This is a genomic window from Streptomyces sp. ISL-99 (assembly GCF_018614005.1).
Taxonomy (GTDB): Bacteria; Actinomycetota; Actinomycetes; order Streptomycetales; family Streptomycetaceae; genus Streptomyces; species Streptomyces flavidovirens.
In genome coordinates this window covers 1-56,285 of record NZ_JAGGPC010000001.1, presented here as the reverse complement: position 1 = coordinate 56,285, position 56,285 = coordinate 1, and the positions used below count along the sequence as shown (strand labels likewise).

The window sequence follows — 56,285 nt, the reverse complement described above, 5'->3', positions numbered from 1 at the left end:
CTCGCCCCCGCGTGGCGCATCCGCCCCCGCGTGGCGCATCCGCCCCCGCGTGGCGCATCCGCCCCCGCGTGGCATATCCAGCCCCTCCGGCGCTTGAGGAGCGGGGTCCGGGGCGGAGCCCCTCACGTGGCGGAGCCGCAAAATGTCACAGCGGGAAGGGGGGAAGGCCCCGCCAGGGTAGCGCCCACGCCTCACCCCCGGTACCGCACCCGGTGCTCCGCCAGGTGCGCCAGGACCGCGTGGTTCGCCTCCCAGCCGTCCGGGAACTTGACCGTGACGCCCAGCTGCACCGGCTCCGTCGAAGGGTGCTCGTCGAGCAGGTCCGCCACCCCCTCCCGGCACACCACGACGCACGCGTGCCGGTGCCGCGACGCCAGCACGCACAGCCGTCCCGTCTCCAGGTGGAACGCCGTCGCGTCGGGCCGCCCCGACAGCGGATGCAGCACCACCGTTACGTCGAACTCGCGGCCCTGGAGGCGGTTCGCCGTATCGACCGCGACCCCCACGACACCCAGATCGGCCAGCGCCGCCCGGACCGCCGCCGCCTGGTCGCGGTGGGCCGTGCCGACCGCGACGCGGTCCGCCGTCAGCGGCACCGGGTCCGGGGAACGCTCGCTGACCGCCGCGCCGCCCCGGTCCAGGAGGCGTCGTACGACCTGGGCCACCGCCCGCACCGCTTCCGGGTCCGTGCGCGGCGTGTGCCGGGCGGGAAGCTCCAGCAGGCCCCAGCCCGAAGCGGCCGCCTCGTCCAGCACCCGGTCGGGCCCCGAGCCGTCGGAGGCAACCCCGAAACTGAGCCGCCGGTCGCCGTGGCCCGTACCGCTGCGGAAGGGCGTGTACGGATAGAACGCGTCCGAGACGAGCGGCGCGGCGGAGGCCGGGAGCCGCCAGGACACGGGCAGGCGGTGCTGCGGGAGTTCGGGGTTGTGCGCCAGCAGGGTCGACACCGCGCTGGCCGACGGGTCGTACGACAGTCCCGCCCACTGCTCGGCGCCGACGATGGAGAACGGGTCCAGCTGGCCCGGATCACCGACGAACAGCGCCCGCTCGAAGAGCCCGGCCACGGCGAGCAGCGCGTCCGAACGCATCTGGTACGCCTCATCGACGATGGCGTGCGTCCACGGCTCGGTGGTCTTCACGTGCGCCCATTTCGCGGCGGTCGAGATGACGATGTCCAGGCCTGCGAGGTCGCCCGCCTTCGCGGATTTCCGTACGTTCGCCAGGTCGTCGAGGGCCTTGTCGTACGGGTCGGTGTCATTGCTGTGGAGCCGGCCGACCGGGAGGTCCGGTTCTTTCTCCGCGAGCCGCAGGACCAGGTCGTCCACCTGGGCGTTGGTCTGTGCGATCACCATCAACGGGCGGCCGGCTTCGGCCAGTTCGAGCGCTGCCCGTACCACGAGCGTCGACTTGCCCGCGCCGGGCGGCGAGTCGACGACGACGCCGCGGTGGGCGCCGTGCAGCGTGTCGTGGAGGATCGCCGCGGTCGCACGGCCGGCCTCGGCGCCGGGGTCGAAGCGCGAAGCCCCGGCGGAGAGGGGGTGGTTCACAGGAGGTCCTCCGAGGGGGTGCGGTCGGGTCGGCGGTCACGGGGCTTGGCGCTCCACACCGCCACCCGGCGCCCGGCGCCCGGCGCCCATGGCGACGGCCGACGCGCCGACGCGGCGACGGGAGCGGGACGGGCGCGGGGACGGGGACTGGAACTGGGACTGGTAGTGGGAACGGAGTGGGTCACAGGAGGTCCTCCGTCGTTACCGGGTCGGGGTGCTCCGCGCCCGCCCCCGGCGGGCCGCCGTGCGTCCACGGCGTCGCCTCCGGGTCGGGGAGCTGCGGGCCGCCGCGCTGGTCGTGTTCGAAGAGCGTCCAGCAGATGCGCTCGCCCTTCTCCGGCACGGACCCCGGCGCGGGCTCCTTGCCCCGGCCCATCTTGTCGGTCACCCGCAGCACCAGGACGCCGGCCTCCTCCTCGTACCGCACGAACTCCGCGGTCTGCGGCCTGCCGTCCAGCGAGCGGTAGACCTTCGTACGCTCGCCCAGGTGCGGGGCGTCGTCCGTGCGGACGGTGAGCAGGGGCCGGGGGCTCGGCCGCCTGCCCTCGCTCATGGTCATCTCCACGTCCAGTACTTCGCTGGTGAACGCCTCGCCCGCGAGCCGCCGCCCGGCCATCACCAGCGGGTCGTCGAGTGCCTCCTGCGCCTCCAGCTGCGCCTGCGCCGTCTCGCGGGAGGCGAGCTTCTGCGCGGCGGTCACCGCGTCGTCGCGCCGGGGCTGCGGCGGTTCCCCGGCCCGTACGCGGTCGCGGTGGCCGGTGTACGACCAGCGGTCGCGCGTCCAGCGGTCCGTCGCCCGGGCACCCTCCGGCAGCCCCCTCAGCAGGTCGAGCGCGCGCCACACCGCGTCCCAGGTGGGCCGCATGTGCGCGGCCAGCAGCTCGCGGATGTGCCGCTCGGCGGCGGCCAGTTCACCGAGGTGCGCGTCGGCGGCGAGGCCGTCCTCCGCCGCCGCGAGGGCCTTGCGGGCCCGGTCGTAGCGGTCGATGGCGGGGGCCAGCAGCTTGTTGTCGAAGGCCGGGTCGGTCGCGGGGCCGGCCGGCGGGCACACCAACTGTCCGTCCCCGTCCCGCTCCAGCTCCGCCCGCAGCGCGGCCTCGGCGCCGGACTCGCCGGCCCCACCGCTCGCCGGGTCGATCCAGGCCAGCAGCGCGCCCAGATGCTGGTCCTCCAGGCTGGACTGCCCGGTCGCCCAGTGGCGGCCCAGCAGATCGGTCGCCGCGAGGAGCAGCGAGGATCCCGGCACCCGGGCGCGCTCGCCGTAGTGCGTGAGCCAGCGGCCGAGCAGGGGGATGTGCGGCGGCGCGGGGTAGGGGGTGTCCGGATCCTGCTCGGCCGTACGCCGGAACCGCATCGAACGCCCGAGGAGCCGTACGTACTCGATGCCCGCCCGGCTCGGCACGATCAACTGCGGCGCGTCCGAGCACAGTTCGACCTCGACCTTGACCCGCTTCCCGGTCTCGGGGTCGGTCTCGTTGCGCTCCGCCGCCTCGACGTCATCGGCGTACCCGTCGATGTACGGCAGGACGGTCTCGGCCAGCTCCGCGAGAAACGCGAACCGCAGATCGCGGTCGCGGGGCTGCGTCACCGCGAGCAGCCGCGGGGCGTCCCGGTCGGTGCCGACGAGCGCCCCGAGCGGCGCGCCGGCCTCGCCCGCGGTGGTGAGCGGAACGAAGACCATCGGCCGCTCGGACAGGTGCCGGTGGCGGACGGTGGCCAGGGTCTGTGCACGGCCGCTGCGTACGGCGTCGAGCCGGGCGAGGGTGCTGATCAGCGACATGTGGCGCCTTTCCGTGAGCGGTGGGCGAGTTCCCCTACCCGCCCCTGCCCGCTGTGACATGTGCGGCTCCGCCGCGTGCTGGGGGCAGGCCCCCAGCCCCCCGGACGCCGTCCGGGCCTGTCCTCGAACGCCGGACGGGCTGGATCTGCCAGGGGCGGTGTCAGCACCGGACCTCCGCCCCGGTCGGCGCCCCGGCCAGCGCTTCCGCCCGCAGTGCCGCCGCCCGGCGCAGCGCCGCCACCGTCGGGTCGGCCGGGTCGCCGGCCGTGCCCTCCGCCGCCGCCAGGACCTCGCCGATCGTCGTCAGGCCGCCCAGCTCACCGCGCACACTGCGGCCCAGTGCCTCCACCGCGCCCGCCGCCCGCGCCTTCGCGCGGCAGTGGAAGGCCAGCTCGCACGCGGCCAGGCACTCGGGGGCGTACGCCGCTTCGACCGCTTCGACCGCCGCCGCCAGCTCTTCCGCCGGGCGGTCCACGTCGAACGTCGTGCCCTCGGGGAGCGCGGCCGCGAGGTCTTCGATGCGCGTCAGGCGTTCCAGCTGGCGCCGGGTCACCGACCGCTGCTTGCGTACGTCGACGACCGAAGCCGCCGGCAGGTTCGAGAAGTCCTTGGGGCAGACCAGCAGCACCGAATGCCCGACCCGCGCGCCCGCGACCTTCGCCGCGACCCGTTCGAGGGCCAGGACGTACACCGCCGCCTGGCGGGCCGCCGCTCCCACCTTCGCCGCGTCCGCCGAGTCGTCGATCATCGGGAAGGACTTGATCTCGACGACGGTCCAGTGCCCGTCGGGGTGCACCACCACCGCGTCCGGCTCCAGGTACGCGGGGGAGCCCGCCACCTCCAGGGCCAGCATCGGGTGGTCGAGCAGCGTCCACATCCCGGCCGCCGTCGCCTCGCGCAGCGCCAGCGCGGTACGGGCCGCCCGGCCTTCCGGGCCCGCCGCCGCCAGGTCCGGTACGTGCGTCTCGCCGGCGACGGGGGGCTCGCAGCCGGGACCGGCCCCGGCGCCCATACGTTCGTACAGCAGCCGCATCAGCTCCGTGCCGCCGTCGGCCTTGACCCGGGCCTCGAAGACATTGCCCCGCATGAAGGCGAACTGCGACTGGCCGAAGCCGGTAGGGGATCCGAGCGCCGTCGCGAGCGCCGCCTTGTTCACCCCCGCGCCGTCGAGCAGCGCGCGGCGCTTGCAGCCCGGGTTGGCGGCGAGCGCCGCCAGCGCACGCGCGTCCAGGGGCAGCGGTGCGACGGACGGGCCGCGCAGCTCAGCGAGCCGCTGCCGGAGCGCCGTCGCCGGCACCCGCGTCGGCGTCAGCGCGGTCGCCTGCGGAGGCACCCGCGGCGGCACTCGCGGTGGCACTCGCGGCGGTGTCGGTTCGGGTCCGCTGCCCAGGGATTTGCTCACCCTCGGAAGTCTCGCATCCGGCACTGACAATGCCGTCGGCAATCGAGGACTTCGCGGCGCTGGGCATCGGCACCAACCGCTCCCGTACCCGGTCGGCCAGTCGTATGAAAGGCCTGGTGAGGGCCAGTCCGAAGCCCATGACGGCAGTCCCCGCGACCGCGTCGAGGAAGTAGTGGTTGGCCGTCCCCATCACCACGAAAGTGGTCAGCAGCGGATACGCGACACCGAGCCACCTCAGCAGCGGCGTACGCCCGTGCCGCCACAGCATCACCCCGCACCACAGCGCCCAGCCCACATGAAGGCTCGGCATCGCCGCGTACTGGTTCGTCATGCCGCCGAGCCCGCGCGGCGCGCTCGCCTCGCCGCCCCACCAGCCGTACACGCTGTACTGCGCCATCGTGTCGACGAAGCCGTGGCCCGCGTCGAGGAGCCGGGGCGGGCAGGTCGGCACGAGCGTGAAGCCGACCAGGCCGAGGAGGGTCGAGAGCATCAGCCAGGTGCGCGCTGCCCGGTAGCGGGCGGTGCGCCGTCTGAAGAGCCAGACGAGGATCGCGGGGGTCACGAGGTAGTGCAGTGACGCGTACGCGAAGTCGGCGGGTATCCCGAGCCAGGCGTGCTCGGTGAACAGCCGGTTGAGGGGGTGTTCGGCGTTGAGACGCAGGAGCTTCTCGGCGCGCAGTATCGCCAGGCCGTTCTCGACGGCGGTCGGCTCGCCACCGCGTACGAGCAGCCGGCCGCCGGTGTATGCGGCGTAGACCACCACGAGGAGCAGTAGCTCTGTCCACCAGCGGGGTCTTTTGCGGGGCGCGGTGTCCTGCATCCGGACGCTCTCCATCTGTCTGATGTGCGGCCTACGGGCTGACTGGCCACCCTTTCAACCGTACGGTGTATGGGAACACGTGCGCGCACCGGGTGCGCGAGTAGGTTGACGTGGAAAATGCCCCGGAGGTTGCCCCTCCGCCGCGTGCGCGATGATGGTGCGGGCTGCTCGTACCGCCCGAGAAGTACGCCCCTTCGCACCGTCCAGGGAGACATCGTCATGGCACCGCGCATCCTGCTGGCCCGGCACGGACAGACGGAATGGTCCCTGTCCGGGAGGCACACCGGCAGGACCGACATCCCCCTGCTCGACGAGGGCCGCCGCGGCGCGAAGCTGCTCGGCGAGCGCCTCAACCGGGCACCGCTCGACGGCCTCCCGGACGCCGAGGTCCGCACGAGCCCCCTGCGGCGGGCCAGTGAGACCTGCGCGATCGCCGGGTTCGGCGACCGTGCGCAGGAGTGGGACGCGCTGATGGAGTGGGACTACGGGGCGTACGAAGGCATGACGCCCACCGAGATCAAGGCGCAGCGGCCCGACTGGCTCATCTGGCGCGACGGAGTGCCGGGCGGCGAGACGCTCCAGCAGCTCTCGGACCGGGCGGACGAGGTCATCGCCTGGGCGCACTCGGCCGACCGCGACGCACTGGTCTTCGCGCACGGCCACATCCTGCGCGCGCTGGGCGCCCGCTGGCTCGGTCTGGACGTGTCGTTCGCCGCTCGCATCCGGCTCGACCCGACGTCCCTCTCGGTCCTCGGCTGGGCGTACGGCGACCCGGCGATCGAGCGCTGGAACGACATCGGCCACCTCACCGGCTGACCCACCCCCGCGTCCGCCCCGAAAGCGCGTCCCGAAGGTTCCGTCTCAGACGCTTGTCCCGCTCACGCGCTGCTGCGCGAGGCGTTCGCGTGCCGCGTCAGGAACGGGGCCACCGACGGCGAGCGGCGATGCGGCAGCAGGACGCGGGTCGTCTCCGACAGCATCGTCCGTACGCGGGACGACTGGACCTCCTCCAGCAGATCCAGCACGCCCTCTCCCACCGCCGCCGCCTCGTCCGGCGCCCCGGCGCGGGCCAGGTCGTCGGCGAGTTCCGCGCTGTAGAGGGCCAGGTTCCGGGTGAAGTGGGGGTCCTGGAGGGCGGCCGCACGCCGGGCGTGCCGTGCCGCGCGCGCCCAGTCGCCCAGCGCCGACCAGCACTGCGCCTCCAGGCCCTCCAGTTCCGCCTCCCCGAAGAAGCTCATCCACTCGGGATCGGCCTGCGCCGTACCGCGTTCGAAGAGTGCCTTGGCGCGGGCGAGTGCCTGTTCGCAGCCCGTACGGTCGCCGAGCCCCGCCCAGCCGCCGGCCTCGCGCAGGGTGAGCAGCGAGAGCAGCCGCGGCGACGCCACCTGCTGCGCCGCGCGCTGTCCCGCCTGGGCCGCCCGTACCGCCTCACGCGGACGCCCGGTGTCGCGCGCGAGGAACGCCGAGTTGCTGAACGCGTGGGCCTCCAGCGCCGGGTCGCCGGCCACCCGGGCCGTCGCCAGCGCCTCCGCGTAGTGCGAGCGGGCGTCGTCGATGCGGCCCGAGTCGTGCGCGAGCCAGCCCACCGAGAGGGCGAGTTCACCGGCGCCGGTGTGCAGCCGGTCGGCCATCGATCTGCGGGACGTCGTACTGGCTTCGAGCAGGGCGTAGGCGGTACGCAGCGGCTGTGCGGCCCGCTTGTAGAGGCCGTCGGCCCCGTGCCGGTCGTCCAGCAGCCGGATCTGGCGCACCGCGTCCTCCACGGCACTGACCTCCGCCTCACCGACCCGGCGGGGCACGCCCGGCGTACCGGACACAGCAGGGAGGGCGGCGGGGGCCGAGGGGTGGGGGAAGGCTGAGGCGGAGGTGCCCGGCGCGGTGCCGAGTCCCAGGGATGCGGCCGCCATGGTGGCGGTGCCGCTCGTCATGAACGCGCGACGCAGCACGTCGCTCTCCTCGTCGCTGTGGCTAGGGGTCGTGGTGGTGCGCGCCCCCCTGCCACGTACCGTTTCACGGGCCGAGAAACCCAGGTCCGCCAGCGTCAGGCCGGGGAACATGTGCAGGAAGACGCGCTCGTACGCGTAGTTGGGACAGCGGATGTCGCCGGCCTCGACGCGGCCGATGTAGCGGGCGTCGCATGCGACCTGTTCACCGATCTCACGCGCCGCCCTGCGGACAGCGGCGGCGAATTCGGCCGGTGAACGAGACCCTCGCAGGCGGCGGAAGTCGTTGTTCGGCATGGCCAAGACCTCCCGCAAGGTTCGCGTGCTTCGGCGGAGCAAAAACGTACCGGCTGTGACGAGTCGAACACGCGGTGTTCCGCTACAAACGGGATATCTCACCCATGATTTGCCATGAACTGCCATCCTTTGCGGCGGCGCGGCACCGTAGCCGTTGACAGCGCCGCGCGTTGAACCATGAGGAGTGGGAGCGCGGCTCCCACTCGAGCGAGGAGGGGTTCCCTTGTTGGAGGCCGGCATGGAGATCAGCGGCGCGCGGGCAGGTTCACGGTCGACGGCCCAGCACAGACCCAGCCAGGACTTCAGCGCCGTTCCACCTCCTGCGGGAAGCTTGGGCGCCGAGCCGTGCGACCTGGTGACGGTCCCGGTGCGCCAGGGCCTCGAAGCGGTGGACATCATCCGCCGCGCCTCCACCTCCGCCCCCGCCGTCGGCCCCGTCCTGCACGACGGTTCCTGCGCCACCCTCGGCTTCCTGGTACCCCCCGGCACCGCCGACGGCTGGGACATGCCGGGCAGCGCCTGTACGCAGACCTCGGGGCGCGGCCTGCGCATCCCGGCGGCGCCGGTCCCGGCCGGTGACCTCGGGGCGGACTCCCGGCCCCCGCTGCCCGAGCCGCCCGTCACCGGCTCCGGCTGGCTGCTGCCGCCCACCGACACCGGTCCGGTCACCGACCCGGCCGTGCTCAGAGCCGCACTCGGCGAGGCGGCCCGGCTGATCGAGGCGGCCGACCGCGTGCGCTGAGCCACAGCCGATACTGGCTGCGTGGCAAAGAACAACAGGCGGCGCGAGCGCGCCGCCCCCGAGCCCGTCGTCGAGCACGTCGACGGCGGACTCGCCGAGCTGATACCCGACCGGGACCGCGCACGCGGCTGGACCCTGCTGATCGACGGCGCCCCGCAGTCCCACGTGGACCTCGACGACCCGTCCTACCTCGACTTCGCGTACCAGCGCAGGCTCGGCCACATCGCCGATCTCACCGCCCCGCAGGGACAACCCGTACACGTCCTGCACCTGGGTGGCGGTGCCTTCACCATGGCCCGTTACGTCGCCGCCACCCGGCCCCGCTCCACCCAGCAGATCGTGGAGGTGGACGCGGCGCTCGTCCAACTGGTGCGCAGGGAACTCCCGCTCGACGCCCAGGCCCGTATCCGTGTCCGCTCCCTCGACGCCCGCGCCGGCCTCGGCAAGGTCGCGGACGGCTGGGCGGACCTGGTGATCGCGGACGTGTTCAGCGGCGCCCGTACGCCCGGGCACCTCACCAGCACCGAATTCCTCGCCGACGTACACAGGGCGCTGAAGCCCGGCGGCTTCTATGCCGCCAACATCGCCGACGGCCCGCCGCTCGCGTACCTGCGCGGCCAGATCGCCACCGCCGCCGCCGTCTGGCCCGAACTCGCGCTGGCCGCCGACCCTGCCGTGCTGCGCGGCCGGCGCTTCGGCAACGCGGTGCTGCTGGCGTCGGACCGTACGCTGCCCGTCGCCGAATGGACCCGGCGCGTCGCGACCGACCCGCATCCGGGGCGGGTGGAACACGGCCGGGAACTTGCCGACTTCACGGGCGGCGCGGCCGTCGTCACGGACGCGAGCGCGCGCCCCTCACCTGAACCGCCGCCGGACGCCTTCAAGTAACCCCGGAAGCAACCCCCGCCTGCGGATCAGGACTTCACGATCTCGACCCTCGGCTCGTGATCGTGCCAGGTGCAGAAGACGGAGACGCTCGCGGCGTCCGCCGTGAACTCCACCCGGATCCAGTTCGGGTCCTTCCACACCTGCATCGACCAGCCGGTCGCCGGCGTCGCCGAGACCAGCGTGGCGGAGGTCTTCCCCAGGTCGAAGGTGACCCGGCCGCCGTCGGTGTTGTAGCTCTTGACCTGGCCGTTCGCGGCTGTCGGCGGGCGCGACGGGGGCGGGGAGCCCGCCGGGCCGCCGCCGGGACCGTCCGGTGTGCGGCTGGGGGCGGGGGTGTTCCGGGCGGCCGGAGTGCCCGACGGCGACTCGGGGCGCTCCGGCGACCGGGACGGCTTCTCGTCCTCGTCGCCGCCGGGCCGCCGCGTCGACGACGCCTGCGGCTGCGCGCCCTGGGCGGTGCCGCTCCGCTCCGGCAGGTCGGTGGGGATCGGAAGGGCCTGCGGAGGGTCGTACGCCGTCCCCGCCATCACCGTGTGCACGCCCCACCACGACAGCGTGACCGCCGCGCCCGTGGCGAGCGACCACGCGATGGCGTGTACGAATCCTCGTTGCACGGGGCCATACTGCACCACCCGCCCGCGCCCTCGTCTCAGGGGACCCGCATCCCCCACATGGCGTACGGTGCCGCCCATGGCAAGTGTGCTCGTGGTCGAGGACGACCAGTTCGTACGTTCCGCCCTCATCCGGCACCTGACCGAAGCCACCCACACGGTGCGCAGCGTCGGTACCGCACTTGAGGCGTTGCGCGAGGTCGCCCATTTCAGCTTCGACGTGGTCATTCTCGATCTCGGTCTGCCCGATCTCGACGGGTCGGAAGCGCTCAAGATGCTGCGCGGCATCACCGACGTACCTGTGATCATCGCCACCGCGCGCGACGACGAGGCGGAGATCGTACGGCTGCTCAACGACGGCGCCGACGACTACCTCACCAAGCCGTTCTCGGTCGAACACCTGTCCGCGCGCATGGCCGCCGTGCTGCGGCGTGCCCGCGCCGTCGCGGGCGCCGAGCCGCCGTCCCGGGTGATCCAGGTCGGCGGGCTCTCGATCGACCCGCTGCGCAGGCAGGCGGAGCTGGACGGCGGGCGGCTCGACCTGACCCGCCGCGAGTTCGATCTGCTGGCCTTTCTCGCGGGGCGGCCCGGAGTCGTCGTACCGCGCAAGGAACTGCTCGCGGAGGTGTGGCAGCAGAGTTACGGCGACGACCAGACCATCGACGTCCACCTGTCCTGGCTGCGGCGCAAGCTCGGCGAGACGGCGGCGAACCCGCGCTACCTGCACACCCTGCGCGGCGTCGGCGTGAAGCTGGAGCCGCCGCGATGAGATGGGCTCTGGTCAAGGTGAGCCTGGCGGTCACCGTGATGGTCGTGGTGGCCTTCGCCGTACCGCTCGGACTCGTCATCAAGGAGATGGCCAGGGACCGGGCCTTCTCCAACGCCGAACGCTGGGCCGCGACCATCGGCCCCACCCTCTCCATCACCACCGACCGCGACTCGCTCAACCGGGCCGTACAGACCACCGAGGTCGGCATCGACGGACGCATGGCCGTGCACGTCCCGGCGTCCGGCGAACCGGGCAGCGTGCCGCTGGAGATCGGCAAACGCCGGGCGGCGCAGCGGGATCTGGAGACCACGCGGCGGATCGGCCGCGCCTCGATCTCGGAGGTGACGGGCGGCTTCGCGCTGCTCCAGCCCACCGCGGTCGCCAGCGGCAAGATCGCCGTCGTCGAGGTCTTCGTACCCGAGGACGACGTCAGCAATGGCGTGGCCACGGCCTGGCTCGTGCTGGCGGGGGTGGGCATCGCCCTGATCGTGGGCTCGGTGGCGGTCGCGGACCGGCTGGGCGTACGCATGGTCCAGCCCGCCCAGCGGCTCGCGGGCGCCGCGCACGACCTGGGGGAGGGCAGGCTCGGGGTACGCGTCCCCGAGGAGGGCCCGACCGAACTGCGGTCCGCCGCCGTCGCGTTCAACTCCATGGCCGACCAGGTGGTCCAGCTCCTCGCCAACGAGCGGGAACTGGCCGCCGATCTCTCCCACCGGCTGCGCACCCCGTTGACCGTGCTGCGCCTGAACGCCGCCTCGCTGGGCGAGGGCCCGGCCGCCGAGCAGACCAGGGCGGCGGTCGAGCAACTGGAGCGCGAGGTCGACACGATCATCCGTACGGCGCGCGATCAGCGGACGCAGGGGCAGGGGGCCGGCGGTCCCGGCGCCGGTCCCGGTGCGGGCTGCGACGTGTCCGAAGTCGTACGCGAACGCATGGACTTCTGGTCGGCGCTGGCGGAGGACGAGGGCAGGAAGGTGCGTCTCGCGGGCGTCCAGCGTCCGGTACGCATCCCGGTCGCCCGGCCGGAACTGGCCGCCGCGCTGGACGCGTTGCTGGGCAACGTCTTCCGGCACACCCCCGTGGGCACGGCCTTCTCGGTGGACGTGCACAACGGCGACGACGCCGTCATCGTCCTCGTCTCGGACGCCGGACCCGGCATCTCCGACCCGAAGGCGGCGCTGGTACGCGGCAACAGCGGCGGCAGGGACGGGTCCACGGGCCTGGGCCTGGACATCGTGCGGCGGGTCGCGGAGTCGACGGGCGGCGACGTACGCATCGGGCGCTCGGTGCTCGGCGGTACGGAGGTCCGCATCTGGATCGGGCTCGGACCCGACGGCCGGCGCACGGCGGGGGACCAGAACGGTCACCGGCTGGGGCGGCGCAAGCGGGGGACCGGTACGGGCAGGGGCACGGGGACCGGCACGGGTAGGGGTACGGGGACCGGGAAGCGGTCTTCGGGCGTGAACCTTTAACTGGTTCTCATGGCTTCCTCAACGGCGCCCCAAGTTCCTCAAGCCCCGCGCCGTCTGCACGGACGGTCGCTGAGATGTTGCCGCCCTGATCACCCGAGGTGAGGCTGAGCGGGACGCCACCGGGCTTCAGTGTGCGCGGACGGGACCGCGCCGGCCCTGGTGTGCCGAAGGAGCGAATGCCATGAGGGTCATGCTGCACGCCCACATCGACACGGAGGCCGGGAACGAGGCCATCAGAAAAGGCACGCTGCCACAGATGGTCAACTCCGTGATCGAACAGCTCAAGCCCGAGGCGGCCTACTTCTTTCCCAACATGGGCAGGCGGTCCTGCATGTTCGTCTTCGACATGCAGGACAGCTCGCAGTTGCCCTCCGTCGCGGAGACGTTCTTCATGGAACTCGGCGCGGAGGTCGAGGTCGTACCGGTGATGAACGGTGACGACCTCAAGAAGGGCCTGGCGTCCCTGCAGTCCCGGGCCTGATCCTCGCCTGCCTGGGCGGGCCGCCGCCCGGGGCCGGCGCGGCAAGCGTGCTCATGGTCCGGACAGCCGGGCTGTCCGGCTGTCCGGCTGGCCCGGCTGTCCGGTTATCCGGCGACGTTCGCGTAGACGCGGGTCGCGAACTCCGCGATCTGTTCGTCGCTGAGGTTCTTGGCGAGGTTGGCCTCCGTGATCATTCCCACCAGCTGGTGGCCGCCTGCGACGTCGATGACCGGGAGGCGCTTGATCTGGTGCGTCTCCATGCTCTGCAGAGCCTCGTTGGCGTCCGCGTCGGCATCGATCCAGTGCACGTGTCCGCCGAGCGTGCCGGCCTGCACCGTTGCCGGGTCGACGCCTTCGGCGCAGCACTTCACGACGATGTCACGGTCGGTGATCAGGCCCGTGAGCCTGTTGTCGTCGCCGCAGATGGGCAGACAGCCGACGTTCAGATCGCGCATCATCTGCGCCGCGTCGAACAGTGACTGGTGTGCGCCGACGCACTGAACCCCGCTGGTCATGATGTCGCGGGCCTTGAGCTGCTTGTTCGTAGCCATGATGTCTGGATTCCTCCCGCATTCGGGACGTGTGCTCTCCTCCATCGATGACAACACGGATGGCTTATCGGCGCTCCTCGGGACCGCACGGCGCGGGCCCGAGAGGCGGAGCCGACGTCGGGGCTCAGGAGCCGGAGGGGGTGGCGTAGTCCCCGAAGCCGACCCAGTCGAGGGTTACGCAGGGTTCGTCGCCGAGCACCCAGGCGTCGTGGCCGGGCGCGATGGAGATGAAGTCACCCGGTCCGGCTTCTCCGCTCTCGCCGTCGTCCATGACGATCTTCATCCGGCCACTCACGACGTAGCCGACGTGGGAGGCCTGGCAGCTCTCGGTCCCGGCGATGGGCTTGACGTGCTTGGACCACTGCCAGCCCGGCTCGAAGACCGCGCGGCCGACCGGGCCGCGGTCCGTGGTGAGCAGATCGAGCCTGCCCTTATCGTCCTCGAACGGTCGGGTCTCATCTGCGGAGTCGAAGTTCTTGCACACGAGCGCGGTCATAACCATCCGCCTCCCGGTGGGCGCGAGCAGTCCCCGAGTCCACCTCCAGGCTACGCGCCGCCTCCTGCGACCGCCCCAACGGGCGTGATCAACCCCCGCACCGCCGAGGATCCGTCCGACCCGCCACCGCAGCAGTGGGATGGACGGACCCTCGGCAGCGGAGAGCGGCCGGCGAGAGCCCTCCGCCGATCACTCCTCCAGCATGGGATACGGCAGCACGCCCGTCCTGGCCACCCGTCCGTACCACTGCGCGCTCGACTTCGGCGTGCGCCGCTGCGTCTCGTAGTCGACGTACACCGCGCCGAACCGCTTGCTGTAGCCGTACGACCACTCGAAGTTGTCCATCAGCGACCACAGGAAGTAGCCCCGCACATCCGCGCCGTCCAGCATCGCCCGGCGCACCGCCGCCAGGTGGCCGTGCAGGTAGCGGATGCGGTCCGGGTCATGGACCGTGCCGTCGGCGGCGGGCTTGTCGTCGTACGCCGCGCCGTTCTCGGTGATCATCAGCGCGACTCCGGGCGCCTCACGGGCGTACCGCATCAGCAGGTCGTACAGGCCGGTCGGGTCGACGGACCAGTCCATCGCCGTCAGTTCGCCCGGCGGCTGGTGGAAGGTAACGGCCTCCGATCCGGGCCAGGGCGAGTGGTCGCTCACGCCGTGGCCGTCGCGGTTCGCTCCCGCCGGCGAGGGGGCATCGGCCGCCGAAACCACCGCCGGCGCGTAGTAGTTGATGCCCAGGAAATCCAGCGGCCGGCCCGCCGTCGCCGCGTCCCCCTCCTGTACGAACGACCAGTCCGTCAGGTGCGCGGTGTCGGCCAGCAGGTCGGACGGGTACGCACCCGTCAGCATCGGGCCCGTGAAGACCCGGTTCGCGAGGGCGTCGATACGGCGCTGTGCGTCCAGATCGCCCGCCGACCCCGTCAGCGGCCTGACCGCACTCGGGTTGAGGCTTACGCCGATCCGCGCCCGCCCGGGCAGCGCGGCGCGCAGCGCCTGTACGGCCAGGCCGTGTCCCAGGTTCAGATGGTGGGCGGCGCGCAGGGCGGCCACCGGGTCGGTACGGCCGGGCGCGTGCACCCCCGACCCGTACCCCAGAAAGGCGCTGCACCAGGGCTCGTTGAGGGTGGTCCACAACTCGACACGGTCACCCAGCGCCCGGGCGACGAGCCCCGCGTACTCCGCGAAGCGGTACGCCGTGTCCCGCGCCGGCCACCCGCCCGCGTCCTCGAGCTCCTGCGGCAGATCCCAGTGGTACAGGGTCAGGCTGGGCGTGATTCCGGCCGCCAGCAGCTCGTCCGTCAGCGCGCGGTAGAAGTCCAGGCCGCGCTCGACGGCCGGACCCCGGCCGGTGGGCTGCACGCGCGGCCAGGACACCGAGAAGCGGTACGCGCTCAGCCCCAGGTCCGCCATCATCCGTACGTCGTCCCGCATCCGGTGGTAGTGGTCGACGGCCACATCGCCCGTGTCGCCGCCCAGCACCTTCCCCGGCGTACGGCTGAAGGTGTCCCAGATCGACGGGGTGCGGCCGTCCTCCTGGGCCGCGCCCTCGATCTGGTACGCGGCGGTCGCGGTGCCCCAGAGGAATCCGGGCGGAAAGCTCTCATTGCTGCCGGTCATGGAAGCGCTCCTGGTGGTAGGAGAGGGGGGATGGGAGATGGGAGAGAAGAAAGGGGGTGAAAAGTCGTCAGCCCTTGACCGCGCCCTGCATGATCCCGCCCACGATCTGCTTCCCGAAGAGCACGAAGGCCAGCAGCAGTGGCAGCGTTCCCAGCAGAGCGCCGGCCATGATGACCGACTGGTCGGGTACGAAGCCCTGGCCGAGGTTGGCGAGCGCCACCTGAACGGTGGGGTTGTCCTGCGTCAGCGCGATGACCGGCCAGAAGAAGTCGTTCCACGCGGCCACGAAGGTGAGCATGCCCAGCACCGCCATCGCCGGCCTGGCGGCGGGGAAGACGATGTGCCAGATGATCCGCAGGCTGCTCGCGCCGTCCACCCGTGCCGCCTCGACCAGTTCGCTGGGCAGCGCCTGCACCAGGTACTGGCGCATGAAGAAGACCCCGAAGGCGCTGACGAGAGTCGGCAGGATGACGGCCTGGAGCTGGTCGGTCCACTGCAGCTCGGCGACCGTCATGAACAGGGGTACGACGCTGAGCTGCGGCGGCACCATCATCGTGGCGACGACCAGCAGCATCAGCAGGTTCTTGAAGCGGAAGCGCAGCTTGGCGAAGGCGAAGCCGGCGAGGGTCGAGAAGAGCACCGTACCCAGTGCGATGGTCCCCGCCACCACCGCCGTGTTGAGCAGGGCCAGCCCCATGTTGGCGTCGGTCCACGCCGTTTCGAGGTTCTTGAAGAGGTTGCCGCCGAACCAGAACGGCGGTGGCGTCTGGGACAGCCGGGTGTTGTTGCGGGAAGCCGCGATCGCCGTCCACACGAGCGGGAAGAGCGAGCCGACGGTGAAGATGATCAGTACGGCGTAGGTCAGGGGGCCGCCGTGCAGATGGCGCCCGGCGCGCGGGCGCAGTGCCGGCTTCATCGGCTTCGCCGGCTGCACTTGCCGCATGGGTTGCATGGGTTGCGTCGGTTGCATTGGCTTCTTCGCCTTCTTCGCCTTCATTGGCTCTTCCTCAGGCGGCGCGCGATCAGCAGGTGGACCCCCGCCACGATCAGCAGAACCAGGAACATCGCCCAGGCGATCGCGGAGGCCCGCCCGAGGTGGAAGTTGAACCAGCCCTGTTCGTACAGATAGAGCCCGAGCGTCTGGAACTGGTGCGACGCCCCGCCCTTCTGCCCGCCCGCCCCGCCGAACAGCAGCGGCTCACCGAACAACTGGGTCGCGCCGATCGTCGAGACCACGACCGTGAAGAGGATCGTCGGCCGCAGCGAGGGAATGGTGACGTGGACGAACTGCTGCCATCTGGTCGCCCCATCCAGCGCCGCCGACTCGTACAGATCGTTCGGCACGGCCTGCATCGCGGCCAGATAGATCAGCGCGTTGTACCCGGTCCACCGCCAGATCACGATCGTCGACACCGCGACCTGCGACGACAAGGTCCCGCTCTGCCAGTCGACCTTCCCGAACCCCACCGCGTCCAGCGCCCAGTTGATCATCCCGTAGTCGCGCCCGAAGAGGAGCACGAAGACGAGCGTCGCCGCCGCCACCGACGTGGCGTACGGCGTGAGGATCGCGACCCGGAAGAAACCCGAGGCGCGCAGCCGGTAGTTGAGCAGATGCGCGATGCCCAGCGCCATGAGCAGCTGCGGCACCGTCGAGATGATCCCGATGGTGAAGGTGTTGCGCAGCGCGTTCCAGAAGAACTCGTCCCCCAGGAGCCGCGTGTAGTTGTGCAGCCCCACCCACTCCATGTCGTTCGGCGCGGACAGCGACACACGGTGCAGCGACGACCAGCCCGTGTAGAGGAGGGGGAACACCCCGAAGGCCGCGAAGAAGACGAAGAAGGGTGCGACGAAGGCGTACGGGCTGTACTTCGTGTCCCAGCGGTAGCGCCTGCTGCGCCACACCCGGCGGCGGTCGGTGCCCCGCGACCGCTCGGCCGCCGCTGCCGCCGTCTCCCGGCGGTCCGGGGCCGGGACCGCGTCCCCCGAGGAGGGGGACGCAGCCGGGCCGGACTGGTCGGTGTACGGACGCATCAGCCGTCCACCGCGTTGTCGATCTCCTTCAGGGCCGCCTTCCAGCCCTCCTGCGGGCTCTTGCCCTGCTGCTCCACCTGGAGGATGCCGACGTCACCGAAAGCGGTGCCGATCTGCTGGTCCTTCGGGCCGATCACCAGCGTCGGGATGCCCTTGGCCGCGTCGGCGAAGAGCTGCCCGGTCGGGGCGTCGCCGAAGTACGGGTTCTTGGCGGACGAGACCACGTCCATCTCGTACGCCGACGGGGTGGACGGGAAGCTCGCCTGCTTGTCGAAGAGCTTCGCCTGCTGTTCGGGTGCGGTCAGCCAGGCCGCGAGCTTGATCGCCTCAGCCTTGTTCTTGCCGGCCTTCGGTACGCCGATGAACGAGCCGCCCCAGTTCGCGGGCTTCGGGGCCGCCGCCATGTCCCACTTGTCCTCGCCGGCCTTGCCCGCCTTCTCCTTGATGTAGCCGAGCATCCACGGCGGACAGGAGACGGTGGCGAAGGTGCCGTTGGCGTACGCCTGGTCCCAGGCCTTGTCGAACTGCTTGAGCTTGCCGGTCAGTCCGCCCTCGGCGGCCTGCATCGCCAGGTCCCAGGCCGTCTTGACCGCCGGGCTGTCCTTGTAGATCAGCTTGCCCTCGGCGTCGTAGAACCGCTCCGCGTAACCGTTGTTGACGGCGGCGAAGAGACCGGCGGCCGAGTCGGTGAAGGCCGTCCCCCTGGGCCCCCTTTTCTTGTACTCCTCGCCCGCGTCGACGTACTTCTGCCAGTCGCCCGCCCACAGCTTGCTCACCGCCTCGCGGTCGGTCGGCAGCCCGGCCTTCTCGAACAGGTCCTTGCGGTAACACATGCCCATCGGCCCGATGTCCGTGCCGAGCGCGACGGTCCGCCCGTCCTTGGTGGACCCCTGCGCCCACTTCCAGTCCAGCCATTTCGACTTGTCGACGCCGGGCGCCTTCGACAGGTCCTCGAACTTGTCGGCCTGCGTGGTGACGATCTCGTTGATGTTCCCGACCTCTATGGCCTGGATGTCCTGGAGGCCGCTGTTGGCCGCGAGGTGCGTCAGCAGTTCCGGGTAGTACGTGTCGTTGCGCTCGGTCACGTCCTCCTTGATGACGATGTCCGGGTGCAGCTTCATGTACTCGTCGTAGAGCCCGGCCTGCTTGTAGCCGAAGACGCCGAAAATGCCGATCTCGATGACGGTCTTGCCCTTGGCGTCCTTCTTGCTGCCGCCGGAGCCGCCGGTCCCCTCGTCGCTGTCCTCGGCACAGCCGCCGAGCAGGCCCGCGCCGAGTGCGACCACGGCGGTGACGACCACCGCCCTGCGACGCGTTCGGGTGCTGGTGCGCATTGCGTCCTCCTTGTGCCCTGACGTGCCGACCCCCCGGCCAACTGTGTTGGTACACACCTGAGTTGCTGCTGCGGCCCGGGCGGGGAACGTGCGGGTTGTGTATGAGTCAGGTACTGTGGGAGCGCTCCCATGTGTGATGTGTTGAAGGTTCGCGGCTCCTTGCGGGAGTGTCAAGGCGCCGGACGGCGGGATTTCCTGCCCGAGACCGTTATGAGATATTGCGCAGCGCCGGACTGCCACCGGACGGCGACCGGACGGGGCACAGTAAGGGGAGGTCGGACATGGTGACTCGTGGAATCCGGGGGCATGGGAGCCGGAGCGGCGGGCGGCCGACCCTTGAAGAAGTGGCGGCACGCGCCGGCGTCGGCCGGGGCACCGTCTCACGGGTGGTCAACGGTTCCCCGCGGGTCAGCGAGGAGACCCGCGCCGCCGTCGAGGCCGCCGTGGACGAGCTGGGGTACGTACCGAACCGCGCGGCCCGCGCCCTCGCCGCCAACCGCACGGACGCCATCGCGCTCGTCGTCCCCGAGGTCGAGTCCCGCTTCTTCGCCGAGCCGTACTTCTCCGACATCGTGCGCGGCGTCGGCGCCGCCCTCGACACCACCGAGATGCAGCTGCTGCTCACCATCGTCGGCAACGACCGCGAGCGAAGCCGCCTCGCCCGCTACCTCGCGGGCAACCGCGTGGACGGCGTCCTGCTCGTCTCCGTGCACGCCGGCGACCCGCTGCCCGAGCTGCTGGCCCAGCTGGGCATCCCGGTCGTCCTCAGCGGCCGCCGCTCCGAAAACGAGCCGCTCGCCTGGGTCGACGCGGACAACGTGGCAGGCGCGCGCAGCGCCGTCTCCCACCTCATAGCCCGGGGCCGGCGCACCATAGCCACCATCACGGGCCTGCTCGACGTGTACGGCGCGCAGTGCCGCCTCGACGGCTACCGGCAGGCACTGGCCGCGGCCGGCCTCGATGCCGACGAGGGGCTGGTGGCCCCCGCCGACTTCACGGAGGAGGGCGGCCGCCGTGCCATGACCGAACTGCTGGAGCGCCGCCCGCGGCTGGACGCGGTCTTCGTGGCCTCCGACGTGATGGCGGTGGGAGCCCGCCAGGTGCTGCGCGAGCGGGGCCGCACGGTCCCGGGCGACGTGGCACTGGTCGGCTTCGACGACTCGGCCATCGCCCACCGGATGGACCCGCCCCTGACCAGCGTCCACTGGCCCATCGAAGAGATGGGCCGGGAGATGACCCGGGTCCTGCTCGCCGAGATCGCGGACCGCCGCCCGGCGGCCACCCGTGGCGCCGAGGGCCGCCAGATCGTACTGCCGACGGAGCTGGTGCCCCGCGCTTCGTCCTGACGACCACCGGCTGTGTTCCCGCGGCGTTCCCAGGCCCGGGACGCGAAGAAGCCCCGACCTGTTCTCACAGGCCGGGGCTTCTTCGATCAGGGTGAGTGACGGGACTTGAACCAGATTTTTAACCCATCTGTGACCTGCGACGATGCTGCAAATGGGGCGAAAAAGTGTTCTTTCGGTGACGCTCGATGACGCTGAATGAGCCTCGGAGAGCCTCGGTTTGGCCATGGCCAAACGCCCCCAGCGATCTTCCCTGGTGTCTGGGCGGGGTGAGTGCAAAGCGCCTCATCCGCAGCTCGGTACACAACTACGCCCCCGACCAAATGAGTCGGGGGCGTAGCGACCACTCCGCCGCAGCCTGGGGGCAAGTGCGAGGGAGGGTCGGATGTGGAGCGGGGGGTCCCACGTCAGTACCCCGCTTTTCCATGGTCACACAATGTAGGTTTTGCCCTACAGATTTTCGATCTTGAAGCCGTGAGCGTGGATGGGTGCCGCGCTCTGCTCCTCCGCCCGACTGGGTACTTGTCCGCCGCCGGGCCATCGGGGATCAGATCCGCGCCTCCCGCCTCCGCGCAAACCTGACGCAGGAGGCCGTGGCCGAGCGGGCCGGGATGGACCGGGCGACGTACAACCGCATCGAGCAGGGCCACTCCGCCGCGCTGATCGACACCCTGATCCTCATCGCCGACGCGATCGGCGTCCCGCTCGCGGACCTCGTCAGGCAGTGAAGAGCCCTGGCCGGCCGCCTCGGGCGAAGCAGACGGCCGTGGCTGAGAGAGGGGTCAGGTGCTGGCGCGGACGATGAGGGTGCCGACCTTGCGTGGCCCTGGGGGTGCGGGCACTACGCGGGCCGTCGGCGAGGCGAAGCCGTGCTCCCGCAGGATGCCCACCCAGCGGTCGGGCTCGTAGTCCCAGCGCTTCACGACCAGCGGGTCCTCGTCCTCGGACCGGTTGATGTACGAAGCCTGGCAGCCGTAGCAGCCCTCGATTGCGGGGCGCTGCGAGAACGCGAGAACCCCGCCAGGCTTCAGCCGCTTCCGGATGACCGGTAGCAGTTGCTCAGGGTCGGTGAACCAGACCGCGCCGAACACCGAGTAGACGGCGTCGAAGTACTCGCCCGTCTCCTCAAGGAACCGGACCGCGTCCATGCGGTGCAGCACCAGGCCGGCATCCGCCCATCGCGCCTCGGCGGCCTTCATCTGGGCGAGGGATACATCGACGCCGACGGCGCGGGCCCCCAAGGTGGCGACGTGGGCAAGGTTGCCGCCCTTGCCGCAGCCGAGGTCCAGCACGCTGGCGCCGGGCGTGATGCCGAGGAGGTCCGCGCCGGGCCCGTGGTCGGCGTACTGGGTCCAGTTGAACCAGGTCGTCTGGCCGACGGCATTGGTGGGACGCCGTTCGGGCTTTTGCTTCGAGTAGGTGTCCCACGCGGCGGTGTTCGTCACGTGCTGCTCCGTTCGCAGGGCCAGCCGCCCGGCGGTGTGCCGGACGGCTGGCGGCTGGCTGACGCTACTACTTCTTGCCGCCGTTCGGGCTGTCGGTGCACCCAGCATGGCACTGGGAGCACTCGCCCATCTTGGCGGCTTCGGGCCACAGCTCGGTGTCGATTGAGAAACCCGCGCTCGTGATGGCGGCGAGGGTGCGCTCGCGTGCCGCCTTGTGTCCGCCGCTGATCTGGTTGCCGTCGTCGGTGGGGACGTGGTGGATGAAGCGCCCGGCGACCTGCTGGCAGAAGAGCGCGTAGTCGACGGTGTGGAGGATGAAGGTGTGCCAGCCGATGTCGACCAGCTTGCTCGGTGCCAGGTCGGCGCCGGGGTGCTGGCCGCTGGCGGCGAGGAATGCGGCGGCCTGGGCGACGATGCGGCGCGCGAGGGCACCGTCGACGTCCGGGTGGTCCTTGACGATGCGGGCGGTCAGCCGCTGCATCGTCTCGGCCGGGACCAGGTTGGCCGGGTCGGTGGTGCCCAGGGGACGGTCTAACGCGATGGTCATTGCTTCCTCCTGTGGACGGTGCCCCTTGGCGGGGCTGAGCCCGTTCGCGGTTGCGGACGGGAGTCAGTGGGGGTGTTGGCCGAGCGCAGGCGGTGCACTCGGTGGCAGGGCTTGGTGGCAGAAGCCTGCGCGCGGCCTGAGGGGTTCGGGCGCCACGTCCTCAGGGGTGATGGGCTCGCCGCGCCAGAGCAGGGTCACCCCGTCCTCTGCGCAGTAGGCGCCCGTCTCGTCCTCGACAGGGAACTCGTGGTCACCCTTGGGGCACTGCGTCATCGGCGTGCCTCGCGCTCTGCCTGCCGCAGCCGGTCGCCGGTCGGGCACCCGTCAAGGCAGGTCGGGCAGTCGGCGGTGTGGGCGAGCAGGGCCCGGTACTCGGTCTCTCCGGGCGGGCGGTTTCCGCGTTCGCGTTCCTCAGCCGCGTTCATGCGATGTCCCCTTGTCGAGTTCGGCCCATACGGTGGTGCGGTCCTCGGTCCGGTCGTGTCCGTACCGGTCGGCGCGGTCGAGCGCGGCGAGGACGGCGTGACGTTTTGCGGGGCCGAGGTTGTCGGGGAGGTCGGCCTCGATCCGTACGTGCTGCGGTGCGTCGTCGACGGTCGGCTCGGCGCCGGTAGCGGCAGTGAGCATTCCGACGAGTGCGGCGGTCCGAGTCGCGATCGTGGGCACAGCTCTCCCCTGGTGATCAGTCCGTCACTTTTCGTGAGGCTGAGTATTCAGCTTCGACCTGATGGGTTAGCTTTGTCAACGTCGACTGCACGACCTCGGAGCTGCGCATATGCCACGCGAAACGCCTTACCTCCAGGTGGCCGACGCCCTGCGCGCCCGTATCCAGGCAGGTGAATGGGCGGTTGGCGACAAGCTGCCCAGCCGCGCCCGCTTCGCCGCTGAGTACAACGTCGGCCAGTCAGTAGCCCAGCGCGCCATGGAGCGGCTCATCATTGAAGGGCTCCTCGAAGGCCGGGCCGGATCCGGCACCTACGTCCGCCGCCCGCGCGAACGCATGCGCATGGTCCGCTCCCGCCACCGCGAACGCCGCGGCGGCAGCCCCTTCCGCGCAGACATGCGCGAGCACGGACGCGCCGGCACATGGGAGTCCCGCAGTACGGCACGGACCCCGGCGCCCGACCACATCGCGGAGCGCCTCGCCATCGAACCCGGTGACCTCTGCGTGCACACCAGCTACGAGTTCCTCGCCGACGGCATGCCGGTCCAACTCTCCGAGTCATGGGAGCCGATGGCCATCACCGACGGCACCCCGATCGTGCTGCCCGAGATGGGCCCGCACGCCGGGGCCGGGGTCGTCGAGCGCATGCGGTCCATCGGCGTCATCATCGAGACCGCCGTCGAAGTGCCGCGCCCCGCCCGCGCGACACAGGAACAGGCGAACCTACTGGGCATCTCCGTCGGTGACCTGATCACCGAGATTGAGCGCACGTACTACGACCGCGACGGCCGCCCCGTAGAGACGGCAGACATCACCGTTGCGGACGTGCGGTGGGAGATTGCCTACGAGATCGGCATCGAGCAGCGCGACGACTGATCCCGGACGCATGAAAGCGCCCCCCCGCCCTCCCCGAAGGGAGAACAGGGGGCGTCGGTTCATGGGTACTGGCGGCGGTCGGCCGGCAGCCCCAGCAGACTCGGACTCTGCGCAGGCGGGTCGGGATCGTCCGGCGGCGGGGCCCCGTCGCGGCGGCAGACCCGCGCGTCGGGGTCATAGCTGGGGGTCCCGCGCGGGTCGATCTTTCCGGGCTGCCACTCGGAGTGGCCGATCACGCTGGTGTCGCCGTCCTTGCCCCAGCCGTGAGCGCGGACGATCGCGGCCGACGCGCGGCAGGGCGTTAGGCCAATGTTTGGCCCGACTTTCGGGCACGAAGAAGCCCCGGCCTGTTCTCACAGGCCGGGGCTTCTTCGATCAGGGTGAGTGACGGGACTTGAACCCGCGGCCACCTGGACCACAACCAGGTGCTCTACCAACTGAGCTACACCCACCGTGGCCGGTCGTTTCCGACCGGCTGAGAAAAAGTGTACAGGGTCCCAGAGGGTGCTCGCGCCCAGGTTTAACCGGGCCTCACCGGGTGCTGATTACGCGTGTTCCGCAGGCAGGACGTACTTCGCGGCGATTTTCTTCGCCGTTTCGGAGTCGGGGCCGGGCTGCGGCACGAAGACGGCCTCCCGGTAGTAGCGCAGCTCCGCGATGGAGTCGCGGATGTCGGCGAGCGCCCGGTGGTTGCCGTTCTTCTCCGGGCTGTTGAAGTACGCGCGCGGGAACCAGCGGCGGGCCAGCTCCTTGATCGACGAGACGTCCACGATCCGGTAGTGGAGGTAGGCCTCCAGCGTCGACATGTCACGCAGGAGGAAGCCGCGGTCGGTACCGACCGAGTTTCCGCACAGCGGGGCCCTGCCGGGCTCCTTCACGTGTTCGCGTACGTACGCCAGGACCTGCTCCTCGGCGTCGGCCAGCGTCGTTCCGCCCGCCAGCTCGTCGAGCAGGCCCGAGGCGGTGTGCATCTGCCGCACCACCTCGGGCATGGTCTCCAGGGCCGCGTCCGGCGGGCGAATCACGATGTCCACCCCTTCGCCGAGCACGTTGAGCTCCGAGTCGGTGACCAGTGCGGCCACCTCAATGAGTGCGTCGTCCGTCAGCGAGAGCCCGGTCATCTCGCAGTCGATCCACACCATGCGATCGTTCATGTGTCTCACCCTACGGGGCGTTCCCGCTGGCCGGGGAGCGTCGGGCGGCCGGGGGCGTACACATCGGAGCTGGGCTTGCCCGGCTCCTGGCCCGCCGGTGGGGTCGCGGACGTGGTCGCCGTGGGGCCCGCCGACGTACTCGCGGCCGCCGTACGCCTCGCCTGCTGCGGCACCGGACTGTCCGGGGCCTGGGCGGCCCCGGACAGCCCTGACGGGCCCGAGTGGATCTCGCTCTGCGGCCGCCGGGCCCGGTACGCGGCCCGGTAGGCGGCCGGGGACGAGCCCAGCTGGCGCCGGAAATGTCCGCGCAGCGCGACCGGCGAGCGGAAGCCGCAGCGGCCCGCGACCTCGTCGACCGAGTAGTCGGACGTCTCCAGCAGACGCTGCGCCTGGAGCACCCGCTGCGTGATCAGCCACTGCAGGGGAGCGCTCCCGGTGAGCGAACGAAAACGCCGGTCGAAGGTGCGGCGGCTCATATAGGCGCGCGCGGCCAGCGTCTCCACGTCGAACTGCTCGTGGAGATGCTCCAGCGCCCAGGCGACGACCTCGGCGAGCGGGTCGGCGCCGATCTCCTCCGGTAAAGACCTGTCGAGATAGCGCTCCTGCCCGCCGCTGCGGCGCGGCGGTACGACGAGCCTGCGGGCCAGCGCCCCGGCGGCCTCGGTGCCGTGGTCCGTACGCACGATGTGCAGGCACAGGTCGATTCCGGCCGCAGTGCCGGCCGACGTGAGGACGTCGCCGTCGTCGACGAAGAGCTCACGCGGATCGACGTGCACCGACGGGTAGCGCTTGGCCAGCGTCGGCGCGTACATCCAGTGTGTGGTGGCCGGGCGGCCGTCGAGCAGCCCCGCCGCCGCCAGCACGAAGGCGCCGGTGCACAGCCCGACGATGCGGGCGCCCTCCTCGTGGGCGCGGCGCAGGGCGTCGAGCGCTTCCGCCGGTGGCGGCGAGGTGATGGACCGCCACGCCGGTACGACGACGGTGCCCGCTCTGCTCATCGCCTCCAGGCCGTAGGGGGCGGTCAGTTCGAGCCCTCCCGTGGTGCGCAGCGGTCCGTCCTCGCCCGCGCACACCAGTAGCCGGTAGCGGGGCACTCCTGCGTCCTGCCGGTCAATGCCGAACACAGAGAGCGGGATGGAGCTCTCGAAGATGGGGCCACCACTGAAGAGCAGTACTGCGACGATCTCCCGGCGGCGGCGTCCGGAGAGCTTCCGTGCGGCCTCCGGTAGGGCAGTGGAGTCCTGGCTCATGACGCTAAGCCCCCCTTGGTGTTCGCGTCCTCTCGGTCCTGCACGTTTCCCCTCGGTCCTGCATGATTCCCCCGCCGTATATACCCATGATCGAATCTACTGCGTTCCGTGGTGCCGGCGTGACAACTTCGGCATTCGGCACTATGTCGACAAGGCCACTTGGCGCGAAGCATTCGATCACGAAGCGTTCCACTCAAGGGCCTCGCTGGGAAGTGCGCGTCCCGCTCATGGCCCGTCCCCGTAGGGTGCATTGGCCGGAGACGGTCCTTTCATGCCTGGTGGAACGGGGGTTGGGAGGCCATTCCGCCAAGGGGTGGGTCACAGCCAGAAGTTGGCTGAAAAGGTACGGGCTCGTGTGTGCGGGGCCGTCATTCCCCCGGCGCGCTTCCCTCCGGCATGGCGCCCGCCCCGGTGCGCCCCCGTGGTCTTCCTCCGTGCCCCGGTGTGTGCGGCTGCCGCCGCCTCGGCCGCCGCGCGCTCGGACCGGCGCAGCAGCACCCGGCAGACGGCGGTCACGGTGGCGAGCCCCAGCGCGGCCGCGGCGGCCCCGCCGAAGGACGTGCCGTACAGGACGAGCACCACGGGGACGAGGGCGCAGCTGAACGCGGCCCAGCGAACCACATCACCGACCGTGTCGGCCGGATGCGGCTGCCCGGCCGGCGGCACGGGCGCCCGGCGGCGGCCGCGCCCCGCCGGGACGCCGGCGGTGGGTGCCGGGCCGGGGCCGGGGGCTGGGTCGGGGGTGGTCGAAGGGCCGGTCACGGCGCGCTCCCTCGGTACGCGGGTGGGCGCGTGGCTAACGGGCGGCGGGGCCGTGGGGTCACTCGGTGACCGCCTGCCGAGACGCCTGTAAGGGGCAACCGGCATTGCCTTACGGGCCCGGCTCGTGCATGCTCCCTGCAACGCCGTGTGAGGGACGGCGGGCTCTGGGCAGCAGAGGAGTGTCGCCGTACCCTTGGGGGTATGGGGTTGGGAAGATGATTCCCGGACACGGCTCCACCGCCCTTTGCCGCTCCTTCCCTCAATAAAAGCGACCCCTCCCAAGAGGACCTCTTCGCCGAGACACCCATGGCCGGTCACGAATCCCCCGAACCCGCGGACCGCAAGCAGGTCGTCGATCCTCTGGACGACCTCCGGGCGGTGGAACAAACACGCCACTCGTGCGATCCCGCCTTCCAGCACGGCGTCGTCGTCGGCTTCGACGGCTCGACCTCCAGTGAGCGGGCGCTTTCCTATGCCATCGGCATGGCGGTGCGGTCGGGCTCCGGCCTGATCATCGTCCATGTCGCCAACCGGCTGCCGACCACGGTCTGGGCGGGCTGCGAGCCCCCGGTCTTCGTGGACGTACCGGATCACCGCACCGAGGTGCTCGGCCTCGAGCTGGCCTGCGCGGACTATCTCGCCGAAGTGCCGTGGATCCTCGTCGAGCGCGGCGGCGACATCTGCCACGAGCTGGAGGAGGTCGGCCAGGAGTACTCGGCCGACGCCATCGTGGTCGGGTCGACACACGGGATCGTCGGGCGGATCTTCGGCTCGGTGGCGGGCCGGCTGGCGCGGCGCGCGCAGCGGCCGGTCATCGTGATCCCGTAACGCGACGCGGCACGTACGGGATCACGACGACCCTGCTTCCGGCTGCTACTCGACCGTCACGGACTTGGCGAGGTTACGCGGCTTGTCGATGTCGCGACCCATGGCCAAAGCCGTGTGGTATGCGAGGAGTTGCAGCGGAATGCCCATGAGAATGGGGTCCAGCTCCGTCTCGTTCTTCGGCACCACAATGGTGTGGTCGGCCTTTTCCTGCTCGCGGTGCGCGACCGCCAGGATCCGGCCGCTGCGCGCCTTGATCTCCTCCAGCGCCGCGCGGTTCTTCTCCAGCAGCTCGTCGTCGGGCACGATCGCGACCGTCGGCAGCGCGGGCTCGATCAGGGCGAGTGGGCCGTGCTTGAGCTCGGAGGCGGGGTACGCCTCGGCGTGGATGTAGGAGATCTCCTTCAGCTTGAGGGAGGCCTCCAGCGCCACCGGGTAGCCGCGCACGCGTCCGATGAACATCATCGACTGGGCGCCGGCGTACTGCTCGGCGATCTTCTTGATCTCGTCCTCGGTCTCCAGGATCGCGGCGATCTGGGCGGGCAGCTTGCGCAGGCCCGCGATCAGGCGCTTGCCGTCCGAGACGGACAGGTCGCGGATGCGGCCCAGGTGCAGGGCGAGCAGCGCGAAGGCGACCACCGTGTTGGTGAAGCACTTGGTGGAGACGACGCAGACCTCGGGGCCGGCGTGCACGTACATGCCGCCGTCGGCCTCGCGGGCGATCGCCGAGCCGACGACGTTGACCACGCCGAGGACGCGGGCGCCCTTGCGCTTGAGCTCCTGCACGGCCGCGAGGACGTCGTACGTCTCACCGGACTGGGAGACGGCGACGTAGAGGGTGTCGGGGTCCACCACCGGGTTGCGGTAGCGGAACTCGGACGCGGGCTCGGCGTCGGCGGGGATGCGGGCGAGCTCCTCGATGAGCTGCGCGCCGATCATGCCCGCGTGATACGACGTACCGCAGCCGAGGATCTTGACGCGGCGGATGCCGCGCGCCTCGCGGGCGTCGAGGTTCAGGCCGCCCAGGTGCACGGTGGAGAAGCGGTCGTCGATGCGGCCGCGCAGCACGCGGTCCACGGCGTCGGCCTGCTCGGAGATCTCCTTGTGCATGTACGTGTCGTGGCCGCCCATGTCGTACGACTCGGCCTCCCACTCCACGGTGGTCGGCGTGGCCGTCGTACGGGAGCCCTCGGTGGTGTACGTACGGAAGTCGTCGGCCTTGAGGGTGGCCATCTCGCCGTCTTCGAGGGTGACGATCTGGCGGGTGTGCGAGACGAGCGCGGCGATGTCGGAGGCGACGAACATCTCCTTCTCGCCGATGCCGAGCACGACCGGCGAGCCGTTGCGGGCGACGACGATGCGGTCCGAGAAGTCGGCGTGCATGACGGCGACGCCGTACGTGCCCTCCACGTGGCGCAGCGCCTCGCGGACCTTCTCCTCCAGCGTCACGGCCTGCGAGCGCGCGACGAGGTGGACCAGGACCTCGGTGTCGGTCTCGGACAGGAACTCGATGCCGTCGGCGACCAGCTTGGCGCGCAGCTCGGTGGCGTTGTCGATGATGCCGTTGTGTACGACGGCGACCTTGCCCTCGGAGTCGAGGTGCGGGTGGGCGTTCTCGTCGCTCGGGGCGCCGTGGGTGGCCCAGCGGGTGTGCGCGATGCCGGTGGTGCCGGCGAAGCGCTTGGGGACCTTGGCCTCCAGGTCGCGGACGCGGCCCTTCGCCTTGACCATCTTCAGGCCGCTGGCCTTCGGGCTCGTGATCACGATGCCCGCCGAGTCGTAGCCGCGGTACTCCAGGCGCTGGAGGCCTTCGAGCAGCAGCGGGGCGACGTCGCGCTTGCCGATATAACCGACGATTCCGCACATAAAGTGTGTATCCCTCGAGTCGTTGAGTAGGTGCTCAGCCGTAGACGATGCGGCGCAGCTGCCGGAGCGACAGCTCGGGCGGCGCCACGGCGCGGTGCGGCATCTCGGCCGCGATCCGCTCGAAGATCTCCGCGTTCACCAGGCCGCCGGACTGCAGCTCACGATGCCGGCGGCGCACGAAGTCCTCGGCCGTCTCGTCGAAGTACGCCAGTACGTCGAGCACCACCCGGGCGGCCTCACCGCGCGGGAGCGCGGTGCTGCGGACCAGGTGGTCGATGAGGTCGTCGTAGGGGGACGACGGGCGGCGTTCGAGCACCCGTAGATACTGCGGGGGATCCGGGGCTTACGCAAGAAATCTGCCCGCAATCGGGCAGGATTTCCGTCACACAGCGAAAAGGGCAGGTCACGGCCGTGTGCCGACTGTGAACGTCCCTGCGGCGACACAGGGTGGATAAGTGGTCTACACCCTTGACCCTGAAGTGGGGCGCGCGATACCCATGGTGACCGTTCGCCTGCACCACGCCACTGTCGCGAAGCCCCGCTGAAGGGACCGCCCGTGAGTCAACGCAGAAGGATTCCACGCCTGTTCGCCCCGCTGCTCCTGGTTGCCGCCGCCGGCGCGACGAGTGTCGCGGCCACCCCGGCGGCCGCCGAGCCGGCCGAGCGGGCAAGACCGTTGAGCCAAGTGATTCCGGCGCCCGCCTCCGTCTCCGAGGGCGGGCCTTCTTATGCCCTCACGGACCGCACGCGCATCCGGGTGGACGACGACTCGCGGGAGGCACGGCGGATCGGCTCGTACCTCGCGGACATACTGCGTCCGTCCACCGGATTCGAACTGCCCGTCACCGAGCGGGACGCCAAGGACGGCATCCGGCTGCGGCTCGGGTCGAAGGACGCCTCGCTCGGCGACGAGGGCTACCGGCTGGAGTCCGGCCGCCACGGCGTGACCATCACCGCCCGCAGGCCCGCGGGGCTCTTCCACGGCGTGCAGACGCTCCGCCAGTTGCTGCCCGCCTCGGTGGAGAAGGACACCCGGCAGCGGGGGCACTGGACGGTCGCGGGCGGCACGATCGAGGACGCGCCGCGCTACGGCTACCGGGGCGCGATGCTCGACGTGTCGCGGCACTTCTTCAGCGTCGACAAGGTCAAGACGTACATCGACCAGATGGCGCTCTACAAGGTGAACAAGCTCCACCTGCACCTCTCCGACGACCAGGGCTGGCGCATCGCCCTCGACTCCTGGCCGCGGCTGGCGACGTACGGCGGCTCGACACAGGTCGGCGGCGGCCCCGGCGGCTACTACACGAAGGCCGACTACCGGGAGATCCTGCGGTACGCCGCCTCCCGCCACCTGGAGGTCGTCCCCGAGATCGACCTGCCCGGCCACACCAACGCGGCCCTCGCCTCGTACGCCGAACTGAACTGCGACGGCGTCGCACCGCCCCTCTACACGGGCACGGACGTCGGCTTCAGCTCGCTCTGCGCGGCGAAGGCCATCACGTACGAGTTCGTGGACGACGTGGTGCGGGAGATCGCGGCGATGACGCCCGGCAAGTACATCCACATCGGCGGCGACGAGGCGCACTCGACACCGCACAAGGACTACGTCGCCTTCATGGACAAGGCGCAGGCCGTCGTCGGCAAGTACGGCAAGACGGTGATGGGCTGGCACCAGCTGACGGGCGGCAATCCGGTCAAGGGCGCCGTCGCCCAGTACTGGGGGCTCGACAAGACCTCCGACACGGAGAAGGCACAGGTCGTCGACGCGGCGAGGAAAGGGACGAAGCTGGTGCTGTCACCGGCCGACCGGGCGTACCTCGACATGAAGTACCACAAGAGCACCCCGCTGGGGCTCGCCTGGGCGGGCTATGTCGAGGTGGAGCGCTCGTACGACTGGAACCCGGGGACGTACCTGCAGGGCGCGCCGGCCGAGTCCGTGCTGGGCGTCGAGGCGCCGCTGTGGTCGGAGACGCTGTGGACCAGTGACCAGGTCGAGTTCATGGCGTTCCCGAGGCTGCCGGGCATCGCCGAGCTCGGCTGGTCACCCGCGGCCACGCACGACTGGGACACGTACAAGGTGCGACTGGCGGCGCAGGGACCGCGGATGTCGGCGCTCGGGATCGACTACTACCGCTCGGCGCAGGTGCCCTGGCCGGCGGAGTAACGGGTCGTCGGATGGTGCGGCGGGCGTCCGTGAGGGCCTTGGACACGGGCGCCCGCCCGTCCATCCGTCCCGGTCAGGCGGGTGCGTACCGCGCGATCGGGTTGGTGAGGGTGCCGACGAGCTGGAGGGCGCCCGCCGGGTCCTGAAGGTCGACCATCTGCTTGTTGTCGCGCAGCTGGAGCCGGTTCAGGCAGGACAGCGCGAACTCCGGTGCGAACATGTCGTACTGCTTGAACTTGTCCGCGAGGTGCGGGTGGGCCTCCTGGTAGTCGGCCACGCACTGGGCGACCGTCCGCCAGAACGTGTCCTCGTCGAGGACGCCGTCGGTGGCGAGCGTGGCGCCGAGGAAGCGGAAGAAGCAGTCGAAGACGTCGGTGAAGAGCGACAGCAGCTTCATGTTCTCCGGGACCTCGGCGCGCACCCGCTCTACGGCGGGCGGCAGCACCGCGTCCGGGTCCATCACGCAGATCTCCTCCGCGATGTCCTTGAAGATCGCGCGGGTGACGACGCCGTCCTCGACGGCGAGGATGACGTTCTCGCCGTGCGGCATGAACACCAGGTCGTACGCGTAGAAGCTGTGCAGCAGCGGCGTGAGGTACGCGCGGAGGTAGCGGCGCGTCCAGTCCGCGGGATCGAGTCCGGACTCGGCGATCAGGGCGCCCGCGAAGGACGCGCCGTCGTGGTCGGTGTGCAGCAGCGACGCCATGGTGGCCAGGCGCTCGCCCGGCGCGAGCGAAGGGGCGGGGCTCTCGCGCCAGAGCGCGGCGAGCATTTTGAGGTACGGGGAGCCCTTGGCGGTGGCGGCCTCGTACTGGCGGTGGTGGTAGCCGATGGCCGCGCGCTCACGGATGATCGTCAGGCCGGTCGCCCGGAAGGTGTCGTCGCTCGCGATCAGACCGGCCAGCCAGTCGTTGATGGCGGGCGTGGCCTCCATGTAGGCGGCGGAAAGCCCGCGCATAAAGCCCATGTTGATGACGGACAGGGCCGTTTTGACGTAGTGCTTGGCCGGGTCACTGGTGTTGAAGAAGGTACGGATCGACTGCTGGGCGAGGTACGTGTCGTCGCCCGCGCCGAGGCAGACCAGGCGCTGCTGGGCGACCTCGGCGGCGAAGGTGACGGACAGTTTGTTCCACCACTGCCACGGGTGGACCGGGATGAGGTAGTAGTCGGCCAGGTCCAGGCCGAGGCCGGTCAGCGTCGCCGCGAACCGGTCGACGGTGGCGTCGCCCAGTTCCTCCCGTACAAAGCTCTCGTAGTCGAGTCCCGCGCCCGCGGTGAAGGTGGCGTGGTCGCGGCGGGCGGCCAGCCAGATCAGCTGGACGGGGGCGGCGGCCTCGGGGGCGTACGCGCGGTACTCGTGGATGCCGAAGCCGAGCCGGCCGTTGTTGGCGACGAAGCAGGGGTGGCCCTCGGTCATGCCGGTCTCGACGGCCTGGAAGTCGGCGCGGGCGAGGGCGGCGGCGGTGACGGGCGTCTTGGTGAGTTTGTACGCCGTACCGGAGAGGGTGGAGCTGATCTCCTCCAGGTAGACGGGGAGGATCTCCGGGCTCAGGCCCAGCGCCTCGCGCAGCTCGATGAAGAACTCAAGGGCGTCGAGCGGGATCTCGGCGCCGTCGCGGTGGCGGGTGATGGACTCGGCGGAGACCTGCCAGTGGTCGAGCGCGTGGCGGCGGGCGGCGAAACGGTACTCGGTCGCGCCGTCGTCGGAGCGGATCGCGTACCTGTCGTTGCCGAGCGGCTCGGGGTTCAGCAGGCGCTCGTGGGAGAACTCGGCGAGGGCCTTGCGGACGAGCAGCCGGCTCGCGTGGGCCCACCGCTCGGGAGCGAGGTGGGCGACGGCGGCGGCGGGCGTCACGGCGGGGGTGGCGGCGGTGGTGGTGGTCACAGGGTGGCTCCGGCGGTGCGTGTGGCTTCCTCGAACTGCTCCCGCGTGCAGAAGCTCAGGTAGGCATCCTTCTCCGGCTTGGCGATCTTCTGCGTTATCTCGAAGCCGACGGCCTCGTTGAGGCGGTGCACCGCGGTGTTGCGTACGTCGGGCTCGACGACGACGCGGCGGGTGGCCGGGTCGGCGAACAGCGTCTCCATCACCGCGGTGATCACGGCGCGGGTGAAGCCGTGGACGGGCGTGTCGGTCGGCGCGACCAGGAAGTGCATGCCGACGTCGCCGGGCCGGGCGTCGTACAGGCCGACCAGCTCGACGTGGGCCGGGTCGTACCGCTCCATGAGGAAGGCAGGCCTGCCCTCGTACTCACCGATGAAGGCGTCGTGGTGCTCGGCGGCCGTGATCGCCATGTACTCGCGCTCCACGTCCGGCAGCGACGCGTCCTGCATCATCCAGTAGGCCGCCTTGGGGTGGGTGACCCAGCTGTGCAGCAGCTCGGCGTCCGCGAAGGGATCAAGGGGACGGACGGTGAACGGGGTGGTGCTCATCAATTTGGTCCTTGTGTGGATACCCGCGTCTTCAGGCGGGGGAGGAAACGCAACCGCGCTTCGGCCGTGAGGAGCGCTGACGCGCTGGGTTCGAATGCCTTTGTCGAACAAGGCAGTTGAGGCTTACAGGGTGGCCCGGTACCTTGTGAAGGGTGAAGGCCGAGCCGGTGAAGCGGGCATTTAAGTTCCGCTTCTACCCCACCGACGTGCAGGCAGCGGAGCTGCTCCGCACGTTCGGCTGTGTGCGCAAGGTCTACAACCTGGCTCTCCAGGCCCGCACGGAGGCCTGGTACCAGCGCCAGGAGCGGGTGAACTACAACGCCACCTCGGCGCTGCTTACCGCGTGGAAGAAGACCGACGAGCTGGGCTTCTTGGCGGAGGTGTCTTCGGTGCCGCTTCAGCAGACCCTGCGGCACTTGCAAGCGGGCTTCTCGCACTTCTTCGAAGGGCGGGCAAAGTACCCCAAGTTCAAGTCGCGCAAGAAGTCGAAGGCGGCTGCGGAGTACACCCGCTCGGCTTTCCGCTACCGCGACGGTCACCTGACACTGGCCAAGATGACGGCTCCGCTGGATGTCGTCTTCTCCAGGCCGCTGCCCGAGGGCGTGCAGCCGACCACGGTGACCGTCTCCCGCGACAGTGCGGGGCGGTGGTTTGTGTCCCTGCTGTGCGAGGACGCCAGTGTGGCAGCTCTGCCGCCGGTGGCGGACGTGATCGGTGTCGATGCGGGGGTCACCGCCCTGGTGACCCTCTCCACGGGGGAGAAGGTTACCAACCCGCGTCATGAGCGCACCGACCGCGCTCGCCTGGCCAAGGCGCAGCGGCAGCTGGGGAAGAAGGAGAAGGGCTCGAAGAACCGGGACAAGGCCCGTGCCAAGGTGGCGCGGGTGCATGCCCGCATCACCGACCGGCGCAGGGACTTCCTGCACCAACTGACCACTCGGCTCGTTCGTGACAACCAAACGATCGTGATCGAGGATCTCAATGTGGCCGGCCTGCTCAAGAACCACACCTTGGCCCGGGCGATCTCGGACGCGGCCTGGACCGAGCTGCGCTCCCTGCTGGAATACAAGTGCCAGTGGTACGGACGCACCCTGGTGGTCGTGGACCGGTGGTTTCCCTCGTCCAAGACCTGCTCGGCCTGCGGGCACGTCAAGGCGAGCATGCCACTTGGCAAGCGGGTCTTTCACTGCGAGCGATGTCCGCTGGTCCTGGACCGGGACATCAACGCAGCGCGCAACATTCTGGCCGCCGGACTGGCGGTGACAGTCTGTGGAGATGGTGTAAGACCTCAACGGAGCACTCCTGCGAGGCAGTCGTCGGCGAAGCAGAAAACCCAACCCGCGAGGGCTGGACTCTCCTCCCTTCAGGGAGGAGAGGAGGTCAAATCGCGAACTCCTGGAAAGCGATGGCCTTCTCGACCGGGTAGTACTCGCGACCCAGCAGCTCACCGATGATGTAGGCGTTGCGGTAGGCGCTCATGCCCAGGTCGGGCGAGGTGATGCTGTGGGTGTGGACGGCGGCGTTCTGGAGGAAGATGCCGCGTCCCGTCGTGTCGATGCTGTAGTTGCGGGCGACGTCGTAGCGGCCCTGGCCGTCCCAGCGGATCCGGTCCCGCACGCCCTCCAGGAACGCGGGCGGGCGGTAGCGGTAGCCCGTGGCGAGGACCAGGCCCTCGGTTCCCAGCTCGAAGTCCTTGCCCTGCTCCTCCTGGCGGAGCCCGAGGGTGTACGTCGCGCTCTCGGCGTCGTAGGCCGCGGTGTTGAGGGAGGAGTTGGTGAGGAGGCGGGTGGGGACCGGGCCCTTGAGGCTCTTCTGGTAGAGCAGGTCGAAGATCGCGTCGATCAGCTCGGAGTCGATGCCCTTGAAGAGGTTCTTCTGCTGGGACTCCAGGCGGTAGCGGGTCGCCTCGGGGAGCGCGTGGAAGTAGTCGACGTACTCCGGGGAGGTCATCTCCAGCGTGAGCTTGGTGTACTCCAGCGGGAAGAAGCGCGGGGAGCGGGTGACCCAGTTGAGCCGGTAGCCGTGTACGTCGATTTCCGAGAGCAGGTCGTAGTAGATCTCCGCCGCGCTCTGGCCGCTGCCGACCAGGGTGATGGACTTCTTGGCCTGGAGCGCCTCTTTGCCGCTCACGTAACGCGAGTTGTGGATGAAGTCCCCGCCGAGGCCCTGGCAGGCGTCGGGGATGTACGGCGGGGTGCCGGTGCCGAGCACCACGTGGCGGGCGCGGTAGGTCGTGTCCTGGGTGCGGACGACGTACACCTCGGCCTCGGCGTCGTACTCGACGGAGGCGACCGTCTGGTTGAAGCGGATGGTGCGGAGCTTGGCGGCGGCCCAGCGGCAGTAGTCGTTGTACTCGGTCCGCAGCGGATAGAAGTTCTCGCGGATGTAGAAGGAGTACAGCCGGCCGGATTCCTTCAGGTAGTTCAGGAAGGAGTACGGCGAGGTGGGATCGGCCATCGTGACCAGGTCGGACATGAACGGCGTCTGGAGGTGGGCGCCTTCCAGGAACATCCCGGCGTGCCACTCGAAGTTCGGCTTCGTTTCGAGGAAGAGACCGTCGAGCTCGTCGATCGGCTCGGTCAGGCAGGCGAGGCCGAGGTTGAACGGACCGAGTCCGATTCCGATGAAGTCAAGAGGCGCGAGGGGCTCAAGAGGCGTGGACAAGGGACTCTCCCAGGTACTGCTCGGCGTGGCCGGCGATGAGGTCGAGTACGGCCGCGATGTCGGTCAGCGTCGTCTCGGGGTTGAGAAGGGTGAACTTCAGGTAGTGCTTGCCGCCGACCTTCGTCCCGGCCACGACGGCGTCGCCGGAGGCGAACAGCGCCTTGCGGGCGTACAGGTTGGCGCGGTCGATCACGGCGGGGCTGGTGACGTCCGCCGGGATGTAGCGGAAGACGAGGGTCGAGAGCGAGGGCCGGACGACGACGTCGTAGCGCGGGTCGCCGGCGAGCAGCTGCCAGCCGTCGCCGGCCAGGTCGCACACCTCGTCGAAGAGCTCTCCAACGCCGTCGGCGCCCATGGTGCGCAGGGTCATCCACAGCTTGAGGGCGTCGAAGCGGCGGGTGGTCTGGAGGGATTTGTCGACCTGGTTGGGGATGCGCTCCTCGGCCATCCGGCGCGGGTTCAGGTAGTCGGCGTGGTACGTCGCGTGGCGCAGGGTGGCGCCGTCACGGACCAGCAGCGCGCTGGAGCTCACCGGCTGGAAGAACGACTTGTGGTAGTCCACGGTGACCGAGTCGGCGCGCTCGATGCCGTCCAGGAGGTGGCGGCGGGTGCGGGAGGCCAGCAGGCCGCATCCGTACGCGGCGTCGACGTGCATCCAGGTGCCGTACAGCTGGCACAGCTCGGCTATCTCCGGAAGCGGGTCGATGGAGCCGAAGTCGGTGGTACCGGCTGTGGCGACGACGGCCATCGGGACCAGGCCCTCGCTCGTGCAGCGGGCCAGCTCGCGGGCGAGGGCCACGGTCTGCATGCGCTTGTCGTTGTCGCAGGGGATCGCGATGACGGCGTCGGGGGAGAGGCCGAGGAGTTTCGCGGACTTCTGGACGCTGAAGTGGCCGCATTCGGAGGCGAAGATGCGCAGCTTGGCGGAGTCGGTCGCCTTGGCTTCCTCGCGGGCGAGGAGGAGGGCCTGGAGGTTGGACTGGGAGCCGCCGCTGGTGAAGACGCCGTCGGCGTTCGTGTCGGCGTTCGTTTCGAGGTGCGTGCCGGCGCTCGCGCCGAAGCCGATGCGGCTCGCCGTCCAGTCGATGAGGCGGCGCTCGATGAGGGTGGCGCCCGCGCTCTGGTCCCAGGTGTCGAGGGAGGAGTTGACGGCGGAGAGCACGGCCTCGGCGGCGACGGCGGGGATCACGACCGGGCAGTTGAGGTGCGCGAGGTAGCGCGGGTGGTGGAAGTAGACGGCGTCGCGGAGATAGACGGATTCGAGCTCGTCGAGGGCGGCGGTGGTGTCACCGAGCGGCCGGTCGAGGTCTATCGCGTCGAAGGCGGGGGCGAGCTGTTCCGGCGTGATGCCGGTGAACGGCCGGTCGGTCGCGGCGAGTTTGTCCGCCACCCGCTCGACCGCTGCGGTGGCGGTCCGGCGATACCGCTCGGCGGTCGTGTCATTGAGCAGGTGTGAGCGCATGAACTGTCCTCCCGGGTACGGGAATTCAACGTGCCCTCAGGACAGGAAAGGGGGGCGAGGGCGCGATGTGTAAGTAAGGTTAGCCTAACCTAACTCAAACTCACAACGAACCCTCGCCCCCCAGGGGGCACAGCTGTTGTTGTACGGGCGGGTGTTGGGCGGGCGGGTGCCGAACGAGCGGGTGCCGAACGGGCGAGTGCTGTACGGGCGAGGCCGGAGGCCTATGCCTCTTCCTCTTCCGCACGCTCCCGCAGCTGCTCCTCGCTCAGCCCGCGGCGCCAGTAGCCCACGAACGTCACGCGCTTGCGGTCGAACTTCCGCTCCTGGACGAGGTGGCGGCGCAGCGCCCGTACGGACGACGACTCACCCGCGATCCAGGCGTACGGCGTGCCTTCGGGCAACTCCGCGTCGGGGACGGCGCGTACCGCGTCCAGCGCGCAGGGCGCGTTCTCGTCCCGTACCAGCCAGGTGATGTCCGCGTCGGCCGCCGTGGTCAGCTCCAGGCGGTCGTCGGCGTGCTGGACCTCGATCCAGACCTTGGCCCTCGTCCCGGCCGGCAGCCACTCCAGGGCGGCCGCGGCGGCCGGCAGCGCCGTCTCGTCCGCCCACATCAGGACCCAGTCGCTGTCCTCGGGCGGGCGGAAGCGTACGGCGGTGTTGTCCTCGACCGCCGGCCCGAGGACCACGACACGGTCACCGGCGCTCGCCTGCGCCGCCCAGCGGCAGGCGGGCCCGCCGTCGTCGTGGAGCGCGAAGTCGATGTCGACCTCGTCGGCCCCGGCCCCGTCGGCGGCGCGGCGCTGCTCGCGCAGGGTGTACGAGCGCATGACCGCGCGTACGTCGTCGGGCAGCGCGCGGTACGTCGCGAACCAGTCCGGTGCCGTCTCCGGCGGAAGCACCGGCTCCGGCTGGCCGGGATGCGGCAGGAAGAGGGAGAGGCTCTGGTCGCGGCCTCCGGAGGCGAAGGCCCGCAGGTCCTCGCCACCGAACGTCACCCGGAGCATGGAGGTGCTGAGCCGTCGCGTCCGCACGACCGTCAGGCCGAAGAAGCGGAACGGGACGATGGCGGTGTCGGCGGCGGCTTCAGTCCCTGTCATCGTCAGGCGACCTTCTTGGCCTTCTCGATGGCCTCGGCGAGGTCTTCGAGGATCGGCGCGCACTTGTCGTAGGAGTAGATCGGCTCCGTGGTGCGCGGGATGACCTGACCGGCCTTGACGGCGGGCAGGCGGGTCCAGGTCGGCTTGTTCTTGAGGTCGGAGGGCTGCAGGATCCCGGTCCGGTTGTCCATCATGATGATGTCGGCCTGGTACTTGTCGATGTTCTCCCAGCTCAGCTCCTCGAAGAAGCCGGCCGCGTTCACCTTCGGCTCGACGAACTTCACGCCCAGCTCCTGGAAGTACAGCGTGTCCGCGGACATCTTCGCGAGGGAGACGTAGAAGAGCTCCGGGCTCGCGGAGCCGATCATGACCTTGACCTTCGGGTTGGCCTTGGCGGCCTGGCGCAGGCGCTCGGCGGCCTTCTCGAAGCGGGCCTTGGCGTCGGTGGTCTTCTTGGCCTTCAGGTCGGCGCCGAGGGACGCGGCGAGGTCGGCGTGGCGCTGGATCGCCTTGGGGATGGTGGTCTCCGCGGCCCACAGGGCGACGCTCGGGGCGACCTTGAGGATCTTCGCGCTGGACGCCTCGGGGACGTACCAGAGCTTGTCCTTCTCCCACATGGCCGTGACAAGCAGGTCGGGGTTGAGCGCGACGTAGGCCTCGACATTGAACTCGTCGTAGACATTGCCGATGATCTTGACCTTGTTGATGTCGAGGTCGCCGGCCTGCACGTCGGCCTTGCCGTCGGCGGTCTTGGTCGGGCCGAACACGCCCTTGACCTCTATGCCGAAGTCGTGGAGGGCGGCGGCGACGCCGGTGAACGCGACGATGTTCTTCGGGGTGGCGGGGCTCTTCACCGTCTTGCCGCGGTCGTCCTTGAAGGACCACGGTCCCGACTTCCCCGCGGCCTTGTCCTCGCTTTTCGCGGCGGTCTCGCCGCAGGCGGTCAGCGCGGCGCCGATGCCGAGGGCGCCGCCGGCGGCCAGCAGGCTGCGACGGGAAAGGTGGGAAGCTCGGGCGTGAGGCATGACGGTGTCTGCTTTCGTACGTGCGGGGTCCACCACGGGACAAGTCCGAAGGTAGGTTAGCCTAACCTCATTCGTTGTCCAGGGGTGGACCCGGGAAGCCTCCACGGCCCGCCGTACGACGGTCAGCTCGTGAGGCCCAACTCCCGTGCGATCAGCATGCGCTGGACCTCGCTCGTGCCCTCACCGATCTCCAGGATCTTGGAGTCGCGCCACATGCGGGCGACCGGGTACTCGTTCATGAAGCCGTAGCCGCCGTGGATCTGGGTGGCCTCGCGGGCGTTGTCGACCGCCACCGTGGAGGAGTACAGCTTCGCGAGCGCCGCCTCCTTCTTGAACGGCTCCCCCTGGACCAGGCGTGACGCCGCGTCGCGCCAGCCGATGCGGGCCATGTGGGCGCGCATCTCCATGTCGGCGATCTTGAACTGGATCGCCTGGTTGGAGCCGATGGGACGGCCGAAGGTGTGGCGCTCCTTCGCGTACGCCACCGACTCGTCGACGCAGCCCTGGGCGAGGCCGGTCGCGAGTGCCGAGATGGCGACGCGGCCCTCGTCAAGGATGCGCAGGAACTGGGCGTAACCGCGGCCCTCTTCACCGAGCAGGTTGGCGAACGGGACGCGTACGTCGGAGAAGGAAAGCTCGCGGGTGTCCGAGGCGTTCCAGCCGACCTTGGAGTACGGGGCGGCGACGGTGAAGCCGGGGGTACCGGACGGGACGATGATCGCGGAGATCTCCGGCTTGCCGTCGGGCTTGCGGCCCGTCACCGCGGTGACCGTGACGAGGCCGGTGATGTCCGTACCGGAGTTGGTGATGAAGCACTTGGAGCCGTTGATCACCCACTCGTCGCCCTCGCGGCGTGCGGTGGTCTTCGTGCCGCCGGCGTCCGAGCCGCAGTCCGGTTCGGTCAGGCCGAACGCGCCCAGCAGCTCGCCGGAGCAGAGGCGGGGCAGCCACTCGCGCTTCTGCTCCTCCGTGCCGAAGCGGAAGATCGGCATCGCGCCGAGCGAGACGCCGGCTTCGAGGGTGATGGCCACGGACGAGTCCACTCGGGCCAGCTCTTCGAGGGCGATGCCGAGGGCGAGGTAGTCGCCGCCCATGCCGCCGTACTCCTCGGGGAAAGGCAGCCCGAAGAGGCCCATGCGGCCCATTTCGCGGACGATCTCGTACGGGAACTCGTGGCGCTCGTAGAGGTCACCGATCTTCGGGGCGACGACGTCGTGGGCGAACTCCTCGACCGTGCGGCGGAGTTCTTCGTGTTCGGCGGAGAGGCGGTGGTCGAGGGGCATGGCTACGACTCCTTGTGGGACAGGGCACGCACGGTGCGGGAGGGGCTGGGGCGGCCCAGCCGTTCGGCCATCCACGCGCTGGTGGCGGTGAGGCGGCCGAGGTCGACCCCGGTTTCGATGCCGAGGCCGTCGAGCATCCACACGAGGTCTTCGGTGGCGAGATTTCCGGTGGCGCTCTTCGCGTACGGGCAGCCGCCGAGGCCGCCTGCGGAGGCGTCCACGGTGGTGACGCCCTGCTGGAGTGCGGCGAGGGTGTTGGCGAGGGCCTGGCCGTACGTGTCGTGGAAGTGCACGCCGATCGCGGAGGTCGGGACTCCGGCCTCGTTGAGGGCGGTGAGCAGGGCCACGACGTGGCCGGGGGTGGCAACGCCGATCGTGTCGCCGAGGCTCAGTTCGTCGCACCCGAGGTCGAGGAGCGCCTTGGCGACCCTGACCACCTGCCGGATCGGGACGGCCCCTTCCCAGGGGTCGCCGAAGCACATGGAGAGGTAGCCGCGTACGTGGACCTTGTCCTCCCGCGCGCGGGCGACGACCGGCTCGAACATGGCGAGCGACTCGTCGACGGTCCGGTTGAGGTTGCGGCTCGCGAACGTCTCGGTCGCACTCCCGAACACGGCGATCCGGCGCGCGCCGAGCGCGAGGGCGCGGTCGAGGCCGCGGGAGTTCGGTACGAGAACGGGAAGCTCGGCGTTCACATCGCGCAGGAGAGGGAACAGCTCTTCGGCATCCGCGAGCTGGGGCACCCATTTGGGGTGCACGAAGCTGGTCGCCTCCACCGTGGTGAGTCCGGCGTCGGCCAGACGGTGGATGAACTCGGCCTTCACCTCGGTCGGTACGACGGTCTTCTCGTTCTGGAGGCCGTCGCGGGCGCCGACTTCGTGGACGCGTACGTGAGTCGGCAGGTTCTTCGCCGGTACGCGCATCGGCAGTCCATCGGGGCCGGCGGCGGTCATGACTCCTCCTGCGGGGTGACCACGGCCAGGACCTGGTCCATGGCGACGGTGGAGCCCGGCGTCACGTCGAGCTCGGTGACGGTGCCGGCGTGCGGGGCGGAGATGACGTGTTCCATCTTCATGGCCTCGACGACGAGGAGGCTCTGCCCGGCGTCGACGTGGTCTCCGACGGCCACCTTGACCACGGTGACGGTGCCGGGCATGGGCGCCGCGAGGGTGTCGACTCCGGAGCGGGCGCCGCCGGTCAGGCTCGCCTCGACCGGGTCGTGGTCCTGGACGTGCCAGGCGTCCCCGTCCCGGCCCAGCCACGTGCCCTCCGGGCCGGTCGCGTGGCTGAAGGTGTGGGTGACCCCGGCGAGTTCGACGGTGACGGTGTCCGCGTCGGCGGTGACGATGCGGGCGCGCACGGGCAGCGGTTCTTCTTCCCCCACCCCGCCCGCTCCCGGCACGTGCGGTTCCGCCGCGAGAGGCGGCAAGCCGCCCGCCGCCCGCGGGGGCAGCGGCGCCCCGCCGTTCCCGGACCCGGCTTCGTCCGGGTTCTGGGCGGGTGCGTAGTCCGGGCGCGTGCCGCCGGCCTGCGCGGGCTGTGGCTCCCCGCCGGGCGGGGTGACCGGTTGCAGGGGGATGGCGGTTGCCAGGTCCGGGGGCGTCGGATGCGGGTCGGGGAGCTGGAGTTCCAGGCCGGTCGCCGTGGTGCGCAGGCGGATCGCCACCGGGTCGTGGCCCGGTACGCGGGCGTGGTGCACCGTCCAGGCGGGGGTGCCGCCCAGGCGCCAGCCCGTGCGGGCGGAGAAGGGGTCCGTCCACGCCGGGGGTTCGCCGGTGACGGCCGTCTCCCCGGCCCGCAGCAGCGCCGCCGCCGCGTACACCTCCGGCGGCACGCCGTCCGGGACCAGGCTGTCCGCGTCGCGTTCGACCAGGCCCGTGTCCAGCGCGCCCGAGACCACGTCCGGGTGGGCCAGCAGGCGGCGCAGGAAGCCCGCGTTCGTCGGGACGCCCAGGGTGACGGTGTCGGCGAGGGCCGCGCGCAGTCGGCGCAGGGCGGTGGCGCGGTCCGGGGCGTACGCGATGACCTTGGACAGCATCGGGTCGTAGAGGCTGCCCACCTCCGTGCCCTCCGTGAGGCCCGAGTCGGTCCGTACGCCGTCGCCCTGCGGCTCGTTCAGGGCGAGGATCGTGCCGCCCGAGGGGAAGAAACCGCGGGAGCCCGCCTTGATGGACACAGTCTCCGCGCAGATACGGGCCTCCACCGCGTGGCCCGTGAGCGTGATGTCCTTCTGCGTGAAGGGCAGTTCCTCACCGGCCGCGATCCTCACCTGCCACTCCACCAGGTCCAGGCCGGTGATCAGCTCCGTCACCGGGTGCTCCACCTGGAGGCGGGTGTTCATCTCCATGAAGTAGTACGCCGACGGGTCGTTGCCCGGGACGATGAACTCCACCGTGCCCGCGCCCCGGTAGCCGCAGGAGCGTGCCGCCTGGACCGCCGCCTCGCCCATCGCCGCGCGCGTCGCCTCGTCCAGGAGGACCGACGGCGCCTCCTCGATGATCTTCTGGTGCCGGCGCTGGAGGGAACATTCGCGCTCACCGAGGTGGACCACGTTTCCGTGGGCGTCCGCCAGGACCTGGATCTCGATGTGCCGGGGGCGGTCGATCCACCGCTCCACCAGCAGCGTGTCGTCGCCGAACGAGGCCCGCGCCTCGCGCCGCGCCGCCGCGATCTCGTCGGCCAGTGCCGACTCGACCCGGGTCAGCCGCATGCCCTTGCCGCCACCGCCCGCCGAGGGCTTCAGGAGGACCGGCATGCCGATCTCCCGTGCCGCCGCCGCCAGTTCGTCGTCCGTCAGGCCGCTGCCGGATGAGCCGGGAACGACCGGCACGCCCGCCGCCCGTACCGTCTCCTTCGCCCGGATCTTGTCGCCCATGAGAGCTATGGCGGAGGAGGGAGGGCCGATGAAGGCGAGGCCCGCGTCCGCGCACGCCTGCGCGAACGCGGCGTTCTCGGCGAGGAAGCCGTAGCCCGGGTGGACGGCCTGCGCGCCGGTACGGGCGGCCGCCTCCAGCAGGCGGTCCGTGCGGAGGTAGCTCTCCGACGCCGCCGCCGGGCCGATACGGACCGCCGTGTCCGCCTCCCGTACATGACGGGCGTCCGCGTCCGCGTCGCTGAACACGGCCACCGAGCGCACGCCCAGCTCCCGCAGCGTGCGGATGACGCGGACCGCGATCTCGCCACGGTTGGCGACCAGGACGGTGTCGAACATGGGAACCATGGGGACCATGGGGAACTCCGTCATCTGTCTCTCACATCCGGAAGACGCCGAAGGCGGGCTCGGCCAGGGGCGCGTTGGCGCAGGCCGTCAGGGCCAGGCCCACGACCTGCCGGGTCTCCAGCGGGTCGATCACGCCGTCGTCCCACAGCCGCGCCGTCGCGTAGTAGGCGTTGCCCTGGGCCTCGTACTGCTCGCGGATCGGCGCCTTGAACGCCTCCTCCTCCGCGGCGGGCCACTCCTCGCCCCGCGCTTCGAGCTGGTCGCGCTTGACGGTCGCCAGCACCGACGCCGCCTGCTCGCCGCCCATCACCGAGATCTTCGCGTTGGGCCACATCCACAGGAAGCGCGGCGAGTACGCCCGGCCGCACATCGAGTAGTTGCCCGCGCCGTACGACCCGCCGACGACGACCGTCAGCTTCGGCACGCGCGTGCACGCCACCGCCGTCACCATCTTCGCGCCGTGCTTGGCGATGCCGCCCGCTTCGTAGTCCCTGCCGACCATGAAGCCCGAGATGTTCTGGAGGAAGAGCAGGGGGATGCCGCGCTGGTCGCACAGCTCGATGAAGTGCGCGCCCTTCTGGGCGGATTCGGAGAACAGGATGCCGTTGTTCGCGACGATGCCGACCGGGTGCCCGTGGATCCGGGCGAAGCCGGTGACCAGCGTCTGGCCGAACTCCGCCTTGAACTCCTGGAAGCGTGAGCCGTCGACCGTACGGGCGATCACTTCCCGCACGTCATAGGGCGTACGGGAGTCCACCGGCACCGCGCCGTACAGCCCGGCCGGGTCGACCTTCGGCTCATCGACCGGCTCCACCGGCCACGGCAGCGGGCCGCGCTCCGGGAGCGTCGCGACGATGTTGCGGACGATGCGCAGGGCGTGGGCGTCGTCCTCCGCCAGGTGGTCGGTGACGCCCGACGTGCGGGAGTGGACCTCACCGCCGCCCAGCTCCTCCGCCGTGACGACCTCGCCCGTCGCGGCCTTCACCAGGGGCGGCCCGCCCAGGAAGATCGTGCCCTGGTTGCGCACGATCACGGCCTCGTCGCTCATCGCGGGTACGTACGCCCCGCCCGCCGTGCAGGAGCCGAGCACCGCCGCGATCTGCGGGATGCCCGCCCCCGACATGCGGGCCTGGTTGTAGAAGATCCGCCCGAAGTGCTCGCGGTCCGGGAAGACCTCGTCCTGCATGGGGAGGAAGGCGCCGCCGGAGTCCACCAGGTACAGGCAGGGGAGGTGGTTCTCAAGGGCCACCTCCTGGGCGCGGAGGTGCTTCTTGACGGTCATCGGGTAGTACGTGCCGCCCTTGACCGTGGCGTCATTGGCGACGATCACCACCTCGCGGCCGCTCACCCGCCCGATCCCGGCGATCACTCCCGCGGCCGGCGCCGCCCCGCCGTACATCCCCTCGGCCGCCAGCGGAGCCAGCTCCAGGAAGGGCGATCCGGGGTCGAGGAGCGTGTCCACGCGGTCGCGGGGGAGCAGCTTGCCGCGCGCGGTGTGCCGGGCACGGGCCTTCTCACCGCCGCCGAGCCGCGCCGCGGCCAGCCGCCCACGCAGCCCCTCCACGAGCTCCTGGTGGGCCGCTTCATTGGCCCGCCATGTCTCGGCTGCCGGATCGGCGGTGCTGGTCAGCACCGGTGCCTGCCGCATCTCCTGAGCCCCCTTGCCCGGTCGATGTGATGTTAGTGAGCGTTAACGCCCTTTCAGGTTAACGAGCGCTAACCGACGTGTCCAGGGCTGTGGATTCCTCCTTCGGTATGACGTGTTCAAGATCCGGACGTGTCAGGATCTGACCCGACCACACACGGGGACGGGACTTGTGACGACACTGCGGGACACGGCCATACAGGACACGGCCATACGGGACACGGCGATACAGCCACAGCCGCGCCGGCGCATCCTGGAGGTCGACGCCCTTCGCGGCTTCGCCCTCCTCGGCATCCTGCTGGTCAACACCTTGACCATGGCCGGCTCGCAGGGCCTGCTGGGCGGCCGTCCGCCCGCCACGGCCGACGCCGTGACCCTGTGGCTGGTCGACTTCCTCGCGCAGAGCAAGTTCTATCTGCTCTTCTCGTTCCTCTTCGGCTACAGCTTCACCCTCCAGGCGGCCTCGGCCGAGCGCGCCGGCGCCCGCTTCGGGCCGCGGACGATGCGGCGCCTGCTGGGGCTGTTCGTCCTCGGGGCCCTGCACGTGGTGTTCCTCTACATCGGCGACATCCTGACGACGTATGCCCTGCTCGGCCTGATCCTCTTCGCCGCCCGCCGGGCCACCCCCGAAGGGGCGTACCGCGCCGCGCTCTGGGTGTGGGGCGTTTTCGGCTCGCTTCTGCTGCTGCTCGGCGTGCTCGGGACGCTCACCGGCCTCGAAGGCGACGCCGACCGGGCCGCCGTGGCCGCCGAAGCCGCGGAACTCACCGCCGCCTACCGGGGCGGTTTCACCGATGTCGTGGGTGCGAACCTCGGACAGCTGCCGTTCGCCGTCTTCGCGCTGGTCACCATGAGCGGCTTCGTGGTCGCCGCCTTCCTGATGGGGCTCTCGGCCGGGAAGCGGCAGTGGCTCACGCGGGCCGACGGGGCGAGTCTGCGCCGTATCCTCTGGACCGGCCTCTGCGTGGGCGTGCCCGCCGCCGCCTTCGCGGCCTCCGGTGTGGCAGGCCCGCTCTCGCCCCGCTGGGAGCTGCTTGCCGCCATGACCGGCGTCGTCGTGGCACCGGCACTCAGTGCGGCGTACGTCGCCGGGCTGCTGCTCTGGTTCGGTACGCCGAGCGGGGCGCGGGCCGCCGGGGTGCTCGCACCCGCCGGGCGCATGGCGCTGACCAATTACCTCACCCAGTCGCTGGTCATGGCACTGATCTTCACCGGGTACGGTCTCGGCCTGTACGGACGCGTGGGCATCGCCGTCCCCGTCTGTATCGCGCTCGTGCTGTACGCGGCGCAGCTCGCGCTCAGTGGCCTGCTCATGCGGCGGTACCGGCTCGGTCCGGTGGAATGGGTGCTGCGCGCCTTCACCCACTTGCGCGAGCGCCCCCGTCAGGTTAACGAGCGCTAACAAGCCGGTTTAGAATGGCGTCATGAGCACCAACGCCGCCGCCCGCGTCGCGGCCCCGACCCGCCGCGAGCAGATCCTCAAGGAGGCCGCCCGCCTCTTTGCCGAGCGCGGCTTCCACGGCGTGGGCGTCGACGAGATAGGCGCCGCCGTCGGCATCAGCGGCCCCGGTCTCTACCGCCACTTCCCGGGCAAGGACGCCATGCTCGCCGAGCTGCTCGTCGGCATCAGCGAGCGGCTGCTGGACGGCGGCAGGCAGCGCGCCGCCGCGGAGTCCGCCGACAGCCCGGCAGCCGTCCTCGGCTCCCTCATCGACGGGCACATCGACTTCGCGCTGGACGACCGGCCGCTGATCACCCTGCACGACCGCGAACTGGACCGGCTCAGGGAGAGCGACCGCAAGCGGGTGCGCCAGCTCCAGCGGCAGTACGTCGAGCTGTGGGTCACCGTCGTACGGGAGCTGAATCCCGACGTACCGGAGGCGGAGGCGCGGTCGGCCGTGCACGCGGTGTTCGGGCTGCTCAACTCGACGCCGCACCTGGGGTCGTACGGTAACGGGCTGCCGGGGCGGGCGGCGATGGAGGGGCTGCTGCGGCGGCTGGCCCACGGCGCGTTCGCGGCCCTTGCGCCACGGACGGTGGCCTGAGGCCTGACCGGGGCTGCGCCTGTGCAGGCCCTGCCGAACTCCCGGGGCTCCGCCCCGGCCCCCGGTCCTCAAATGCCGGACGGGCTGGATCTGCCGGGCGGTGGCGAGTTCGGTGGACGGTGGCGAGTTTGGCGGACGGGGTTGCTTCGCAGGCGGCGGTGGCTTTGCCGGACGGGGGTCGGAGGCGGACGGCACAATGGGCTCATGCCGATACCCAGCCGCGCCGCCCTTGTCGACCACCTCGCCCGCACCCGCATCGCCGGTGACGTCGCCACCCCCCGCGACAACAACCTCTCCCACTACCGCAAGCTCGCGAACGGCGACCGCCACTACTGGCTCGGTCTCGAACTCGGTGACCGCTGGACCGACGAGCAGGACGTACTCGCCGTGATGGCGGAGCGCTGCGGCGTCAGCGACGACCCCGAGCACCGCATGGGCCAGGACACCATCGACCCCGAGCTGACCGTCGACGCCCTGGAGCGGATGGCGGCGCGGCTGCGCAAGGCCGCCGCGGGCAAGGAGCGGGTGCTGTTCGCGACCGGGCACCCGGGCGGGCTGCTCGACGTACACCGGCAGACCGCGGACGCGCTGCGCCGCGCCGGCTGCGAGATCGTACGCATCCCGGGCGGGCTCATGGCCGACGAGGGCATGGTGTTCCAGTTCGCGGACGTCGCGATGCTGGAGCGCGGCGCGACGCTCTGGCACACGCACTCGCCCGAGCCCATGGCGGCGATCCTCAACGGAATGGAGCACGAGGGGCGGCCGCTGCCCGACCTGGTCGTCGCCGACCACGGGTGGGCGGGCTGCGCGGGACAGCGCGGAATCGACGCCGTCGGATACGCCGACTGCAACGACCCGGCGCTCTTCATCGCCGAGGCGGAAGGCACGCTCCAGGTCACCGTCCCGCTCGACGACCACGTCACCGACCCGCGCTTCTACGACCCGATGACGGCGTACCTGCTGGACTCGGCGGGCCTGACGGACGGCGCCGACCCGGCGTCCTGACGTAAACAGTGGGCAACGGTCAGCGGGGTACCCGGACCACGCCCTCCTGGATGACGGAGATCGCCAGCCGGCCGTCCTGCGTGTAGATCCTGGCCTGCCCCAGGCCCCGCCCGCCCGACGCGGACGGCGACTCCTGGTCGTACAGCAGCCATTCGTCCGCCCGGAACGGCCGGTGGAACCACATCGCGTGGTCGAGCGACGCGCCGACCACGTCGCCGGTGGCCCAGCCGCCGCGCCCGTGCGCGAGCAGCACCGAGTCGAGCAGCGTCATGTCGGAGACGTACGTGGCGAGGCAGACGTGCAGGAGCGGGTCGTCGGCGAGTTTGCCGTTCGTACGGAACCAGACCTGCGAGCGCGGCTCGCGCGGTTCGCCGATGCTGCCGTACGGCGGTGCGTCGACGTACCGCAGATCGACCGCCGCGCGGGCTTCGAGCATGCGGTCGACGACGCCCGGGTCGAGGAAGTGATCGGCGTACCGCGGCAGCATCTGGGCGGCCGTCGGGAGTGTCTCGGGGTCCGGCGCGGGCGGCATGGGCGCCTGGTGCTCCAGGCCCTCCTCGTACGTCTGGAAGGACGCGGAGAGATGGAAGATCGGCTGGCCGTGCTGGACGGCGACGACGCGCCGCGTGGTGAAGGAGCGGCCGTCGCGGATGCGGTCGACGGTGTAGACGATGGGCGCGCCCGGGTCCCCCGCGCGCAGGAAGTACGCGTGCAGGGAGTGCGCGAGGCAGTCCTCGGGGACGGTGCGGCCCGCGGCGACGAGAGCCTGGGCGGCGACCTGACCGCCGAACACACGGGGGATGATCGCCGAACGGCTCACGCCTCGGAAGATGTCCTCCTCGATCTGCTCCAGGTCGAGCAGATCGAGGAGGGCGTCAAGTGCCTTGTGCATCAGGGATGTTTACAGGTCGGCAGGGTGGGTCCTACAGACCCATGTCCTTCGCGATGATCATCTTCATGACCTCGCTGGTGCCGCCGTAGATGCGGTTCACGCGGTTGTCCGCGTACAGGCGGGCGATCGGGTACTCGTTCATGAAGCCGTAACCGCCGTGCAGCTGGAGGCACTTGTCGATGACGCGGTGCGCGACCTCGGTGGCGAACAGCTTCGCGGACGCGGCCTCGGCGGGGGTCAGCTCGCCCGCGTCCAGGGCCTCCAGGGCGCGGTCGACGACGGCCTCGGCGGCGTCCACCTCGGCCTGGCAGGCGGCCAGTTCGAACTTGGTGTTCTGGAAGGCGGCCACCGGCTTGCCGAAGACCGTGCGCTCCTGCACGTACTGCTGGGCGAACCGGATGGCGGCCTTGGCCTGCGCGTACGCGCCGAAGGCGATGCCCCAGCGCTCGGAGGCCAGGTTCTTGCCCAGGTAGCCGAAGCCCTTGTTCTCCTCGCCGAGCAGGTCGTCGACCGGCACCTTCACGTCGACGAACGCCAGCTCGGCGGTGTCGGAGGTCTTGAGGCCGAGCTTGTCCAGCTTGCGGCCCACCGAGTAACCCTCGGACTTGGTGTCCACGGCGAACAGGGAGATGCCGAAGCGGCGGTCGTCCTCGCGCGGGGCGGAGGTACGGGCGCACACGATGACGCGGTCGGCGTGCACACCGCCGGTGATGAAGGTCTTGGCGCCGTTGAGGACGTAGTGCGTGCCGTCCTCGGAGAGCTTGGCGGTGGTCTTCATGCCCGCGACGTCGGAGCCGGTGCCCGGCTCGGTCATCGCCAGCGCCCACATCTCCTCGCCGGACACGAACTTCGGCAGGTAGCGCTTCTTCTGCTCGTCGGTGGCGAGCATCTCGATGTAGGGCAGGCCGAGCAGCACGTGCACCCCGGAGCCACCGAAGGAGACGCCCGCGCGCGCGGTCTCCTCGTACATCACGGCCTCGTACTTGTGCGACTCGATGCCCGCGCCGCCGTACTCCTCGGGGACGCGGATACCGAAGACGCCCAGCTCGCCGAGCTTGTAGTAGAAGTCGCGCGGCGCCTGGCCAGCGGCGAACCACTCGTCGTAGACGGGGACGACCTCGGCCTCGATGAAGGCGCGGATGGTCTCCCGGAACGCCTGGTGGTCCTCGTTGAATACGGTCCGGCGCACGGGACGCCCCTTCCTTTGCGGCTAAACCGCCGCCGCTCTCGCGGAGGTGGTTGCTCGCCGTTTGGGTTACTCAATTGATGACTGGTGCACTAAGCGCTTGCTCACCCAAAAGTTACCGGGTGGTCACCAAGGCTGTCCAGGCTCCGGGACGGTCGTACGCGTCACAGCCAGCGCAGCGCGAACCACAGGTCCATCCGTACGTCCGCGTCGTCCAGGTCGGCGTCGAGGAGGGTCGCGCAGCGGGCGATGCGCTGGCGGACCGTGTTGCGGTGGACGTCGAGCGCGACGGCCGTACGGTCCCAGCTCCCGTGCAGCGAGAGCCAGGTGCGCAGGGTGGAGGTGAGGGCGGGGGAGTCGGCGATCGACGCGAGCTGTACGCGGGCGTGGGCCCGGGCCTCGTCCGGCGTGATCAGCGAGGCGAGCCCTTCGCCCGCCTCGGCCCGGTCGCGCACGAGGGGGCTGCGGGTGGCCTCGGCCCGGCGTACGGCCCGTTCGGCGCGGATGTCGGCGGCGGGCAGGTCGGATGCGGGTACGGGGGAGCTGACGCCGAGGATCCAGCCGGGCTGCGGCTCGATGTCCCGGGCGTCGCCCGCGAGCAGTACCCGTACGACCCCTTCCTCTGTCGCGTCCACCAGCGCGCTGCCGAGGGCCGCGCCGAGCGCCGCGGCGGCCAGCGGATCGGGCCCGGCGGGGGCGGCCACCGGCCGGGCGTGCACCACGGTCCAGCCGCCCGCGCCGAGCAGCGGCGCCACCTCGGCCGCGTCCGCCCCGAGCAGCAGCCGCACCAGCGCGGCGGCGCGGGCGGATTCCGCGGCGCCCTGATGCGGCGTGGTGAGCAGCGACAGGAGTACGACGGCGACGCCCGCGATGGTGTGGTCGCCGGCCTCGCGCCGGTCCGAGGCCACCCCGAGCACGAGCCGCTGGCCGCCGGCGAGGGCATAGGCGGCGAGATGGCTGCCGCCGGCGGTGTCGGTGGCGGACGCGGGCGTTGTCCTGGGGGCGGGGCCGGTCGGGGGTGCGGGTGCGGGGGTGGTCTTGGGGACGGGCGTGGGTGCCGCGGTGGTCTTGGGGCTGGGCCCGGTCGCGGGTGTGGTCCTCGATGCGGGCGAAACGGCCGGGGGCGTGGTCGTGCCGGTGGGCGCGGTGCCGGGCGCGGCGGGCTCGCTCGCAGTCGGCTCCGGCTGCGGCGGGTTGACCACGCGGGCGAGCCGGGTCAGGGCCGCGTGCGCGTCCGGCGACGGCGGACGCCCCGCCGTGGCCAGGGGCGCCCCTTCCGCCGACAGCAGCACCGCCCACGCCCCGTCGAGCCGCGCGGTCAGCTGCCGCAGGACCGCGGGCACCGGGTCGGGCCGGGCCGCCGCCGTGGCCAGGCCCTGCTGGGCCTGCGCGACGCGGCGCAGCTCGCGGTGGCGGGCCTCCGCCATCAGCCGCCACACCGCGCGGGCAATCGCCGTGAACGTGGTCGGCGGCGGCACCTCCACCAGCGGCAGCCCGTACCGCTCGCAGGCCGCCACCAGGGCCGGCGGCACCGTGTCGTACACCGGCGCGACACCGAAGCCGAGCGCCGCCGCGCCCGCCGCCACCACCCGCGAGACGTAGTGGTCGGGGTCCGTGAGCTGGACCCCCGCCGTCAGGAGGAGCTCACCGCCGAGGAGGTACGGGTACGGGTCGCCCATCTCCGACGTATGCACCCAGTGCAGATCCGCGTCCTCGGGCCCCGCGATCCGGCGCAAGCCGAGCTCCTCCCGCGCCAGCAACGCCGCCAGCGAAACGGGTGGAGTGGGAGGGGCCGAAGGGGCGGAAGAGGAGGCCAGGGCGTCCGGCATGGATGGTCCATCCATCTGAGGTCGGCGAAGTGGATGAAACGTACACTTCAGCGTCGCCTTCCAGCCACCTAATGTCGAGCGAACCGGCGGCCGCGGGTACGGGCGGATGTCCCCGCACAAGAGCCGCCGCTCCCCCGTACCCCCGCACGACACGCCACCGAGGTGCTCGAAGGAGGATGGCCCATGGCCGTCGACTACGCGGTGATCGCCATATACCTGGCCGGAATGCTCGCCATGGGCTGGTGGGGCATGCGCCGCGCCAAGTCCAAGAGCGAGTTCCTGGTGGCCGGCCGCCGCCTCGGGCCCGGCATGTACTCCGGCACGATGGCCGCCATCGTCCTCGGCGGCGCCTCCACCATCGGCGGCGTCGGCCTCGGCTACCAGTACGGCCTCTCCGGCGCCTGGATGGTCTTCACCATCGGCCTCGGACTCCTCGCCCTCAGCATCTTCTTCTCCGCGCGCATCGCCCGCCTGAAGGTCTACACCGTCTCCGAGATGCTCGACCTCCGCTACGGCGGCGGCCGCGCCGGCATCATCTCGGGCGTCGTCATGTGGGCGTACACGCTGATGCTCGCCGTCACGTCGACCATCGCGTACGCCACGATCTTCGACGTCATCTTCGACATGGACCGCTCGCTGTCGATCATCCTCGGCGGCACCATCGTCGTCGCGTACTCGACGCTCGGCGGCATGTGGTCGATCACGCTGACCGACATGGTGCAGTTCGTCGTCAAGACGATCGGCGTGCTGCTCCTGCTCCTGCCGATCGCGGTCGTCAAGGCCGGCGGCTTCAGCGAGATGAAGGCGCGGCTGCCCACCGAGTACTTCGACCCGCTCGGCATCGGCGGCGAGACGATCTTCACGTACGTGCTGATCTACACGTTCGGCATGCTCATCGGCCAGGACATCTGGCAGCGCGTCTTCACGGCCCGCAGCGACAAGGTCGCCCGCTACGGCGGCACGGTCGCCGGTACGTACTGCCTGGTCTACGCCCTCGCCGGCGCCGTCATCGGCACCGCGGCCAAGGTCCTCTACCCCGACCTCGCCCACGCCGACGACGCCTTCGCGACGATCGTCAGGGACGAGCTGCCCATGGGCGTACGCGGCCTGGTCCTCGCGGCGGCGCTGGCGGCCGTGATGTCGACCTCGTCCGGCGCGCTGATCGCCTGCGCGACCGTCGCCAACAACGACATCTGGTCGCGGCTGCGCGGCGTGATCTCCCGCGAGAAGAGCGGCGAAGCCCACGACGAGGTGCGCGGCAACCGCGTCTTCATCCTGATCATGGGCATCGCGGTCGTCTGTATCGCCATCGCCCTGAACAACGTCGTCGAGGCGCTCACCGTCGCCTACAACCTGCTGGTCGGCGGCCTTCTGGTGCCGATCCTCGGCGGCCTGCTCTGGAAGCGCGGCACGGTGTACGGCGCCCTGGCGTCCGTCAGCGTCGGCGGCCTCGGGGTCCTCGGCCTGATGTGGTGGTACGGAATCCTCGCCAACCAGCCCGTCTACTACGGCCTGTTGCTGTCGCTCGCGGCGTACGTCGTCGTCAGCCTCGCCACCCGCCCGACCGACGCGGCCGTCCTGGCCGCGTGGCGTGAGCGGCTGGCGGGGCGGGGCGCCGAGCCCGAGCCCCGGGCCGCGTCCGAGTCCGTACCCACAGCGGGCTAAAGTCAGATAACGCAACGAAGCGTAGGAAAGAAGGCAATTCACATGAGCAGCAGCAGCGAGCAGCAGTTCCGCGGCCCCGTCGACTCCTCCCGCATCCCGCGGTACGCGGGCCCGGCGACCTTCGCGCGGCTGCCCCGCCTCGACGAGGTCGGCACCGCCGATGTCGCCGTCGTCGGCGTGCCCTTCGACTCCGGGGTCTCCTACCGCCCCGGCGCCCGCTTCGGCGGCAACGCGATCCGCGAGGCCTCGCGCCTCCTGCGCCCGTACAACCCGGCGCAGGACGCGTCGCCCTTCGCGCTCGCGCAGGTCGCGGACGCGGGTGACATCGCAGCCAACCCGTTCAACATCAACGAGGCCGTCGAGACGATCGAGGCCGCGGCCGACGACCTCATCGGCTCCGGCGCCCGCATGATGACGCTCGGCGGCGACCACACCATCGCCCTTCCGCTCCTGCGCTCGGTCGCGAAGAAGCACGGCCCGGTCGCGCTGCTCCACTTCGACGCGCACCTGGACACGTGGGACACGTACTTCGGCGCGGAATACACCCACGGCACGCCGTTCCGCCGGGCCGTCGAGGAGGGCATCCTCGACACCGAGGCGCTCTCCCACGTCGGTATCCGCGGCCCCCTCTACGGCAAGCAGGACCTGACCGACGACGAGAAGATGGGCTTCGGCATCGTCACCTCCTCGGACGTCTACCGGCGCGGCGCCGACGAGGTCGCCGACCAGCTCCGCCAGCGCATCGGCGACCGCCCGCTGTACATCTCCATCGACATCGACTGCCTCGACCCGGCCCACGCGCCCGGCACCGGCACGCCGGAGGCGGGCGGCATGACCTCCCGCGAGCTCCTGGAGATCCTGCGCGGCCTGTCGTCCTGCAACCTCGTCTCGGCGGACGTCGTCGAGGTCGCCCCGGCGTACGACCACGCGGAGATCACCTCCGTCGCGGCCTCCCACACGGCGTACGAGCTGACGACGATCATGTCCCGGCAGATCGCGGCACAGCGCGCCTCCGGCGCGGAGCGGTCCGCGAAGTAACCCCCCCGCCGCCGGGCCGTCGGGCGCGCTCGCTAGCGCCGCCGACTGCCCGGCGGCACCCTCGGCGGGCGGGCGGCCGGCCGCCCACGCGCCGGCACCCAGCGCCGTGCACGGCCTCGGCG

The 56,285-nt window shown here is 70.8% G+C and carries 51 protein-coding genes and 1 tRNA gene; 17 read left to right on the top strand and 35 right to left on the bottom strand.

The window, feature by feature from the left end; all coding sequences use genetic code 11:
* Positions 1-191 precede the first annotated feature (191 nt).
* From J7E91_RS00260 to J7E91_RS00245, 4 genes are all read right to left on the bottom strand, one after another.
* A complete protein-coding gene (locus tag J7E91_RS00260) occupies positions 192-1,547 on the bottom strand; it encodes an AAA family ATPase (RefSeq protein WP_214898017.1) in 1,356 nt (451 codons plus the stop codon).
* Between the two features lie 181 nt (positions 1,548-1,728).
* Positions 1,729-3,327: a hypothetical protein gene (locus J7E91_RS00255; RefSeq protein WP_214898015.1), complete on the bottom strand. Its 1,599-nt coding sequence runs from the start codon at positions 3,325-3,327 to the stop codon at positions 1,729-1,731.
* A 160-nt stretch (positions 3,328-3,487) separates the two neighbouring features.
* Positions 3,488-4,672 carry a hypothetical protein gene (locus tag J7E91_RS00250; protein ID WP_374224589.1) on the bottom strand — a complete coding sequence of 395 codons (1,185 nt, stop codon included), beginning with the start codon at positions 4,670-4,672 and terminating at the stop codon, positions 3,488-3,490.
* Entirely contained in the window at positions 4,590-5,564 is a 975-nt protein-coding gene (locus J7E91_RS00245; RefSeq protein ID WP_214898012.1) for a phosphatase PAP2 family protein, read from the bottom strand. Before J7E91_RS00245 ends, J7E91_RS00250 begins: the two co-directional genes overlap by 83 nt.
* 204 nt (positions 5,565-5,768) lie before the next feature.
* Here J7E91_RS00245 and J7E91_RS00240 point away from each other — a divergent pair, with 204 nt between their 5' ends.
* Positions 5,769-6,365, top strand: coding sequence for a histidine phosphatase family protein (locus J7E91_RS00240; protein WP_028811590.1), 597 nt, complete (start codon positions 5,769-5,771; stop codon positions 6,363-6,365).
* 62 nt (positions 6,366-6,427) lie between these two features.
* Here J7E91_RS00240 and J7E91_RS00235 read toward each other — a convergent pair whose 3' ends face one another.
* A complete protein-coding gene (locus J7E91_RS00235; protein WP_214898010.1) occupies positions 6,428-7,789 on the bottom strand; it encodes a hypothetical protein in 1,362 nt (453 codons plus the stop codon).
* A gap of 238 nt (positions 7,790-8,027) precedes the next feature.
* Between J7E91_RS00235 and J7E91_RS00230 the strand changes: the two genes are divergently transcribed.
* Together J7E91_RS00230 and J7E91_RS00225 are read left to right on the top strand one after the other, a co-directional pair.
* Positions 8,028-8,531: a hypothetical protein gene (locus tag J7E91_RS00230; RefSeq protein ID WP_214898008.1), complete on the top strand. Its 504-nt coding sequence runs from the start codon at positions 8,028-8,030 to the stop codon at positions 8,529-8,531.
* Between the two features lie 21 nt (positions 8,532-8,552).
* Positions 8,553-9,419 carry a spermidine synthase gene (locus tag J7E91_RS00225; protein ID WP_214898007.1) on the top strand — a complete coding sequence of 289 codons (867 nt, stop codon included), beginning with the start codon at positions 8,553-8,555 and terminating at the stop codon, positions 9,417-9,419.
* A gap of 26 nt (positions 9,420-9,445) precedes the next feature.
* Here J7E91_RS00225 and J7E91_RS00220 read toward each other — a convergent pair whose 3' ends face one another.
* Complete coding sequence (locus tag J7E91_RS00220) at positions 9,446-10,033, bottom strand: hypothetical protein (protein ID WP_214898005.1); 588 nt, start codon at positions 10,031-10,033, stop codon at positions 9,446-9,448.
* 76 nt (positions 10,034-10,109) lie between these two features.
* Between J7E91_RS00220 and J7E91_RS00215 the strand changes: the two genes are divergently transcribed.
* The 3 genes from J7E91_RS00215 to J7E91_RS00205 all read left to right on the top strand — a co-directional run bounded on the left by J7E91_RS00215 (position 10,110) and on the right by J7E91_RS00205 (position 12,752).
* Positions 10,110-10,799 carry a response regulator transcription factor gene (locus J7E91_RS00215; protein WP_214898003.1) on the top strand — a complete coding sequence of 230 codons (690 nt, stop codon included), beginning with the start codon at positions 10,110-10,112 and terminating at the stop codon, positions 10,797-10,799.
* Positions 10,796-12,271, top strand: coding sequence for a HAMP domain-containing sensor histidine kinase (locus J7E91_RS00210; protein WP_214898001.1), 1,476 nt, complete (start codon positions 10,796-10,798; stop codon positions 12,269-12,271). The genes J7E91_RS00215 and J7E91_RS00210 overlap by 4 nt, the downstream gene beginning before the upstream one ends.
* A gap of 181 nt (positions 12,272-12,452) precedes the next feature.
* Positions 12,453-12,752 (top strand): DUF3303 family protein, encoded by a 300-nt coding sequence (locus tag J7E91_RS00205; RefSeq protein WP_214898000.1) that lies wholly within the window; start codon positions 12,453-12,455, stop codon positions 12,750-12,752.
* A 104-nt stretch (positions 12,753-12,856) separates the two neighbouring features.
* On the opposite strand, the gene J7E91_RS00200 is transcribed toward J7E91_RS00205, so the two are convergent.
* The 6 genes from J7E91_RS00200 to J7E91_RS00175 form a co-directional block, all read right to left on the bottom strand.
* Positions 12,857-13,303, bottom strand: coding sequence for a CBS domain-containing protein (locus J7E91_RS00200; RefSeq protein WP_214897999.1), 447 nt, complete (start codon positions 13,301-13,303; stop codon positions 12,857-12,859).
* 124 nt (positions 13,304-13,427) lie between these two features.
* Positions 13,428-13,799, bottom strand: a complete 372-nt coding sequence (locus J7E91_RS00195) for a cupin domain-containing protein (RefSeq protein WP_214897998.1) — start codon at positions 13,797-13,799, stop codon at positions 13,428-13,430.
* 189 nt (positions 13,800-13,988) lie between these two features.
* Positions 13,989-15,416: a GH1 family beta-glucosidase gene (locus J7E91_RS00190; RefSeq protein ID WP_214897997.1), complete on the bottom strand. Its 1,428-nt coding sequence runs from the start codon at positions 15,414-15,416 to the stop codon at positions 13,989-13,991.
* 67 nt (positions 15,417-15,483) lie between these two features.
* A complete protein-coding gene (locus J7E91_RS00185; RefSeq protein ID WP_251014975.1) occupies positions 15,484-16,368 on the bottom strand; it encodes a carbohydrate ABC transporter permease in 885 nt (294 codons plus the stop codon).
* Between the two features lie 41 nt (positions 16,369-16,409).
* Positions 16,410-17,447: a carbohydrate ABC transporter permease gene (locus J7E91_RS00180; protein ID WP_214897996.1), complete on the bottom strand. Its 1,038-nt coding sequence runs from the start codon at positions 17,445-17,447 to the stop codon at positions 16,410-16,412.
* Entirely contained in the window at positions 17,447-18,781 is a 1,335-nt protein-coding gene (locus J7E91_RS00175) for an extracellular solute-binding protein (RefSeq protein ID WP_214897995.1), read from the bottom strand. The genes J7E91_RS00180 and J7E91_RS00175 overlap by 1 nt, the downstream gene beginning before the upstream one ends.
* Positions 18,782-19,062: 281 nt before the next feature.
* Between J7E91_RS00175 and J7E91_RS00170 the strand changes: the two genes are divergently transcribed.
* The gene (locus J7E91_RS00170) at positions 19,063-20,127 is read left to right on the top strand and encodes a LacI family DNA-binding transcriptional regulator (RefSeq protein WP_214897993.1); all 1,065 of its coding nucleotides are present in this window, start codon (positions 19,063-19,065) and stop codon (positions 20,125-20,127) included.
* A 485-nt stretch (positions 20,128-20,612) separates the two neighbouring features.
* Complete coding sequence (locus J7E91_RS00165) at positions 20,613-20,852, top strand: helix-turn-helix domain-containing protein (RefSeq protein WP_214897986.1); 240 nt, start codon at positions 20,613-20,615, stop codon at positions 20,850-20,852.
* Between the two features lie 54 nt (positions 20,853-20,906).
* Here J7E91_RS00165 and J7E91_RS00160 read toward each other — a convergent pair whose 3' ends face one another.
* The 4 genes from J7E91_RS00160 to J7E91_RS35590 form a co-directional block, all read right to left on the bottom strand.
* Positions 20,907-21,569 carry a class I SAM-dependent methyltransferase gene (locus J7E91_RS00160; RefSeq protein WP_308375881.1) on the bottom strand — a complete coding sequence of 221 codons (663 nt, stop codon included), beginning with the start codon at positions 21,567-21,569 and terminating at the stop codon, positions 20,907-20,909.
* Positions 21,570-21,636: 67 nt separating this feature from the next.
* Positions 21,637-22,116: a hypothetical protein gene (locus tag J7E91_RS00155; protein WP_214897983.1), complete on the bottom strand. Its 480-nt coding sequence runs from the start codon at positions 22,114-22,116 to the stop codon at positions 21,637-21,639.
* A gap of 269 nt (positions 22,117-22,385) precedes the next feature.
* Positions 22,386-22,541, bottom strand: a complete 156-nt coding sequence (locus tag J7E91_RS35595) for a hypothetical protein (protein WP_251014966.1) — start codon at positions 22,539-22,541, stop codon at positions 22,386-22,388.
* Positions 22,528-22,782, bottom strand: coding sequence for a hypothetical protein (locus J7E91_RS35590; RefSeq protein ID WP_251014965.1), 255 nt, complete (start codon positions 22,780-22,782; stop codon positions 22,528-22,530). The genes J7E91_RS35595 and J7E91_RS35590 overlap by 14 nt, the downstream gene beginning before the upstream one ends.
* Positions 22,783-22,891: 109 nt before the next feature.
* Here J7E91_RS35590 and J7E91_RS00145 point away from each other — a divergent pair, with 109 nt between their 5' ends.
* Positions 22,892-23,656, top strand: coding sequence for a GntR family transcriptional regulator (locus J7E91_RS00145; protein WP_214897981.1), 765 nt, complete (start codon positions 22,892-22,894; stop codon positions 23,654-23,656).
* A 379-nt stretch (positions 23,657-24,035) separates the two neighbouring features.
* Here the strand turns inward: J7E91_RS00145 and J7E91_RS00140 are convergent.
* From J7E91_RS00140 to J7E91_RS35580, 4 genes are all read right to left on the bottom strand, one after another.
* Positions 24,036-24,108: transfer RNA gene (locus J7E91_RS00140), tRNA-His, on the bottom strand.
* 93 nt (positions 24,109-24,201) lie between these two features.
* Positions 24,202-24,810, bottom strand: coding sequence for an oligoribonuclease (orn, locus tag J7E91_RS00135; protein ID WP_214897979.1), 609 nt, complete (start codon positions 24,808-24,810; stop codon positions 24,202-24,204).
* A 5-nt stretch (positions 24,811-24,815) separates the two neighbouring features.
* Positions 24,816-26,060 (bottom strand): helix-turn-helix domain-containing protein, encoded by a 1,245-nt coding sequence (locus J7E91_RS00130; protein ID WP_214897977.1) that lies wholly within the window; start codon positions 26,058-26,060, stop codon positions 24,816-24,818.
* A 318-nt stretch (positions 26,061-26,378) separates the two neighbouring features.
* Positions 26,379-26,822: a hypothetical protein gene (locus J7E91_RS35580; RefSeq protein WP_374224588.1), complete on the bottom strand. Its 444-nt coding sequence runs from the start codon at positions 26,820-26,822 to the stop codon at positions 26,379-26,381.
* 306 nt (positions 26,823-27,128) lie between these two features.
* Between J7E91_RS35580 and J7E91_RS00120 the strand changes: the two genes are divergently transcribed.
* Complete coding sequence (locus J7E91_RS00120) at positions 27,129-27,650, top strand: universal stress protein (RefSeq protein WP_214897975.1); 522 nt, start codon at positions 27,129-27,131, stop codon at positions 27,648-27,650.
* 45 nt (positions 27,651-27,695) lie between these two features.
* Here the strand turns inward: J7E91_RS00120 and glmS are convergent, their stop codons facing one another.
* Positions 27,696-29,513: a glutamine--fructose-6-phosphate transaminase (isomerizing) gene (glmS, locus tag J7E91_RS00115; protein WP_214897973.1), complete on the bottom strand. Its 1,818-nt coding sequence runs from the start codon at positions 29,511-29,513 to the stop codon at positions 27,696-27,698.
* 34 nt (positions 29,514-29,547) lie between these two features.
* Positions 29,548-29,829 (bottom strand): hypothetical protein, encoded by a 282-nt coding sequence (locus tag J7E91_RS00110; RefSeq protein ID WP_028811565.1) that lies wholly within the window; start codon positions 29,827-29,829, stop codon positions 29,548-29,550.
* 240 nt (positions 29,830-30,069) lie between these two features.
* On the opposite strand from J7E91_RS00110, the gene J7E91_RS00105 reads away from it, so the two are divergent.
* The gene (locus tag J7E91_RS00105) at positions 30,070-31,677 is read left to right on the top strand and encodes a beta-N-acetylhexosaminidase (RefSeq protein WP_214897971.1); all 1,608 of its coding nucleotides are present in this window, start codon (positions 30,070-30,072) and stop codon (positions 31,675-31,677) included.
* Between the two features lie 73 nt (positions 31,678-31,750).
* Here J7E91_RS00105 and J7E91_RS00100 read toward each other — a convergent pair whose 3' ends face one another.
* Positions 31,751-33,562 (bottom strand): IucA/IucC family siderophore biosynthesis protein, encoded by a 1,812-nt coding sequence (locus J7E91_RS00100; RefSeq protein WP_308375880.1) that lies wholly within the window; start codon positions 33,560-33,562, stop codon positions 31,751-31,753.
* Positions 33,559-34,107 (bottom strand): GNAT family N-acetyltransferase, encoded by a 549-nt coding sequence (locus tag J7E91_RS00095; protein WP_214897969.1) that lies wholly within the window; start codon positions 34,105-34,107, stop codon positions 33,559-33,561. The genes J7E91_RS00100 and J7E91_RS00095 overlap by 4 nt, the downstream gene beginning before the upstream one ends.
* 152 nt (positions 34,108-34,259) lie before the next feature.
* Between J7E91_RS00095 and J7E91_RS00090 the strand changes: the two genes are divergently transcribed.
* Positions 34,260-35,561, top strand: coding sequence for an RNA-guided endonuclease TnpB family protein (locus tag J7E91_RS00090; protein ID WP_308375879.1), 1,302 nt, complete (start codon positions 34,260-34,262; stop codon positions 35,559-35,561).
* On the opposite strand, the gene J7E91_RS00085 is transcribed toward J7E91_RS00090, so the two are convergent.
* The 8 genes from J7E91_RS00085 to J7E91_RS00045 all read right to left on the bottom strand — a co-directional run bounded on the left by J7E91_RS00085 (position 35,488) and on the right by J7E91_RS00045 (position 46,506).
* Positions 35,488-36,771, bottom strand: coding sequence for a lysine N(6)-hydroxylase/L-ornithine N(5)-oxygenase family protein (locus J7E91_RS00085; protein ID WP_214897967.1), 1,284 nt, complete (start codon positions 36,769-36,771; stop codon positions 35,488-35,490). The two genes, J7E91_RS00090 and J7E91_RS00085, sit on opposite strands and share 74 nt — an antisense overlap.
* Positions 36,755-38,233, bottom strand: a complete 1,479-nt coding sequence (locus J7E91_RS00080; RefSeq protein WP_214897965.1) for an aspartate aminotransferase family protein — start codon at positions 38,231-38,233, stop codon at positions 36,755-36,757. The genes J7E91_RS00085 and J7E91_RS00080 overlap by 17 nt, the downstream gene beginning before the upstream one ends.
* A gap of 221 nt (positions 38,234-38,454) precedes the next feature.
* The gene (locus J7E91_RS00075; protein ID WP_214897963.1) at positions 38,455-39,330 is read right to left on the bottom strand and encodes a siderophore-interacting protein; all 876 of its coding nucleotides are present in this window, start codon (positions 39,328-39,330) and stop codon (positions 38,455-38,457) included.
* A gap of 2 nt (positions 39,331-39,332) precedes the next feature.
* On the bottom strand, positions 39,333-40,355 hold the full coding sequence (locus tag J7E91_RS00070; RefSeq protein WP_214897961.1) for an ABC transporter substrate-binding protein: 1,023 nt from the start codon (positions 40,353-40,355) through the stop codon (positions 39,333-39,335).
* 122 nt (positions 40,356-40,477) lie between these two features.
* A complete protein-coding gene (locus J7E91_RS00065; protein ID WP_214897959.1) occupies positions 40,478-41,638 on the bottom strand; it encodes an acyl-CoA dehydrogenase family protein in 1,161 nt (386 codons plus the stop codon).
* Positions 41,639-41,640: 2 nt separating this feature from the next.
* A complete protein-coding gene (locus J7E91_RS00060; RefSeq protein ID WP_214897956.1) occupies positions 41,641-42,591 on the bottom strand; it encodes a hydroxymethylglutaryl-CoA lyase in 951 nt (316 codons plus the stop codon).
* Positions 42,588-44,849 (bottom strand): biotin carboxylase N-terminal domain-containing protein, encoded by a 2,262-nt coding sequence (locus J7E91_RS00050; protein ID WP_251014970.1) that lies wholly within the window; start codon positions 44,847-44,849, stop codon positions 42,588-42,590. The genes J7E91_RS00060 and J7E91_RS00050 overlap by 4 nt, the downstream gene beginning before the upstream one ends.
* 40 nt (positions 44,850-44,889) lie before the next feature.
* Positions 44,890-46,506: a carboxyl transferase domain-containing protein gene (locus J7E91_RS00045; protein ID WP_214897954.1), complete on the bottom strand. Its 1,617-nt coding sequence runs from the start codon at positions 46,504-46,506 to the stop codon at positions 44,890-44,892.
* Between the two features lie 169 nt (positions 46,507-46,675).
* Here J7E91_RS00045 and J7E91_RS00040 point away from each other — a divergent pair, with 169 nt between their 5' ends.
* From J7E91_RS00040 to J7E91_RS00030, 3 genes are all read left to right on the top strand, one after another.
* Positions 46,676-47,905 (top strand): DUF418 domain-containing protein, encoded by a 1,230-nt coding sequence (locus tag J7E91_RS00040; RefSeq protein WP_308375878.1) that lies wholly within the window; start codon positions 46,676-46,678, stop codon positions 47,903-47,905.
* Positions 47,906-47,927: 22 nt separating this feature from the next.
* On the top strand, positions 47,928-48,548 hold the full coding sequence (locus J7E91_RS00035) for a TetR/AcrR family transcriptional regulator (protein ID WP_214897952.1): 621 nt from the start codon (positions 47,928-47,930) through the stop codon (positions 48,546-48,548).
* A 204-nt stretch (positions 48,549-48,752) separates the two neighbouring features.
* Positions 48,753-49,553, top strand: a complete 801-nt coding sequence (locus J7E91_RS00030; RefSeq protein ID WP_214897950.1) for a phosphatase — start codon at positions 48,753-48,755, stop codon at positions 49,551-49,553.
* Positions 49,554-49,572: 19 nt separating this feature from the next.
* Here J7E91_RS00030 and tesB read toward each other — a convergent pair whose 3' ends face one another.
* From tesB to J7E91_RS00015, 3 genes are all read right to left on the bottom strand, one after another.
* Positions 49,573-50,445, bottom strand: coding sequence for an acyl-CoA thioesterase II (tesB, locus tag J7E91_RS00025; RefSeq protein WP_214897948.1), 873 nt, complete (start codon positions 50,443-50,445; stop codon positions 49,573-49,575).
* Between the two features lie 31 nt (positions 50,446-50,476).
* Entirely contained in the window at positions 50,477-51,634 is a 1,158-nt protein-coding gene (locus J7E91_RS00020) for an acyl-CoA dehydrogenase family protein (RefSeq protein WP_214897946.1), read from the bottom strand.
* Positions 51,635-51,795: 161 nt separating this feature from the next.
* A complete protein-coding gene (locus J7E91_RS00015; RefSeq protein ID WP_251014964.1) occupies positions 51,796-53,460 on the bottom strand; it encodes a PucR family transcriptional regulator in 1,665 nt (554 codons plus the stop codon).
* Between the two features lie 183 nt (positions 53,461-53,643).
* Between J7E91_RS00015 and J7E91_RS00010 the strand changes: the two genes are divergently transcribed.
* Positions 53,644-55,125, top strand: a complete 1,482-nt coding sequence (locus J7E91_RS00010; RefSeq protein WP_214897942.1) for a sodium:solute symporter — start codon at positions 53,644-53,646, stop codon at positions 55,123-55,125.
* Between the two features lie 42 nt (positions 55,126-55,167).
* On the top strand, positions 55,168-56,163 hold the full coding sequence (gene speB, locus J7E91_RS00005; protein ID WP_214897939.1) for an agmatinase: 996 nt from the start codon (positions 55,168-55,170) through the stop codon (positions 56,161-56,163).
* Positions 56,164-56,285 lie beyond the last annotated feature (122 nt).

Excerpts from the sequence above, each read along its gene's own strand:
- speB (WP_214897939.1), top strand. The coding sequence starts at position 55,168 with ATGAGCAGCAGCAGCGAGCAGCAGTTCCGCGGCCCCGTCGACTCCTCC.
- J7E91_RS00235 (WP_214898010.1), bottom strand. The coding sequence starts at position 7,789 with ATGCCGAACAACGACTTCCGCCGCCTGCGAGGGTCTCGTTCACCGGCC.
- J7E91_RS00080 (WP_214897965.1), bottom strand. The coding sequence starts at position 38,233 with ATGCGCTCACACCTGCTCAATGACACGACCGCCGAGCGGTATCGCCGG.
- J7E91_RS00195 (WP_214897998.1), bottom strand. The coding sequence starts at position 13,799 with ATGACCGCGCTCGTGTGCAAGAACTTCGACTCCGCAGATGAGACCCGA.
- J7E91_RS00230 (WP_214898008.1), top strand. The coding sequence starts at position 8,028 with ATGGAGATCAGCGGCGCGCGGGCAGGTTCACGGTCGACGGCCCAGCAC.
- glmS (WP_214897973.1), bottom strand. The coding sequence starts at position 29,513 with ATGTGCGGAATCGTCGGTTATATCGGCAAGCGCGACGTCGCCCCGCTG.
- J7E91_RS00200 (WP_214897999.1), bottom strand. The coding sequence starts at position 13,303 with ATGGCTACGAACAAGCAGCTCAAGGCCCGCGACATCATGACCAGCGGG.
- J7E91_RS00045 (WP_214897954.1), bottom strand. The coding sequence starts at position 46,506 with ATGCGGCAGGCACCGGTGCTGACCAGCACCGCCGATCCGGCAGCCGAG.
- J7E91_RS00170 (WP_214897993.1), top strand. The coding sequence starts at position 19,063 with ATGGTGACTCGTGGAATCCGGGGGCATGGGAGCCGGAGCGGCGGGCGG.
- J7E91_RS00030 (WP_214897950.1), top strand. The coding sequence starts at position 48,753 with ATGCCGATACCCAGCCGCGCCGCCCTTGTCGACCACCTCGCCCGCACC.
- J7E91_RS00190 (WP_214897997.1), bottom strand. The coding sequence starts at position 15,416 with ATGACCGGCAGCAATGAGAGCTTTCCGCCCGGATTCCTCTGGGGCACC.
- J7E91_RS00015 (WP_251014964.1), bottom strand. The coding sequence starts at position 53,460 with ATGCCGGACGCCCTGGCCTCCTCTTCCGCCCCTTCGGCCCCTCCCACT.
- J7E91_RS00255 (WP_214898015.1), bottom strand. The coding sequence starts at position 3,327 with ATGTCGCTGATCAGCACCCTCGCCCGGCTCGACGCCGTACGCAGCGGC.
- J7E91_RS00155 (WP_214897983.1), bottom strand. The coding sequence starts at position 22,116 with ATGACCATCGCGTTAGACCGTCCCCTGGGCACCACCGACCCGGCCAAC.
- J7E91_RS00010 (WP_214897942.1), top strand. The coding sequence starts at position 53,644 with ATGGCCGTCGACTACGCGGTGATCGCCATATACCTGGCCGGAATGCTC.
- J7E91_RS00145 (WP_214897981.1), top strand. The coding sequence starts at position 22,892 with ATGCCACGCGAAACGCCTTACCTCCAGGTGGCCGACGCCCTGCGCGCC.
- J7E91_RS00175 (WP_214897995.1), bottom strand. The coding sequence starts at position 18,781 with ATGCGCACCAGCACCCGAACGCGTCGCAGGGCGGTGGTCGTCACCGCC.
- J7E91_RS00210 (WP_214898001.1), top strand. The coding sequence starts at position 10,796 with ATGAGATGGGCTCTGGTCAAGGTGAGCCTGGCGGTCACCGTGATGGTC.
- J7E91_RS00120 (WP_214897975.1), top strand. The coding sequence starts at position 27,129 with ATGGCCGGTCACGAATCCCCCGAACCCGCGGACCGCAAGCAGGTCGTC.
- J7E91_RS00245 (WP_214898012.1), bottom strand. The coding sequence starts at position 5,564 with ATGGAGAGCGTCCGGATGCAGGACACCGCGCCCCGCAAAAGACCCCGC.
- tesB (WP_214897948.1), bottom strand. The coding sequence starts at position 50,445 with ATGCACAAGGCACTTGACGCCCTCCTCGATCTGCTCGACCTGGAGCAG.
- J7E91_RS00205 (WP_214898000.1), top strand. The coding sequence starts at position 12,453 with ATGAGGGTCATGCTGCACGCCCACATCGACACGGAGGCCGGGAACGAG.
- orn (WP_214897979.1), bottom strand. The coding sequence starts at position 24,810 with ATGAACGATCGCATGGTGTGGATCGACTGCGAGATGACCGGGCTCTCG.
- J7E91_RS00075 (WP_214897963.1), bottom strand. The coding sequence starts at position 39,330 with ATGACAGGGACTGAAGCCGCCGCCGACACCGCCATCGTCCCGTTCCGC.
- J7E91_RS00065 (WP_214897959.1), bottom strand. The coding sequence starts at position 41,638 with ATGCCCCTCGACCACCGCCTCTCCGCCGAACACGAAGAACTCCGCCGC.
- J7E91_RS00035 (WP_214897952.1), top strand. The coding sequence starts at position 47,928 with ATGAGCACCAACGCCGCCGCCCGCGTCGCGGCCCCGACCCGCCGCGAG.
- J7E91_RS00070 (WP_214897961.1), bottom strand. The coding sequence starts at position 40,355 with ATGCCTCACGCCCGAGCTTCCCACCTTTCCCGTCGCAGCCTGCTGGCC.
- J7E91_RS00180 (WP_214897996.1), bottom strand. The coding sequence starts at position 17,447 with ATGCGTCCGTACACCGACCAGTCCGGCCCGGCTGCGTCCCCCTCCTCG.
- J7E91_RS00185 (WP_251014975.1), bottom strand. The coding sequence starts at position 16,368 with ATGCAACCCATGCGGCAAGTGCAGCCGGCGAAGCCGATGAAGCCGGCA.
- J7E91_RS00240 (WP_028811590.1), top strand. The coding sequence starts at position 5,769 with ATGGCACCGCGCATCCTGCTGGCCCGGCACGGACAGACGGAATGGTCC.
- J7E91_RS35595 (WP_251014966.1), bottom strand. The coding sequence starts at position 22,541 with ATGAACGCGGCTGAGGAACGCGAACGCGGAAACCGCCCGCCCGGAGAG.
- J7E91_RS00050 (WP_251014970.1), bottom strand. The coding sequence starts at position 44,849 with ATGTTCGACACCGTCCTGGTCGCCAACCGTGGCGAGATCGCGGTCCGC.
- J7E91_RS00060 (WP_214897956.1), bottom strand. The coding sequence starts at position 42,591 with ATGACCGCCGCCGGCCCCGATGGACTGCCGATGCGCGTACCGGCGAAG.
- J7E91_RS00095 (WP_214897969.1), bottom strand. The coding sequence starts at position 34,107 with ATGAGCACCACCCCGTTCACCGTCCGTCCCCTTGATCCCTTCGCGGAC.
- J7E91_RS00130 (WP_214897977.1), bottom strand. The coding sequence starts at position 26,060 with ATGAGCCAGGACTCCACTGCCCTACCGGAGGCCGCACGGAAGCTCTCC.
- J7E91_RS00215 (WP_214898003.1), top strand. The coding sequence starts at position 10,110 with ATGGCAAGTGTGCTCGTGGTCGAGGACGACCAGTTCGTACGTTCCGCC.